49 protein-coding genes (2 of these 49 cut by a window edge) are annotated in these 57,045 nt (G+C 66.0%); 24 read left to right on the forward strand and 25 right to left on the reverse strand.

From position 1 onward, the window contains the following. The 3 genes from N5C91_RS27200 to N5C91_RS27210 all read right to left on the reverse strand — a co-directional run. Positions 1–1,599, reverse strand: the 5' portion of a protein-coding gene (locus tag N5C91_RS27200; protein WP_279833330.1) for a xanthine dehydrogenase family protein molybdopterin-binding subunit. The gene continues 645 nt to the left of window position 1, outside the view; 1,599 of the gene's 2,244 nt are visible here — the first part of the coding sequence; its start codon is at positions 1,597–1,599; its stop codon lies off the left edge, out of view. Between the two features lie 11 nt (positions 1,600–1,610). Next, on the reverse strand, positions 1,611–2,069 hold the full coding sequence (locus N5C91_RS27205; RefSeq protein ID WP_081516800.1) for a (2Fe-2S)-binding protein: 459 nt from the start codon (positions 2,067–2,069) through the stop codon (positions 1,611–1,613). A gap of 532 nt (positions 2,070–2,601) precedes the next feature. Then, positions 2,602–3,621 (reverse strand): zinc-dependent alcohol dehydrogenase family protein, encoded by a 1,020-nt coding sequence (locus tag N5C91_RS27210; protein WP_236175583.1) that lies wholly within the window; start codon positions 3,619–3,621, stop codon positions 2,602–2,604. Positions 3,622–3,935: 314 nt separating this feature from the next. On the opposite strand from N5C91_RS27210, the gene N5C91_RS27215 reads away from it, so the two are divergent. From N5C91_RS27215 to N5C91_RS27235, 5 genes are all read left to right on the forward strand, one after another. Next, on the forward strand, positions 3,936–4,850 hold the full coding sequence (locus N5C91_RS27215) for a LysR family transcriptional regulator (RefSeq protein WP_233298698.1): 915 nt from the start codon (positions 3,936–3,938) through the stop codon (positions 4,848–4,850). Positions 4,851–5,643: 793 nt separating this feature from the next. Further along, the gene (gene mexE / locus N5C91_RS27220) at positions 5,644–6,879 is read left to right on the forward strand and encodes a multidrug efflux RND transporter periplasmic adaptor subunit MexE (RefSeq protein ID WP_279833332.1); all 1,236 of its coding nucleotides are present in this window, start codon (positions 5,644–5,646) and stop codon (positions 6,877–6,879) included. A 124-nt stretch (positions 6,880–7,003) separates the two neighbouring features. After that, positions 7,004–10,207 (forward strand): efflux RND transporter permease subunit, encoded by a 3,204-nt coding sequence (locus N5C91_RS27225; RefSeq protein ID WP_054910137.1) that lies wholly within the window; start codon positions 7,004–7,006, stop codon positions 10,205–10,207. 5 nt (positions 10,208–10,212) lie between these two features. Further along, on the forward strand, positions 10,213–11,640 hold the full coding sequence (locus N5C91_RS27230) for a TolC family protein (RefSeq protein WP_279833335.1): 1,428 nt from the start codon (positions 10,213–10,215) through the stop codon (positions 11,638–11,640). A gap of 549 nt (positions 11,641–12,189) precedes the next feature. Further along, positions 12,190–12,390: a hypothetical protein gene (locus N5C91_RS27235; protein WP_024762279.1), complete on the forward strand. Its 201-nt coding sequence runs from the start codon at positions 12,190–12,192 to the stop codon at positions 12,388–12,390. Between the two features lie 113 nt (positions 12,391–12,503). Here N5C91_RS27235 and N5C91_RS27240 read toward each other — a convergent pair whose 3' ends face one another. From N5C91_RS27240 to N5C91_RS27250, 3 genes are read right to left on the reverse strand one after another with little or no spacing between them, the layout of a single operon-like run. Further along, positions 12,504–13,706: a CynX/NimT family MFS transporter gene (locus N5C91_RS27240; protein ID WP_236200361.1), complete on the reverse strand. Its 1,203-nt coding sequence runs from the start codon at positions 13,704–13,706 to the stop codon at positions 12,504–12,506. 14 nt (positions 13,707–13,720) lie between these two features. Continuing rightward, positions 13,721–14,176, reverse strand: a complete 456-nt coding sequence (locus N5C91_RS27245) for a nucleoside deaminase (protein WP_279833337.1) — start codon at positions 14,174–14,176, stop codon at positions 13,721–13,723. Between the two features lie 25 nt (positions 14,177–14,201). After that, positions 14,202–14,837: an ankyrin repeat domain-containing protein gene (locus N5C91_RS27250; RefSeq protein ID WP_236175902.1), complete on the reverse strand. Its 636-nt coding sequence runs from the start codon at positions 14,835–14,837 to the stop codon at positions 14,202–14,204. A 123-nt stretch (positions 14,838–14,960) separates the two neighbouring features. Between N5C91_RS27250 and N5C91_RS27255 the strand changes: the two genes are divergently transcribed. Further along, on the forward strand, positions 14,961–15,824 hold the full coding sequence (locus tag N5C91_RS27255) for a LysR substrate-binding domain-containing protein (RefSeq protein ID WP_236175903.1): 864 nt from the start codon (positions 14,961–14,963) through the stop codon (positions 15,822–15,824). Here the strand turns inward: N5C91_RS27255 and N5C91_RS27260 are convergent. Then, positions 15,811–17,874, reverse strand: a complete 2,064-nt coding sequence (locus N5C91_RS27260; protein ID WP_279833340.1) for an EAL domain-containing protein — start codon at positions 17,872–17,874, stop codon at positions 15,811–15,813. The genes N5C91_RS27255 and N5C91_RS27260 overlap by 14 nt on opposite strands. A 75-nt stretch (positions 17,875–17,949) precedes the next feature. Further along, positions 17,950–19,023 (reverse strand): metallophosphoesterase, encoded by a 1,074-nt coding sequence (locus tag N5C91_RS27265; protein ID WP_279833341.1) that lies wholly within the window; start codon positions 19,021–19,023, stop codon positions 17,950–17,952. A 116-nt stretch (positions 19,024–19,139) separates the two neighbouring features. On the opposite strand from N5C91_RS27265, the gene N5C91_RS27270 reads away from it, so the two are divergent. After that, a complete protein-coding gene (locus tag N5C91_RS27270) occupies positions 19,140–20,567 on the forward strand; it encodes a phospholipid carrier-dependent glycosyltransferase (protein ID WP_279833344.1) in 1,428 nt (475 codons plus the stop codon). Between the two features lie 86 nt (positions 20,568–20,653). Further along, positions 20,654–21,742, forward strand: coding sequence for an FUSC family protein (locus N5C91_RS27275; protein WP_279833346.1), 1,089 nt, complete (start codon positions 20,654–20,656; stop codon positions 21,740–21,742). Positions 21,743–21,845: 103 nt separating this feature from the next. Here N5C91_RS27275 and N5C91_RS27280 read toward each other — a convergent pair whose 3' ends face one another. Further along, positions 21,846–22,604: a 3-oxoacyl-ACP reductase family protein gene (locus tag N5C91_RS27280; protein WP_236175908.1), complete on the reverse strand. Its 759-nt coding sequence runs from the start codon at positions 22,602–22,604 to the stop codon at positions 21,846–21,848. A 120-nt stretch (positions 22,605–22,724) separates the two neighbouring features. Between N5C91_RS27280 and N5C91_RS27285 the strand changes: the two genes are divergently transcribed. Continuing rightward, the gene (locus tag N5C91_RS27285) at positions 22,725–23,648 is read left to right on the forward strand and encodes a LysR family transcriptional regulator (protein ID WP_279833348.1); all 924 of its coding nucleotides are present in this window, start codon (positions 22,725–22,727) and stop codon (positions 23,646–23,648) included. A gap of 141 nt (positions 23,649–23,789) precedes the next feature. Continuing rightward, positions 23,790–24,047, forward strand: coding sequence for a hypothetical protein (locus N5C91_RS27290; protein ID WP_236175910.1), 258 nt, complete (start codon positions 23,790–23,792; stop codon positions 24,045–24,047). 69 nt (positions 24,048–24,116) lie between these two features. On the opposite strand, the gene N5C91_RS27295 is transcribed toward N5C91_RS27290, so the two are convergent. Next, positions 24,117–24,455: an I78 family peptidase inhibitor gene (locus N5C91_RS27295; RefSeq protein WP_236199994.1), complete on the reverse strand. Its 339-nt coding sequence runs from the start codon at positions 24,453–24,455 to the stop codon at positions 24,117–24,119. A 251-nt stretch (positions 24,456–24,706) separates the two neighbouring features. On the opposite strand from N5C91_RS27295, the gene N5C91_RS27300 reads away from it, so the two are divergent. Next, entirely contained in the window at positions 24,707–25,081 is a 375-nt protein-coding gene (locus N5C91_RS27300) for a hypothetical protein (protein WP_236175313.1), read from the forward strand. Positions 25,082–25,114: 33 nt separating this feature from the next. Here the strand turns inward: N5C91_RS27300 and N5C91_RS27305 are convergent, their stop codons facing one another. Further along, positions 25,115–25,987: a LysR family transcriptional regulator gene (locus N5C91_RS27305; RefSeq protein ID WP_236199993.1), complete on the reverse strand. Its 873-nt coding sequence runs from the start codon at positions 25,985–25,987 to the stop codon at positions 25,115–25,117. 108 nt (positions 25,988–26,095) lie between these two features. Between N5C91_RS27305 and N5C91_RS27310 the strand changes: the two genes are divergently transcribed. The 7 genes from N5C91_RS27310 to N5C91_RS27340 all read left to right on the forward strand — a co-directional run bounded on the left by N5C91_RS27310 (position 26,096) and on the right by N5C91_RS27340 (position 30,029). Beyond that, positions 26,096–26,854 (forward strand): hypothetical protein, encoded by a 759-nt coding sequence (locus N5C91_RS27310; RefSeq protein ID WP_279833351.1) that lies wholly within the window; start codon positions 26,096–26,098, stop codon positions 26,852–26,854. Next, positions 26,851–27,174 carry an antibiotic biosynthesis monooxygenase gene (locus N5C91_RS27315; protein WP_279833353.1) on the forward strand — a complete coding sequence of 108 codons (324 nt, stop codon included), beginning with the start codon at positions 26,851–26,853 and terminating at the stop codon, positions 27,172–27,174. Before N5C91_RS27310 ends, N5C91_RS27315 begins: the two co-directional genes overlap by 4 nt. Positions 27,175–27,267: 93 nt before the next feature. Continuing rightward, positions 27,268–27,729, forward strand: a complete 462-nt coding sequence (locus N5C91_RS27320; protein ID WP_236175317.1) for a hypothetical protein — start codon at positions 27,268–27,270, stop codon at positions 27,727–27,729. A gap of 20 nt (positions 27,730–27,749) precedes the next feature. Next, complete coding sequence (locus tag N5C91_RS27325; RefSeq protein ID WP_236175318.1) at positions 27,750–28,175, forward strand: VOC family protein; 426 nt, start codon at positions 27,750–27,752, stop codon at positions 28,173–28,175. Between the two features lie 123 nt (positions 28,176–28,298). Beyond that, positions 28,299–28,970, forward strand: a complete 672-nt coding sequence (locus N5C91_RS27330; RefSeq protein WP_279833356.1) for a C40 family peptidase — start codon at positions 28,299–28,301, stop codon at positions 28,968–28,970. Between the two features lie 141 nt (positions 28,971–29,111). Then, positions 29,112–29,705 (forward strand): C40 family peptidase, encoded by a 594-nt coding sequence (locus N5C91_RS27335; protein ID WP_279833358.1) that lies wholly within the window; start codon positions 29,112–29,114, stop codon positions 29,703–29,705. A gap of 30 nt (positions 29,706–29,735) precedes the next feature. Further along, positions 29,736–30,029 carry a hypothetical protein gene (locus N5C91_RS27340; protein WP_279833359.1) on the forward strand — a complete coding sequence of 98 codons (294 nt, stop codon included), beginning with the start codon at positions 29,736–29,738 and terminating at the stop codon, positions 30,027–30,029. Between the two features lie 7 nt (positions 30,030–30,036). On the opposite strand, the gene N5C91_RS27345 is transcribed toward N5C91_RS27340, so the two are convergent. The 10 genes from N5C91_RS27345 to N5C91_RS27390 all read right to left on the reverse strand — a co-directional run bounded on the left by N5C91_RS27345 (position 30,037) and on the right by N5C91_RS27390 (position 44,941). Further along, complete coding sequence (locus tag N5C91_RS27345; RefSeq protein ID WP_279833361.1) at positions 30,037–31,524, reverse strand: efflux transporter outer membrane subunit; 1,488 nt, start codon at positions 31,522–31,524, stop codon at positions 30,037–30,039. After that, positions 31,521–34,637: a multidrug efflux RND transporter permease subunit gene (locus N5C91_RS27350; protein ID WP_279833363.1), complete on the reverse strand. Its 3,117-nt coding sequence runs from the start codon at positions 34,635–34,637 to the stop codon at positions 31,521–31,523. Before N5C91_RS27350 ends, N5C91_RS27345 begins: the two co-directional genes overlap by 4 nt. After that, positions 34,637–37,759: an MdtB/MuxB family multidrug efflux RND transporter permease subunit gene (locus N5C91_RS27355; RefSeq protein WP_279833365.1), complete on the reverse strand. Its 3,123-nt coding sequence runs from the start codon at positions 37,757–37,759 to the stop codon at positions 34,637–34,639. Before N5C91_RS27355 ends, N5C91_RS27350 begins: the two co-directional genes overlap by 1 nt. After that, a complete protein-coding gene (locus N5C91_RS27360) occupies positions 37,756–39,054 on the reverse strand; it encodes an MdtA/MuxA family multidrug efflux RND transporter periplasmic adaptor subunit (RefSeq protein ID WP_236175325.1) in 1,299 nt (432 codons plus the stop codon). The genes N5C91_RS27355 and N5C91_RS27360 overlap by 4 nt, the downstream gene beginning before the upstream one ends. Positions 39,055–39,288: 234 nt before the next feature. Next, a complete protein-coding gene (tpx, locus tag N5C91_RS27365; protein WP_279833368.1) occupies positions 39,289–39,789 on the reverse strand; it encodes a thiol peroxidase in 501 nt (166 codons plus the stop codon). A 145-nt stretch (positions 39,790–39,934) separates the two neighbouring features. Further along, positions 39,935–40,255: a hypothetical protein gene (locus tag N5C91_RS27370; RefSeq protein WP_138522916.1), complete on the reverse strand. Its 321-nt coding sequence runs from the start codon at positions 40,253–40,255 to the stop codon at positions 39,935–39,937. Between the two features lie 147 nt (positions 40,256–40,402). After that, a complete protein-coding gene (locus N5C91_RS27375; RefSeq protein WP_236199986.1) occupies positions 40,403–41,035 on the reverse strand; it encodes a LysE family transporter in 633 nt (210 codons plus the stop codon). 56 nt (positions 41,036–41,091) lie between these two features. Continuing rightward, on the reverse strand, positions 41,092–41,481 hold the full coding sequence (locus N5C91_RS27380) for a VOC family protein (protein ID WP_279833371.1): 390 nt from the start codon (positions 41,479–41,481) through the stop codon (positions 41,092–41,094). Positions 41,482–41,498: 17 nt separating this feature from the next. Further along, positions 41,499–41,999, reverse strand: coding sequence for a VOC family protein (locus tag N5C91_RS27385; RefSeq protein ID WP_279833373.1), 501 nt, complete (start codon positions 41,997–41,999; stop codon positions 41,499–41,501). Positions 42,000–42,742: 743 nt separating this feature from the next. Further along, positions 42,743–44,941 (reverse strand): OsmC domain/YcaO domain-containing protein, encoded by a 2,199-nt coding sequence (locus N5C91_RS27390; RefSeq protein ID WP_279833374.1) that lies wholly within the window; start codon positions 44,939–44,941, stop codon positions 42,743–42,745. A 219-nt stretch (positions 44,942–45,160) separates the two neighbouring features. On the opposite strand from N5C91_RS27390, the gene N5C91_RS27395 reads away from it, so the two are divergent. Continuing rightward, complete coding sequence (locus N5C91_RS27395; RefSeq protein WP_279833376.1) at positions 45,161–46,348, forward strand: NAD(P)/FAD-dependent oxidoreductase; 1,188 nt, start codon at positions 45,161–45,163, stop codon at positions 46,346–46,348. 131 nt (positions 46,349–46,479) lie between these two features. Further along, complete coding sequence (locus tag N5C91_RS27400) at positions 46,480–47,235, forward strand: class II aldolase and adducin N-terminal domain-containing protein (protein WP_279833377.1); 756 nt, start codon at positions 46,480–46,482, stop codon at positions 47,233–47,235. A gap of 417 nt (positions 47,236–47,652) precedes the next feature. Here N5C91_RS27400 and N5C91_RS27405 read toward each other — a convergent pair whose 3' ends face one another. From N5C91_RS27405 to N5C91_RS27415, 3 genes are read right to left on the reverse strand one after another with little or no spacing between them, the layout of a single operon-like run. Continuing rightward, the gene (locus N5C91_RS27405; protein WP_279833378.1) at positions 47,653–48,675 is read right to left on the reverse strand and encodes a GlxA family transcriptional regulator; all 1,023 of its coding nucleotides are present in this window, start codon (positions 48,673–48,675) and stop codon (positions 47,653–47,655) included. 9 nt (positions 48,676–48,684) lie between these two features. After that, positions 48,685–50,343 carry a choline dehydrogenase gene (locus N5C91_RS27410; protein ID WP_279833379.1) on the reverse strand — a complete coding sequence of 553 codons (1,659 nt, stop codon included), beginning with the start codon at positions 50,341–50,343 and terminating at the stop codon, positions 48,685–48,687. Between the two features lie 3 nt (positions 50,344–50,346). Next, on the reverse strand, positions 50,347–51,513 hold the full coding sequence (locus tag N5C91_RS27415; protein ID WP_279833381.1) for an aromatic ring-hydroxylating dioxygenase subunit alpha: 1,167 nt from the start codon (positions 51,511–51,513) through the stop codon (positions 50,347–50,349). A gap of 290 nt (positions 51,514–51,803) precedes the next feature. Between N5C91_RS27415 and N5C91_RS27420 the strand changes: the two genes are divergently transcribed. Beyond that, positions 51,804–52,445 carry an HD domain-containing protein gene (locus N5C91_RS27420; RefSeq protein WP_279833383.1) on the forward strand — a complete coding sequence of 214 codons (642 nt, stop codon included), beginning with the start codon at positions 51,804–51,806 and terminating at the stop codon, positions 52,443–52,445. Here the strand turns inward: N5C91_RS27420 and N5C91_RS27425 are convergent. After that, positions 52,442–53,365 carry a LysR family transcriptional regulator gene (locus tag N5C91_RS27425; RefSeq protein ID WP_236199976.1) on the reverse strand — a complete coding sequence of 308 codons (924 nt, stop codon included), beginning with the start codon at positions 53,363–53,365 and terminating at the stop codon, positions 52,442–52,444. The genes N5C91_RS27420 and N5C91_RS27425 overlap by 4 nt on opposite strands. A 164-nt stretch (positions 53,366–53,529) precedes the next feature. On the opposite strand from N5C91_RS27425, the gene N5C91_RS27430 reads away from it, so the two are divergent. From N5C91_RS27430 to N5C91_RS27440, 3 genes are all read left to right on the forward strand, one after another. Continuing rightward, complete coding sequence (locus tag N5C91_RS27430) at positions 53,530–54,288, forward strand: SDR family oxidoreductase (RefSeq protein ID WP_279833385.1); 759 nt, start codon at positions 53,530–53,532, stop codon at positions 54,286–54,288. A gap of 420 nt (positions 54,289–54,708) precedes the next feature. Beyond that, positions 54,709–55,455 carry a gluconate 2-dehydrogenase subunit 3 family protein gene (locus tag N5C91_RS27435; RefSeq protein WP_236199974.1) on the forward strand — a complete coding sequence of 249 codons (747 nt, stop codon included), beginning with the start codon at positions 54,709–54,711 and terminating at the stop codon, positions 55,453–55,455. A gap of 7 nt (positions 55,456–55,462) precedes the next feature. Continuing rightward, positions 55,463–57,045, forward strand: partial view of a GMC family oxidoreductase gene (locus N5C91_RS27440; protein WP_279833386.1) — the 5' portion only. Its footprint extends 181 nt past the window's final position; the window shows 1,583 of its 1,764 coding nt (coding positions 1–1,583); its start codon is at positions 55,463–55,465; its stop codon lies off the right edge, out of view.

A 57,045-nucleotide genomic window follows, 5' to 3' on the forward strand; every position in this document is an offset into this window, starting at 1 on the left:
CGGCACGGTAACGTTCTCCGCCAGTGCCTGCTCGACGCGCAGGTTGGGCACGGCGTAGGGCAGGTCGGCGGCGCCCTCCACGGCGATCTTGTCGACGCCATCCTTGACCATGAACTTCTCGAACGGCGTGCCGATGATGAAGGATTGCCCGACCAGCCGCTGCTCCCAGCCCACCAGGTTGCCCTGGGCATCCACCGCCAGCCGCGCGCGGTGCAGGAAGGCCGGGCGGTAGTAGCCGGCGCGGGTGTCGTCCTCGCGGGTCCAGACCATCTTGATCGGCACCTTCACGCCCTGCTCGCGGGCGGCCTTGGCGATGGCGACCGCTTCCAGCACGTAGTCCGAGTGCGGGTTGGCGCGGCGCCCGAAGCTGCCACCGGCGTAGAGCTGGGTGATGCTCACCTGCTCGGGCTGCAGGCCCAGCAGTTGTGCCACCGACATCTGGTCACCGGTCTGCCACTGCTCACCGTTCCAGATCTGGCAGCCGTCCTCCTTGAGGAACACCACGCAATTCAGCGGCTCCATGGCCGCATGGGCGAGGTACGGGAACTGGTATTCCGCTTCGATCAGGTGCGCCGGTTTCTCCAGCGCCTTGGCCACATCGCCGTCATTGCGCGCCACCAGGCCCGGCTTGCTGGCCATGTCGCGGTACTGGGCGAAGATTTCCTTGCTGCCCATCTTGAAGGCCTTGCTCTCGTCCCACTCGACCTGCAATGCATCGCGGCCCTGGCGCGCGGCCCAGGTGTTCTTCGCCAGCACCGCGACACCGGCGAAACGCCGCTCGCTACCAGGGAACTGCACCACGTCGACCACGCCGGGCACGGCCTTGGCCTTGCTGGCGTCAACCTTCGCCGGCACCCCGCCGAAACGCGGCGGATGGGCGACCACGGCGACCAGCATGTCCGGCAGGTGCACGTCCTGGGTGAACTGCGCACTGCCATCGGTCTTGGATGGGCTGTCCTTGCGCGGCAACTGCACCTGGCCGATCAGTTTGAAGTCCTTCGGCTCCTTGAGCTTCACCTCCGCCGGCACCGGCTGTTTCGCCGCCGCCTCGGCCAGTTCGCCGAAGCTGGCCTTGCGCCCGGAAGGAGCGTGGCTGACGACGCCATCGTGCACTTCGATCTGTGCCGCCGGCACTTTCCACTGCTCCGCCGCCGCGCCCACCAGCATGGCGCGGGCGCTGGCGCCGGCCTTGCGCATCTGCTCGAAGGAGTTGGCCATGGCGTTGCTGCCACCGGTGCCCTGCAGGTTGCCGAACGCCAGGTTGGCGTAGCGCTTGGCGTCAGCCGGTGCGCCTTCGACCTGCACCTGGCTCCAGTCGGCGTCCAGTTCCTCGGCCACCAGGGTGGCGAGGCCGGTGTAGCTGCCCTGGCCCATCTCCACATGCTTGGCGATCACGGTGACGGTGCCATCGGGGGCGATTCGAACGAAGGCGTTCGCTTCGAAATCGCTGGTCGCCCGGGCGTCGCCCAGGTGGCTCAGCAACGGTGCAAAGTAGATGCCCAGGGCCAGGCCGCCGGCCCCGCGCAGGAACCCGCGGCGGCTGACGTTGAGGATGCTGCCGGCCTCGGCCGGCTGCTGGTCGATTCGGGGTTCGAGCATGGTATCGGTCCTCAGGCCAGGGTCTGGGCGGCGTCGTGGATGGCCGCGCGGATCCGCGCATAGGTGGCGCAGCGGCAGATGTTGCCGCTCATGGCAGCGTCGATGTCGGCGTCGCTGGGCTTCTTGTTCGAAGCCAGCAGCGCGGTGGCCGACATGATCTGCCCGGACTGGCAATAGCCGCACTGCACCACGTCGAGCTTGCGCCAGGCTTCCTGCACCGCCTTGCCGGCAGCCTGCTCGGCTACCGCTTCGATGGTGGTGATCTTCTTGCCGGCCACCGCCGCCAGCGGGGTAACGCAGGAGCGCGTCGGCTGGCCATCGATGTGCACGGTGCAAGCGCCGCACAGCGCCATGCCGCAGCCGTACTTGGTGCCGGTCAGCCCGGCGACGTCGCGTATGGCCCAGAGCAGCGGCATCTCGCCGGGAGCGTCGAGTTCATGGTCCTTGCCGTTCAGGTTCACGGTAATCATCAGGGGGTCACCTCTTCTGCGGGTGATGGGATGGGACGAAGCACGCGGGCCTCGATACGCAGTGGATTCAGCCTAGGCGCAAGCGCCGGCCCATGCCGCGACGATACGCGAGGAAGGCGCCGAGCGGTTTGCCTGGTTCTCTGGAGGCTTGCCTGATACTGCAGGGGATGTAGCGGCGTATAGATAGCTCTATTCCGAGCCTTTGCGGCCAACGCGCGCAGCTGAAGCCCAATTCGGAAATGCCACTGATGCTCTGCGTAGAATGGCGTGGAGCGCAGCGATACCCATGCTGTCGGTGCGCGGAATTGATGGGTATCGCTGCGCTCCACCCATCCTACAAACTACGCAGGGTGTGGTCGGTGCCGGCGGCGAGCGATCGCGGACAGAGTCCACTCCTACAGGGTGTCGAGCGCAAGCATAGGAGCGGACTCTGTCCGCGATCGTTTCCAGGCCATTCCGAAGCTCAGGCGCGGATTCGTGCGCACAAAAAAGCCACTCCGAAGAGTGGCTTTCACGCCTCACGGATGCCGGATCACTCCGGCATCTTCATCACCACACGGCCGCCGCCCGGGCAGGTTTCCATGTAGTAGTTGGCGTCGCGGTACTGGGCGAAGTCGAACACCCGGTCGATGCTCGGCTTGAGCAGCTGGTCGGCGGTCATCTGGTTGATCGCGGTCAGCGCCCGTTGCACGGCTTCGTCGTTGCGGGTCAGGCCGATCTCCGGTTGCCCGGTGAAGTCCAGCACGCAGTGACGGTAGAACTGCAGGTGCTTCTTGAACGCCGCGCAGGCCGGGAAGGCGGCGTCGTTGCCGCCGTTGATGCCGTAGAGGATCAGCTTACCGCGCGGCGCGGCGACGTCACCCAGCAGTTTCATCTGCGGGCCGGCGCACTGGTCGAGGACGATCTCCACGCCTTCACCCTTGGTGAAGCGTTCGACTTCCAGCACCAGGTCCTGCTCCTCGGTGTAGATGATCTTGTCCGCTCCCAGGCCCTTGAGGAACTCGCGGGTCTCCTCGTGGCTGGTGGTGGCGATCACCTGGGCGCCGAGCGCCTTGGCCAGTTGCACCGCCTGCGGAGCCAGGCAATGGCCAGCCTCGGTGATCAGCACGCGCTGGCCGGGCTTGATCTGGGCAAGCTCCACCAGGGCGAAATAGGAGTACATCAGGCCGGTGTAGTGCACCGCTGCCTCGACCGGCGAAAGAACGTCCGGATAGCGGGTCAGCGAGGTGCGCGGCAGGATGACGTGGTCGCCCCAGGCCGGGTACAGGTTCGGCGAGTTCGCCGGGAAACTGGCCACCGCCACGCCGGGCTCGAGGTCTTCCACGCCCTCGCCCACGGCTTCGACGATGCCGGAGAGTTCATAACCGATGCCCGCCGGCAACTTGGCCTGATCCGGGGCGAGGTTCTGCCGCCAGAGTACGTCGCGCCAACTGACGCCCAACGCCTGGGTGCGGATCAGTACTTCACCCGGCCCCGGTTGCGGGGTCGGCATTTCCTCGATCTTCAGGACCGAGGCGTCACCGAACTGGTGGAAACGGATCATGCGGGACATCACATACCTCGCCTTTGTAGTGCTTCATAGCCACGGACTCTATCCGGGCTTTAGAGGTGACGCCACCGTTCACCATTGATAATTGACATAAACGGCGATGATTCGGCCCGCATTGCAGGCCTTGTCCGGCGCGACTGCAAGGCTCTGCGGCGGGGCTGCGGGCGGGACCGGGGCGGCGCTGTTCATACAAGCTCAGACCACACCGCCGGGGCGAGATTCTCATTAAAAAAGTAGAAATTGATCAAGGACTTATCTGACAGACTTGACTCAGGACACGGTCGGCCTCACTTTTCCCCCATCGCCAGGGAGTCCCCATGAACCGCAACGACCTTCGCAAGGTTGATCTCAACCTGTTGATCGTTTTCGAGACGCTGATGCATGAACGCAGCGTGACCCGCGCCGCCGAGAAGCTGTTCCTCGGCCAGCCGGCGATCAGTGCGGCCCTGGCGCGCCTGCGCGGCCTGTTCGACGATCCGTTGTTCGTCCGCACCGGGCGCAGCATGGAACCCACCGCGCGGGCGCAGGAAATCTTCGGCCACCTATCGCCGGCGCTGGACTCCATCTCCACCGCCCTGAGCCGCGCCGCCGACTTCGACCCGGCGACCAGCAAGGCAGTGTTCCGCATCGGCCTGTCCGATGACGTGGAGTTCGGCCTGCTGCCGCCGCTGCTGCGCCGCCTGCGCTCGGAAGCGCCGGGCATCACTCTGGTGGTACGCCGCGCCAACTACCTGCTGATGCCGCAGTTGCTGTCGTCCGGGGAAATTTCTGTGGGCGTGAGCTACACCGACGAGCTGCCGGCCAACGCCAAGCGCAAGACCCTGCGTCGCAGCACCTGGAAGATCCTCCGGGCCGACTCGATTCCCGGCGCGCTGACCCTCGATGATTACTGCGCGCGCCCGCACGCGCTGGTGTCCTACGCCGGCGACCTGGACGGCTTCGTCGACCAGACCCTCGCCGAGATGGACCGCAAGCGCCAGGTAGTACTGGCCGTGCCGCAGTTCGTCGGCCTCGCCCAGTTGCTCGCCGGCACCGATATCATCGCCACCGTGCCCGAGTACGTGGCCCTGGCCCTGACCGCCGCCGGCGGCCTGCGCGCCGAGGACCCGCCCTTCCCCACCCGCCTGGCCGAGCTGTCGATGGTCTGGCGCGGCGCCCAGGACCAGGACCCGGCCGAGCGCTGGCTGCGCTCGCGCATCACCATGTTCGTGGGTGATCCGGACAGTCTCTGACGCCACCTTCGCCGTAGGGCGGATAACCCGGAACAGGTTATCCGCCGGCAACGACGCGGCGGATAACGCCTGGGGCGTTATTCGCCCTACGCGATTGCTACGTTCCGTTCACAGAAGAACCTGTAGGAGCGAGCTTGCTCGCGAACCTGCATGGCACAGTGCCTTTGGTGAAAAACTTCGCGAGCAAGCTCGCTCCTACAGATGCGACGCTGGCCGAGCATTGGTGCGAGGCGATTCCCTCACCCGAGCCCTCTCCCAGAGGGAGAGAGAGCCGTCCGTGCCGGCTGACGCTGTAGTTTCCTCCTGCACCGATCAATCCCCTCGCCCCCCGGGGAGAGGGTTAGAGTGAGGGCATAGACGCGGCGGATAACGCCCGAGGCGTTATTCGCCCTACGCGATTGCTACGTTCCGTTAGCAGAAGAACCTGTAGGAGCGAGCTTGCTCGCGAACCTGCATGGCACAGTGCCTTGGGTGAAAAACTTCGCGAGCAAGCTCGCTCCTACAAATACGACGCTGGCCGAGCATCGGTGCGAGGCGATTCCCTCACCCTAACCCTCTCCCTCTGGGAGAGGGTTAGGGTGAGGGCAGCCCGAGCGCACCAAACTATCCAGTAGAGCTTCCGGGCAATCCCCGTACCCACTTCTTCTATCTATTCATACGAATAGTGCAAAGGCTTTTATCACTCCACGTGATAATCAAAATTCTCTCGTTCGATTAGTTCCAGAGCCCCCGCGCACGCAGACTCCGCTCCATTAGAAATCCATAAACCAATTAGAACGCCGGAGTCTTTTCCATGGAGCGAAATCTGAACACCTTGCGTATTCCGTTGGCGTTGGCCGCCGTGCTGGTTCTCAGCGCCTGCGGCAAGGGCCAGGAGGCAGCACAGAACATGGCTGCCCCCAAGGTCAGCGTGGCGGATGTGATCGAACAGCCGATCAATGAATGGGACGAATTCACTGGTCGCCTGGAGGCTCCGGAATCCGTCGAACTGCGTCCGCGCGTGTCCGGCTATATCGACCGCGTCGCCTTCCGTGAAGGCGCCCTGGTGAAGAAAGGCGACCTGCTGTTCCAGATCGACCCGCGGCCGTTCCAGGCCGAGGTGCATCGCCTGGAAGCCCAGCTGCAACAGGCCCGCGCCAACCAGACCCGCACCGTCAACGAAGCGGCCCGTGGTGATCGCCTGCGCGCCACCAACGCCATCTCCGCGGAACTCGCCGATGCCCGCACCGCCGCCGCCACCGAGGCCAAGGCCGTGGTCGCCGCGACCCAGGCGGAACTGGACAACGCCCGCCTGAACCTGTCGTTCACCCAGATCACCGCGCCCATCGACGGCCGCGTCTCGCGCGCCGAAGTGACCGCCGGCAACCTGGTGAACAGCGGCCAGAGCCTGCTGACCACCCTGGTGTCCACCGACAAGGTCTACGCCTACTTCGACGCCGACGAGCGCGTCTACCTGAAGTACGTCGACCTCGCCCGCAAGGGCGGCCCGGATGCCCGCGGCACAAGTCCGGTGTACCTGGGCCTGACCGGCGAAGACGGCTTCCCCCACCAGGGCCGCCTGGACTTCCTCGACAACCAGGTCAACCCGAAGACAGGCACCATCCGCGGTCGCGCGGTGTTCGACAACGACGCCAACCAGTTCACCCCCGGCCTGTATGCCCGCATCAAGCTGGTCGGCAGCGGCACCTACCCCGCCGCGCTGATCAAGGACGAAGCGGTCGGCACCGACCTGGGCAAGAAGTTCGTGCTGGTGGTCGACAAGGACAGCAAGGCGCAGTACCGCGGCATCGAGCTGGGCCCCAAACTGGAAGGCCTGCGCATCGTCCGCACCGGCCTGGTGAAGGGTGATCGCATCGTGGTCAACGGCCTGCAACGGGTTCGCCCCGGTGCCCAGGTCGATGCCCAGGGTGTCGAGATGGCCAGCAAGGAAACCCTCGCCAACCTCGAAAACCAGCGTCGTGCGCTGGAGAGCCTCGAGGCGCCGAAGGTGGCCGAGAAATCCGCCAAGCCGGGCGCGCCGCGCGGCTGAGCACTCTCCGACTGAACCACCCCCTGTCTTAAACGATTGATGTACCAGGCCCTGTCCCACCAGGGCCTTGGGTGACCTTTGTCCCGGGTTTGGCGAACCGCAGCGTTCGCGACAGGAACCAGCCATGAACTTTTCGCAATTCTTCATCCAGCGGCCGATCTTCGCCGCCGTGCTCTCGCTGATCATCCTGATCGGCGGGGCCATCTCGCTGTTCCAGCTACCGATCAGCGAATACCCCGAAGTGGTCCCGCCCACCGTGGTGGTGCGCGCCAACTTCCCCGGCGCCAACCCCAAGGTGATCGGCGAGACCGTCGCCGCGCCGCTGGAACAGGCCATCACCGGCGTCGAGAACATGCTCTACATGTCCTCGCAGTCCACCGCCGACGGCAAGATGACCCTGACCATCACCTTCGCCCTGGGCACTGACCTGGACAACGCGCAGGTGCAGGTGCAGAACCGCGTGACCCGCACGCAGCCCAAGCTGCCCGAGGAAGTCACGCGCATCGGTATTACCGTCGACAAGGCCTCGCCCGACCTGACCATGGTCGTGCACCTGACCTCGCCGGATAACCGCTACGACATGCTCTACCTGTCCAACTACGCCATCCTCAACATCAAGGATGAGCTGGCGCGCCTGGATGGTGTAGGCGATGTGCAGCTGTTCGGCATGGGCGACTACTCGCTGCGCGTGTGGCTCGACCCGAACAAGGTCGCCTCGCGCAACCTGACCGCCACCGACGTGGTCGCCGCGATCCGCGAACAGAACCGCCAGGTAGCCGCCGGTTCCCTCGGCGCCCCGCCGGCGCCGAGCGACACCAGCTTCCAGCTGTCGATCAACACCCAGGGTCGCCTGGTCACCGAGGAAGAGTTCGAGAACATCGTCATCCGCAGCGGCCCCGACGGCGAGATCACCCGCCTGAAGGACATCGCCCGGGTCGAGCTCGGCTCCAGCCAGTACGCCCTGCGTTCGCTGCTGGACAACCAGCCGGCGGTCGCCATCCCGATCTTCCAGCGCCCCGGTTCCAACGCCATCGCCATCTCCAACCTGGTGCGCGAGAAGATGGCCGAGCTGAAGAAGGATTTCCCCCAGGGCGTGGACTATTCCATCGTCTATGACCCGACCATCTTCGTCCGCGGCTCCATCGAAGCGGTGGTGCACACCCTGTTCGAAGCGCTGATCCTGGTGGTGCTGGTGGTCGTGCTGTTCCTGCAGACCTGGCGCGCCTCGATCATCCCGCTGGCCGCCGTACCGGTCTCGCTGATCGGCACCTTCGCGGTGATGCACGCCTTCGGCTTCTCGCTCAACGCGCTATCCCTGTTCGGCCTGGTGCTGGCCATCGGCATCGTAGTGGACGACGCCATCGTGGTGGTGGAGAACGTCGAGCGGAACATCGGGCTGGGGCTCACCCCCGTCGAGGCGACCAAGCGCGCCATGAAGGAAGTGACCGGGCCGATCATCGCCACCGCCCTGGTGCTGTGCGCCGTGTTCATCCCGACCGCGTTCATCTCCGGCCTCACCGGGCAGTTCTACCGGCAGTTCGCGCTGACCATCGCGATCTCCACGGTGATCTCCGCGTTCAACTCGCTGACCCTGTCGCCGGCGCTGTCCGCCGTGCTGCTCAAGGGGCACCACGAGCCGAAGGATCGCTTCTCGGTGATCCTCGACAAGCTGCTGGGCAGCTGGTTGTTCCGTCCATTCAACCGCTTCTTCGATCGCGCCAGCCATGGCTACGTCGGCACCGTCACCCGCGTGCTGCGCGGCAGCTCCATCGCGCTGCTGCTGTATGCGGGCCTGATCGGCCTGACCTACCTGGGCTTCTCCAGCACCCCGACCGGCTTCGTGCCGCAACAGGACAAGCAGTACCTGGTGGCCTTCGCGCAACTGCCTGACGCCGCCACGCTGGACCGCACCGAAGCGGTGATCAAGCGCATGTCGGAAATCGCCGGCAAGCACCCGGGCATCGAGCACACCGTGTCCTTCCCCGGCCTGTCGATCAACGGCTTCACCAACAGCCCCAACAGCGGCATCGTCTTCACCCCGCTGAAGGACTTCAGCGAGCGTAAGGGCCCGGGCATGTCGGCCAACGAGATCGCCGCCGAGCTGAACAAGCAGTTCGCGGATATCCAGGACGCCTACATCGCGATCTTCCCGCCGCCGCCGGTACAGGGGCTGGGCACCATCGGCGGCTTCCGCCTGCAGATCGAGGACCGTGGCAACGCCGGTTACGAGGAGCTCTACGCACAGACCCAGAACATCCTCAACAAGGCCCGCGCTCTGCCGGAGCTGAACCCCATGTCGGTGTTCACCAGCTACCAGGTGAACGTGCCGCAGGTGGACGCTGCCATCGACCGCGAGAAGGCCAAGACCCATGGCGTGGCGATCAGCGACATCTTCGACACCCTGCAGGTCTACCTGGGCTCGCTGTACGCGAACGACTTCAACCGCTTCGGCCGCACCTACCAGGTGAACGTCCAGGGCGAGCAGCAGTTCCGTCTCGAACCCGAGCAGATCGGCCAGCTGAAGGTGCGCAACAACCAGGGTGAAATGGTCCCGCTGGCGACCTTCATCAAGATCAGCGACACCGCCGGTCCCGACCGCGTGATGCACTACAACGGCTTCATCACCGCCGAGATCAACGGCGCCGCCGCACCGGGCTACAGCTCCGGCCAGGCCGAGGCCGCCATCGAGCGCCTGCTCAAGCAGGAGCTGCCCAATGGCATGACCTACGAATGGACCGAGCTGACCTACCAGCAGATCCTCGCTGGCAACTCCGCGATCTACGTGTTCCCGCTCTGCGTGCTGCTCGCCTTCCTGGTGCTGGCCGCGCTGTACGAGAGCTGGGGCCTGCCGCTGGCGGTGATCCTGATCGTGCCGATGACCCTGCTGTCGGCCATTGCGGGCGTGATCCTGTCCGGTGGCGACAACAACATCTTCACCCAGATCGGCCTGATCGTACTGGTGGGCCTGGCGTGCAAGAACGCGATCCTGATCGTCGAGTTCGCCAAGGATAAACAGGATGAAGGCATGGACCGCCTGAGCGCGGTACTGGAAGCCTGCCGCCTGCGTCTGCGGCCGATCCTGATGACCTCCATCGCCTTCATCATGGGCGTGGTGCCCCTGGTGCTGTCGTCCGGCGCCGGCGCCGAAATGCGCCATGCCATGGGTGTCGCGGTGTTCTCCGGGATGCTCGGCGTGACCTTCTTCGGCCTGCTGCTGACCCCGGTCTTCTATGTGCTGATCCGCCGCTTCATGGAAGCCCGTGAAGCGAAGAAGCAGGCGCGTGCTGCCCTGAGCCACACGAACCATAACGAGGCCCATCAGGCATGAGCGTCATGACCATCAATGCTGTGAGCAAGAGTGCCGTGAAACTGTTCGTCCCTTCCCTGCTCGCGCTGGCCCTCAGCGCGTGCATGGTCGGCCCCGACTACCAGAAGCCGGACACCGCGCCGGCCCAGCTGGACAGCAATGCCCAGGCGAATAACTACGACCGCAGCCGTTACGAAGACGCCTGGTGGAAACAGTTCGACGATCCAGTGCTGACCCAACTGGTCGACCAGTCCCTCAAGGAAAACCGCGAGCTGCGTGTGGCCTATGCCCGCGTGCTGGCTTCGCGGGCGATCCGCGACGACGTGGCGAATGACCGTTTCCCCACGGTCACCAGCCGCGCCGAAGGCCAGGTCGGCAAGGGCCAGGTGCCCGGCCAGACCGAGGACCGGGTCAACCAGGAGCGCTACGACCTGGGCCTGGACATGATCTGGGAAGTCGACCTGTTCGGCCGTGTACGCCGCCAGCTGGAATCCAGCGACGCGCTGAGTGCAGCCACCGTGGCCGACCTGCAGCAACTGCAGGTCAGCCTGATCGCCGAGCTGGCCGATGCCTACGGGCAGCTGCGCGGTGCGCAACTGCGCGAAAGCATTGCCAGGAGCAACCTGCAGAACCAGCGCGAATCCCGCGACCTGACCATCCAACTGCGTGACGCCGGTGTCGGCAGCGAGCTGGACGTGCAGCGCGCCGAAGCGCGCCTGGCCTCCACCGAAGCCAGCGTGCCGCAACTGCAGGCCGAGGAAGTGCGCCAGCGCAACCGCATCGCCACCCTCCTCGGCCAGCGCCCGGACGCGCTCTCCGTGGACCTGTCGCCGAAGAAACTCCCGGCCATCGCCAAGGCGTTGCCGATCGGTGATCCGGGTGAGCTGCTACGCCGCCGGCCGGATGTCGCCTCCGCCGAACGCCGCCTGGCGGCCGCCACCGCGGATGTGGGCGTGGCCACCGCCGACCTGTTCCCGAAAGTCAGCCTCGGCGGCTTCCTCGGCTACACCGCTGGTCGCGGTTCGCAGATCGGTTCGTCCGCCGCCAGTGCCTGGGGCGTCGCCCCGAGCATCACCTGGGCGGCCTTCGACCTGGGCAGCGTGCGCGCTCGCCTGCGTGCCTCCAAGGCCGATGCCGACGGCGCCCTGGCGACCTACGAGCAGCAGGTCCTGCTGGCGCTGGAGGAGTCGTCGAACGCCTTCAGCGACTACGGCAAGCGCCAGCAGCGCCTGGTCTCGCTGGTGCGCCAGTCCGAAGCCAGCCGCAACGCCGCGCAACAGGCCGGCCTGCAATACCGCGAGGGCACCGTGGACTTCCTCAACCTGCTGGACGCCGAGCGCGAACAACTGGCCGCCGAGGACGCCCAGGCCCTGGCGGAAGTCGACGTGTATCGCGGCATCGTGGCGATCTACAAGGCCCTCGGCGGCGGCTGGCAGCCGACACCGGCGGCCTGATCGGTCCTCCCCGGTCGAGAACTTCTCGACCGTTCTGGCCCTGCGGTCTGACGCTCCGGACCGCGGGGCTTTTTTATGCTCGCGGCACGGCGCCGACTCCTAGCTATTGGCACGCCTGTTCCAAAATCTGTCAGATACTTAGATGCTGATCAGTATTTTCCGATAGCAAATAAAAATAAGCTGAAGCTGGTCAGAATTCAGAATTCACCGACATCAGGAATCAGGGAAGCCCGGCCGTGCCCAACCAACAGGTCGAGAGTAATCCACCCCCAACCGGCAACGCCGAGCTATGTCAGCTACTCCATGGCGTCAGGCGTGGCGAGGTCATCCACCCCCAACTGAAGCGGCTCCTGGTCCACCTGGGATTCGCCGAATTCCGTGGCCTGCGCCTTGCACTCACGGGCAAGGGCTCGCTCCTTCTGGAGCCCTGAGCTTGGGCTGAGCGCCGCTGGCCGTTATGATCCGGGACCGGCTTGCCAGGGATCAAAGGAGTTCGGTCCTACTCTGGCCTAGACTCTCTATATCGGACTTTTCAGACAAGGACCCGCCGTGGACGCCACTGCCCATTTCATCCCGCTCGACCCCACGTCCCTCTTCATCACCCTCGGCATCCTTGTCTTCGGCATGTTCATGCTGGGGATCGGCTTCACCATCCGCCAGCGCCCAGTGGGCGTATTCCTCATGTGGGTCGGCACGCTGAGCATGCTGTCGATCATCGCCTACCGCATCTATATCGCGACGTCGGTCTGACCGTCTCCCTCGCCTGAAAGCAATCGCGGACGAAGTCCGCTCCTACGAAAGCTCCAAGCCTGCGTAGGAGCGGACTCCGTCCGCGATTGGCATCCGACAACGCCGAATTTCGCCTATTTCTCCATTGCCCGCGCATACCCTCTGGGCGAGAAACGCAACGTCACGCCCAGCATCAGCACCACCGACACCGCCAGCAGGATCCAGGAGGCCTGGAAGCTTCCGGTGCTGTCGCGCAGCCAGCCGGTGACGTAGGGCACGATGCCGGTGACGATGAAGCCGATGCCCTGCACAAAGGCCGCCAGGCGCCCCGCCGCACCGGCGTCGGCCAGGTGGTCGAGGGTCAACGTCAGGCTCAGGGCAAAGCACGCGCCCAGGCCGTAGCCGATCAGCGCCACCCAGAGGCCCGGCAGGTGCAGTGGCGCCGAGATCAGCCCGATGAAGCCGCCGAGCTGGATCAGCAGGCACAGGCACAACCAGCCGCGGCGATCCAGCGAGCGGCGGATCAGCAGCGGGACGGTCAACGCGGCAATCACCTGGAAAATGGTCATCAGGCCGATCAACTGGCCACTGGCCTGGGCGCTCCAGCCCAGTTGCCGGTAATAAACCGGCAGCCACGCCACCATGCTGGTGTAGCCGCCATTGATCAGGCCGAAGTACAAGGCCAGCAGCCACGCCCGGCGGCTACCGAAATAATGCTGCACCTTCTGCTTGGGCGGCGCAGCCACGGGGGTTTCCCGCGGGCGGGCCAGGCTCCACAGCAGCAGGCCGACGATGGCCAGCAGCATCCAGGCGCCGAGGCCGTCCTGCCAGCGGTGGAAGTGCTCCGACACCACTGGCGCCAGCACCGCGGCGCTACCGCCACCGGCCATCAGTGACGCCGAATACAGGCCCATCGCGGATGGCACCTTGTGCGGGAACCAGCGCTTGATCACGCCCGGCACGAACGCCTGGATCACCGCCACCCCGCAACCGGCCAGCACGGCGCTGGCGATCAGCGCCAAGCCGCTGTCCAGCAGCAGCCGCCAGAAGCATGCCGCGCCGATAGCCAGCAGGCCGAACAGCATGCCCCGGTTCTCACCCAGGCGCGGGCCGACCCAGGGCAGGCCCAGCGCAAACAGGCCCATGCACAGCACCGGTAGCACGGTCAGCATCGACAGGCCCTGGAAGCCCAGGCCGGTGGCGTCGTGGATATCGGCGAGCAGCGGGCCGATGGAAGTGAGGATCGGCCGCAGGTTGATGCCCAGCGCAACGATCACCAGCAGGCCGATCCAGCCGGCGCGGACACCCTGTTCGCTGCTGGCCGGCCCACTCGCCATGGCGACACTGCGGCTCACGAGCGAAGCTCCTGCCAGTGCTTGTAGAGCCCTTCTTCACCCACAGGGCGCAACGCACGCAGCGGCACCGCCTGCCACTGTGGCGGCTGGGCCATCTGCTGGTAGACCGCAGCGGTGGACAAGCCGAACGGCTCGCCATCGTCATTGGAATAGGCGAAATACGCGCCCTCCACGCCGCACAGGTGCATGGCCGCCAGGCACATCGGGCACGGGTGGCCGCTGGCGTAGATCACGCAGCCGTCCAGGCGCGACATTCCCAGCACGGCCGAGGCGCGGCGGATCGCCAGCAGCTCGGCGTGGGCGGTGGGGTCGAAATCCAGGTGGATGGAGTTGGCGGCGCGGGCAATCACCCGGCCGTCCTTGACCAGCACGGCGCCGAACGGGCGGCCGCCGGCCTCGATATTGTCGCGGGCCAGTTGCAGGGCCTCGCGCATGAAGACTTCGTGTGACATGGCAGTTTCCAGCAAATCAATCGGTTCAGTGCGCGCCGGCGGCTTCCAGCATTCTGGCGATGGTGGTCTGGTTGCGCTGGCGGGCGTGTTGCAGCGGCGTGACGCCGTCGTTGTCGGCCAGGTTCAGGTTCGCCCCGGCTTCTATGAGTTGCTTGACGATGGCCTGGTGACGCGGGCCGCCGTCGCTGAGCAGGATGGCTTCGAGCAACCCGGTCCAGCCCAGCTTGTTGACGTGGTCGGGATCGACGCCAGCCTCGAGCAGCCGCGCCACGACTTCCACGTGGCCACGCTCGCACGCCGGAATCAGCGCGGTGCCGCCGTAGCGGTTGGTACTGCGCAGGTCGGCGCCGTGGGCCAGGGTCAGCTGGAGAATTTCCAGGCGCCCCGCCGCACCCGCCAGCAGATAGGCGCTGTCGTGGATGCGGTTCTGCCGGTTGACGTCAGCCCCGGCGGCAACCAGCAGCCGCGCCACTGCCACGCGGTTTCCGGCGGTCGCCAGGAGCAGCGGCGTATTGCCCTGGCCGTCGGTCACGTCCACCGCCACACCGCGCTTGAGCAAGGTCGCCACTTCGGCTTCGCGGCCTTCGCTGGCCGCGCCGAGCAGCGCGTCGGCGGCGGCACGGCTGTGTACGTCTTCGGTCTGGATGGTCGGCATGTCCATTGGCGCTCCCCCTGCTGGCTGTCGTGCGTCTACTCACGCTCAAGCAAATGAGCAGCAGCAGTATGACGAAGGGATGTTCTATGCTGAAATTAAATAGAAACATGACTTTCAGTGGGAATCACAATGCTTGACCCCAACCTCCTGCGCAGCTTCGTGATGGTGGTGGATGCCGGCAACTTCACCCGCGCCGCCGAACTGCTGCACCTCACCCAGTCCACCGTCAGCCAGCAGATCCTCCGTCTGGAGCAGAGCCTGGACTGTCGCCTGCTGGATCGCAGCCAGCGCCAGGTGCTCCCCACCGAACAGGGCGAACGCTTGCTGGGCTATGCGCGGCGCATCCTCGAACTGGGCTCGGAGGCGCGCGAGGCGCTGAGCAGCGAGCACAGCGAGGGCGTGCTGCGCCTGGGGATGCCGGAGGACTTCGCCGGCGAACGGATGATGCCGCTGCTGGCGGCCTTCAGCGCCGAACGCCCGCGGCTGCGCCTGGAGGTTTCCAGCGGCCTCAGCCAGGAGTTGCTGCGCCAGTACCGCAGCGGCGAGCTGGACCTGGCGCTGGTCAAGCAATGGGGCGCGGACAGCGACTGCCTCGCCCATTGGCCCGAACCGCTGGCCTGGCAGGACAGCGCCGCGACGCCTGCCGCTGCGCGTGATCCGCTGCCGCTGGTGGTCTTCCCGCTGGGCGCGCTGTATCGCCAGGAGATGATCCACGCTCTGGAGGCCAGCGGCCGGCGCTGGCGCATCAGCTACAGCAGCGCCAGCCTGGCGAGCCTGTCGGCGGCAGTGGCGGCGGGCATGGGGGTCAGCCTGCTGCCTCTGCGTGGCCGACACGAAGGCCATCGCGTACTGACCGCCGACGAAGGCTTTGCGCCCATCGAGGGGCTGGAGCTGGCGCTCTACGCCCGTCCCGAGCTGGGCAGCGCCGGGCGCAGCCTGTGCGAGCAGCTGCGCGAACTCTGCTCGCAGTTGGCCGCGGTTACGCGGGCGTAGAAAGACGCTCGAGGAACTGCTCGGCCGGCACCGGCTTGCCGAGCAGGAAGCCCTGCAGCGAATCACAGCCCAGGCGGGTAAGGAAGTTCTGCTGGCCGGAGGTTTCCACCCCCTCGGCGACGATGCGCAGGTCCAGTGCCTGACCCAGCGCGACGATGGCCGAGACGATGGCGGCATCGTCGCTGTCCTGTTCCAGGTCACGGACGAAGCCGCGGTCGATCTTCAGTTCGTTGGCCGGCAGGCGCTTGAGGTAGAGCAGGCTGGAATAGCCGGTGCCGAAGTCGTCGATGGACAGGTCCACGCCCATGTCCGACAGCCTGCCGAGGATTTCCAGGCTGGAGTCGGCATCGCGCATGGCCGTGGTTTCGGTGATCTCCAGGGTCAGGCAGCGCGCCGGCAACTGGTGGCGTTGCAGCGCCTCGGCCACCGACTGCACCAGCGCGGCATGGCAGAACTGCAGGGCCGAGAGATTCACTGCCACACGCCAGCTTTCGTGGCCCTGCAGGTACCACTCGCGCATCTGCCGGCAGGCTTCGTCCAGCACCCAGTCGCCGATGGGGATGATCAGCCCGGTGCGCTCGGCCAGGGCGATGAAGGTGTCGGGCATCAGCAGACCGCGTTGCGGATGCTGCCAGCGCAGCAGCGCCTCGGCGCCGATGGGTTCGCCGCTGGCAGCGAACTTGGGCTGGTAATGCAGGGTGAACTCGCGACGCTCCAGGGCCGCGCGCAGGTCGTGCAGCAGCTGCAGGTGATTGCGCGCGTTGGTATTCATCGACTGCTCGAAGAAGCTGTAGCCGTTCTTGCCGTTGCCCTTGGCGTGGTACATCGCCGCGTCGGCGTTGCGCAGCAGCTCGTGCTGGCTGGCGCCGTCGCCGGGATAGACCACGATGCCGATGCTGGTAGCGATGCGCAGTTCCTGCCCGGCCACCTGGAACGGCTGGGCCAGCAGGTTGACCTGCTGGCTGGCGACGGTCACCGCGTCTTCCGCCTCGGCCAGTTCGGCGAGCACCACGAACTCGTCGCCGCCGATGCGCGCCACGGTGTCTTCGCTGCGCAGGCTGTCGCGCAGGCGCTGGGCCACGGCCTTGAGCAGCAGGTCGCCGACGTGGTGGCCGAAGGCGTCGTTGACCGGCTTGAAGCCGTCCAGGTCAAGGAACATCAGCGCGAAATGCCCGCCGCTGCGCTGCACCTTGGCGATCATCTGCTCGATGCGATCTTCCAGCAGGATACGGTTGGGCAGGCGCGTGAGGTTGTCGTGCAGGGCAAGCTGGGTCAGCTCCTGGTTGGCCTGCGCCAGCGACGAGGTGAGTTGCGCCGTGCGCGACTCCAGACGGGCATCGAGCACCGAGGTGAGCAACGCAATGCCGATCACCGCCAGGGTGACGACGATGATCAGCAACGCCAGCCAGTCGCTGTCCAGCCCGCTGGGTGAGGCGCCGCAGAAGCTGCCCTCAGGGAAACGCGCGGCGGCCATGCCGGTGTAGTGCATCCCGACGATGGCCACGCCCATCACCAGCGCCGCGCCAACGCGGGCCAGGCGCACATAGGGCGTGTTGTGCCGCAGCTTGAAGGCGATCCACAGCGCGGCGCCGGAGGCCGCCACGGCGATCAGCAGGGACAGGCCGAACAGCGTCGGGTCGTAGTCGATACCCGGCTGCATCAGCATCGCGTACATGCCCAGGTAGTGCATGCAGCTGATCCCGGCGCCCATGGCCAGCGCGCCGCAGATCAGCTGCCAGAGCGGCAGCCGGTCCTGGCTGACCAGCGCCAGGGCGAAGCCCGAGCTGAGCACGGCGATGGCCAGTGACAGCAGGGTCAGCGTGAGGTCATAGCCCAGCGCGATGGGCAGGCTGAAGGCAAGCATGCCGATGAAATGCATCGACCAGACGCCGATGCCCATGGCTACCCCGCCGCCGCCGATCCACAGCAGCACCGGCCAGCCGCGGGTGGTCGCGATGCGCCCGGCCAGGTCCAGGGCGGTGTAGGACGCCAGCATGGCGACGCACAGCGAAATCAGGACCAGGGCGGGATCGTAACTACCGGTAAGCATGGGGGCTCTCAGATGGACTCACGCGATCCCTGCGCGCAAAAGTCCGGAATTCTAGCGAAAACCCCCAGGTTACAACTACTGGCCAGTGGCCCTATTCGTCGCCAACTGCGCCGCGTCGTTCTGCTTCAGACAGCCCTGCGCCATCCAGGGGCAGGCCCGGGCCCAGAGGAAGCCCTGCTCGCGGTTCCCCTGCGGGTCGTAGTAAGCCAGCTGCAACCTGTCCGCGGTGAAGGCCAGGCGCGCGAAACCGTGCTGTTCGGCGGCGAACAGCGTGCCATCGGCCGGCTCGCCGGGCCTGATCCCGTCGAGGGTCTGGCCACCGCCACCGGAGACCAGCCAGGCCGGCTCACCGGGACGGACTATCACCTCCTGGTTGTGCTCGTGCCCGGAAAGATAGAGATCCACGCCGCTGTGCTGCATCGCCGGCAGCAGTTGCTGCAGCAGGCCGACGTCATCGCCGTGCTTGCCGCCGCTGCTGCGCATGGCGTGGTGCGCCACCACCATCTTCCACAGCGGCGCGGGCCCGGAGCGGGCGAAGGCGGTCTGCAGAAAGTCCGCCTGGCGCTGGAGGCCGTTGGCGTCGGCATTGGTATCCAGAAACACCACACGCAGCAGCGGGCGCCCCTGCACTTCGCCAAAGTCGCGCGTATAGAAAGGAGCCGGCATCTGCCAGCGACCGGAACCGGCATGCTGACGGGCGTAGTCCAGCTCGACAGCCGCCGAGGCGGGATAGTCGTGATTGCCCAGCACCGCGTAGAACGGCACATGGCTGAGCCAGCGACCGTGATAGACACGCTCGAACTTGAGCTGCCAGGCCGGGTCGTCGACCCCGCCCAGGGCCTTGCCGTAGAAGTTGTCCCCCAGCAGCAGAACCATGTTCACCCCGCCTTCGCTCTGTGCAACGCGCTCCATGCCCTCGGCTACGCGCCATTGCTGCAGGTCGCCGCTGCCCTGGTCGCCCAGCGCCAGCAGCGTCACCTGCGCCGGGTTCTGGCCCGGCAAGGGGGTGTAGGGCGGAGGTGGCACCAACACCATGAAGCCGGCCAGGCAGCCGACCACCACAATCAGCACGGCCAGCGCCAGCAGCAGGTGGCGGCGGCGAAAGCGACGCGGCGAGGCAACACGGGAACCAGGCAGACGGACGGACATGGCAACCCCCAGGGGTGGGCCGGGCGAGGGTCGCAGTGAAGCACCGGGAAGGTTAATTTCGCGTTAACGAAATGTCGCCTATACATGCAGGCAACCGGAACCGCCCAGGACCCACCATGCCCCAGCGCCGCTACTTCGTCGTTCTGCTCGTGCTGGGTGGCCTGCTGTTCTTCTGCGCACTGGGCAACCACCAGTTGCAGGGCTCCACCGAGCCCAGGGTGGCGGGCATCGCGATGGAAATGCACCTCGACCAGGACTGGGTGACGCCGCGCCTGAACGGCCAGCCGTTCCTGGAGAAGCCGCCGCTGAGCCTATGGCTGGACGTCGCGGCCATTCGTCTGTTCGGGCCGACCACCCTGGCCGTGCGGCTGGCCTCGGCATTCGCCGGGCTGTTCTGCGTGCTGCTGCTCTATCGTGTGCTCCGGCGCATCGGCCGGCCCGCCACGCTGGCGCTGCTCGCCTCGCTCATGCTGATGACCCTGGCGAGCTTCTGGGCCAATGCCCGCCAGGTCGGCGAAGATGCCCTGCTCGCTTTCGGCGTGACGCTGGCACTGCTGTCATTCCTGCAAGCCTGGCTCAAGCCACCGGGGCGCACCGCGCACTGGCTGGCGTTCACCGTGGGGATTGCCATCGCCACCCTGAGCAAGGGCGTGCTGGGCCTGGCCCTGCCCGGCGTGGTGATCTTCGCCTGCCTGCTGTGGGACAGCCTGACGCAACGCCGGCTGGAAATCTCCGCCTGGCTGCGACCACTGCTATGGACACTGCCGGGCCTGCTGCCGCTGCTGGTCTGGTTGCTGTTCCTGTATCAGGCGGGCGGCACAGCGGCCCTGCAGGAAATCCTCTGGACCAACAGCGTCGGGCGCTTCAGCGGCACGTTCAGCGAAGCCGGGCATTTCGAACCCTTTTATTACTACCTGGTGCGCCTGCCACAGGCATTCCTGCCGTGGAATTTCCTCCTCTACCTGGGGCTCTGGCATTTGCGCAAGCGCCTGCTGCGGGACCGCTACCTGCTGTTCTTCTGCCTGTGGCTGGCGGCGCAGTTCGCCCTGCTCAGCCTCGCCTCCAGCAAGCGCATGGTCTACCTGATGGCACTGGCCCCGGCGGCAGCGGTGATCGCTGCCGAATATGCCTACGTCTTCCTGCCGCGCTGGCATGCCCGCGCCTTGCAGCGGATGCGTGGCGCGGCAGTCTGCCTGGCGTTACTGATACCCGCCTGCTATCTGGGCTACGCAATCTGCTTCGAACCCCGCGCCGACCAGCAGGAATCCTTCCTGCCGCTGACCGAAGCGATTCACCAGCAGCAGATGGCCGGGCGCCAGGTAGCGCTGTTCCAGCCCAGCGAACGACTCGCCGGCGCCAGTGTGTTCTATAGCCGCAGCCTGCTGCCGGCACTGCAGACCCGCGAAGAGCTGGCGGCTTTCCTCCGCCAGCCGAACGGCGCTATCGCCCTGCTGGAAAGCACAGCCATGCCAGAGGCGCCGCTGAGCGTGCTGCAGCACTTCCGCGTGGGCGAGCGCGATTATTACTTCGTCGACCAGCAATAACCCCGGGATTGATCCACGGCCGCCCCTTCCGGCCCAGAGCGGCTAACCTTGCTGCAGCACCACTGCCCGCACAGGAGCCGCTTCCCTTGGCGAAGCAACCCTCGATCCTCACCCTGCCTTTCCGTCGCCTGGCCAATCCCTACACCCGCTATCGCTACGCTGCCTGGATTCACTGCGTGCGCGTCGGCCTCGCCCTGCTCGCCTCGATGCTGCTGACCAGCGCGCTGAAGTTGCCCCACGGCCTCTGGGCCTCGGTGACGGTACTGGTGGTGATGGGCGGGCTGGTGCACCAGGGGACGATTCGCGGCAAGTCCTACGAGCGGGTGCTGGGCACCCTGGTGGGCGCGGCGCTGGGGCTGGGGGTGATCGCGATCTACGACCAGACGCGTTCGCTCACCCTTACCTACCTGGTCATGTCGGTGCTGGGGGCGGCCTCGGCGTTCTATGCGATCCGCCGACCCGGCTACGTGGCGCTGCTGGCGGGGATCACTCTGTGCATCGTCGCCGGCCCCGGCGAGACCGGTTTCACCGAAGGCCTGTGGCGTTCAGCCAACGTGCTGATCGGCGTCGCTGTCGCGCTGCTGTTCTCGCAGATCTACCCGCTGCGCGCGGTCTACGTCTGGCGCTACCTGCTCTCGGACAACCTGCGGGCCTGCGCACGGATGTACGGGCAGCTATCGTCCAACCACGACTTCACCGCCGAGCATTTCGCCCGCCAACTGGAAGAGCTGGATCATCGCCTGGTGGCCTCACGCGCGCACCTGGGGCCGGTGTCGCGGGAGACCGGCATGCCGCTGCGCGAGCTGGAAACCCTCCAGCGCATCCACCGCGCAATCATGGGCACCCTGGAATCGCTGATCGCCTCGCGGCAGTTCGCCGCCCAGGCCGGGGAAATAGAACCGGTGCCGGCCAGCCTCGACGCGCACCGGCAGATCATTGGCCGCCTGCTGCTGCAATCGGCCCATGCCCTGAAGTTCAGCCGCACCAGCAAGCTGGTGCAGGCCTGCCAGGGCCTGGACAACCTGCCAGCGCGGCCGCACAACCTGACCGATTCCTTCGAGAAGCAGGGCTTCTACTGGCTCACCCTGCGCCTCTACGAACAGGTGGAGATGCTCTCGGCAAAGCTCGCCAACACCTCCGAACACTGGAACATCCAGAGCAGAGACAGAGCCTGATTGCGCGAGCCAGAGCAGAACAAGGCGAAAAATGCCACGGGCGCGGAGGGCAAATGAGCAGCCCGGGGCATTTTTCCACACAGTTATGCCGACGCGCCGCCAATCAAGCCCCGAAGCCGCCGTCGATGGTCAGGCTGGCTCCGGTGATATAGCCGGCTTCCGGGCCCGCCAGGTAGGCGACGAAGGCGGCGATTTCTTCCGCACGGCCGTAACGCCCGACCGCCATCAGGTCCATCAGCGACGCCGCAAAGTCGCTGTCGGCGGGGTTCATGTCGGTGTCCACCGGGCCGGGCTGCACGTTGTTCACGGTGATGCCGCGCGGGCCGAGGTCACGGGCCAGGCCCTTGGTCAGGCCGACGATGGCCGACTTGCTCATGGCGTAGACCGCACCGCCGCCGAAGGGCATGCGGTCGGCGTTGGTGCTGCCGATGGTGATGATGCGCCCGCCCTGCCCCATGTGCCGCGCGGCGGCCTGGGTGGCGACGAAGACACTGCGCACGTTTACCGCCAGGGTGCGATCGAGGTCTTCCAGGCTGAACTCCTCCACCGGCGCGATGGCCAGCACCCCGGCGTTGTTCACCAGGATGTCGATGCCACCCAGGCGCTGGGCCGCGGTGTCGATGGCGCTCTGCACGGACGCCGCATCGCCGCTGTCGGCTTTCAGTGCCAGGGCGCGGCCACCGGCGGCTTCGATGCTGGCCGCGAGGTCCTCGGCCTTCTGCGCCGAGCTGACGTAGGTGAAGGCAACGGCGGCGCCTTCGCGGGCCAGGCGCTGCACGATGGCGGCGCCGATGCCGCGGGAACCGCCCTGTACGAAAGCGACTTTGCCGGCGAGAGATTGAGTGGTTTGCGTGGTAGTCATTTCATGTCTCCAGGAATGTGGGGGAGTCAGTTCGACGGGGCCAGTTTCGCGCTCTCACTCCTGCCCCGGTAGCCAGTAATCGCTATATTCAGTCGATACCAAACGTCCGGAATATTCCCCATGGAAAGCCTGATCAGTATCGAATGCTTCGTCCGCAGCGCCGAGGCCGGCAGCTTCGCCGCCGCCGCGCGACGCCTGGGGCTCACGCCAGCAGCGGTAAGCAAGAACGTGGCGCGGCTGGAGAACAACCTGGGGGTGCGGCTGTTCCAGCGTAGTACCCGCAGCCTGGCCCTGACTGAATCCGGCGAACGATTTCTCGACGAGGCCAGCGGCGGCCTGGCCAGCCTGCAGAGCGCCATCGCCAACCTGGCCAGTACCGACGGCCAGCCCAGCGGCATGCTGAAGGTGAGCATGGGGCTGGTGTTTGGCCGCGACTACATCCTGCCGCTGCTGGGGGACTTCCTCGGGCGCTACCCGGCGATCCGCCCGGACTGGCACTTCGACAACCGCCAGGTCGACCTCATCGCCGAAGGCTTCGACGCGGCCATCGGCGGCGGCTTCGAACTGCCGCCCGGTGTGGTGGCGCGCAAGCTGAGCCCGGCGCACCTGGTATTGCTGGCCGCGCCAGCCTACCTGGAGGGCCGCCCGGCAATCCGCTATCCGTCGGACCTGCCCAGCCACGACGGCATCCGTATCCGCTCCCCGCAGACCGGCCGCGTGCGGCCCTGGCCACTGACCAATCGCCAGCAGGCCCAGGCACCCATCGCGCTGAAGGAACGCATGACCTTCAGCGACCCGGAAGCTGCCTGCGTCGCCGCCTTGATGGGCCTGGGCGTCACCCTGGTGAGCATGCCGCACGCCGTGCCCTACCTGGACAGCGGCCGTCTGGTGCGCGTGCTGCCGGACTGGTACGTAGACGCCGGCAACACCGCGCTCTATTACGCCGCGCAGAAACTGCTGCCAGCCAAGACGCGAGTGTTCGTCGACTACACCATCGAGCACTTCCGCAACCAGGGCCTGGAACACAAGTTCAGTGCGATCTGACCAGCGACGCGTGGATCGGGGTTTTCCTGACTCGAGTCAGAAATGAAATGAATTCGCGGGGCAAACGCTTGTCGATTGTTAGCAAGCTAACGTAGTTTCGAATTTCTTCGACTCGGCATTCGAAATGCAAGGAGAACCTGCATGAAAAAGTACGCCCTGCTCCTGGCCATGGTGTTTTCCGTCCCGGCATTCGCCGACAGCGCGCTGTGCGACGGCAACCTGCAGCAGCTCAATGACTTCCTCAAGACCGCCAGCAAGGACGCCACCGGCGTGAAGGTGAACGTGGTCCACGAATACATCGCCAAGGCCGAGGCAGCGAAAAAGGCCGGCGACTACGAGGAATGCGTCAACCAGACCACCCAGGCATTGCGGGTGATCCATAAGCCGGCCAATCGCTGATCATGGCCGGAAACAAAAAGCCCCGCCTAGGCGGGGCTTTTTCATGGGTGCTGGTTCGTCGCAATGCACTCAGCCGCAGGAAACCTGCTTGACCACCTGGTTGTCATCGACATCGATGTTCAGGCGCTGCGAGTTGTATTCCATGGTCACCGGCTGGTGCGGGGTGAGCACGCGGGCGACGCTGGCGCCGGCGTCGCGGCGCGCTTCCTCGGTGAGGGTCGGGGTGACGACCTTACCGACGATCGATTGCACGGCCTTGGCGTTGCAGGTGCCGGAGAGCGCCGCCGGGTTGTCCGCGGCCGGTTGCGCGGCGTCGGAGGAGGAATCCTTGGAACTGCAACCGGCAAGGGCGGCGACAGCGAGAAGCGACAGCAAGGTGCACTTCAAGGACATGGGATTGAAGGGCATGAAAGGTCTCCCTGGTTCTTCTGGAAAAAGAGCTCTGGAAAGTGCTCTGGAAAAAACGCGAAAGGCGCCACCTTACCAGCCCGAAGGCCGCGGCAGCGCGATGGATGTATTGCAGGCTGATACACGCAATGCCCGTGGCAGAGCCGTACAGCACCATTTACACAACCTTTACACCGGCGGCGTTACGATTTGTTCGAGGCCGATGTCTCATAGATACCTGGTTCCTCGCCGGGTTCCTCAGGAGGTGCATCATGCTTCACCGTCTCCCCCAGATCGCCCTGCTCTGCGCTGGCCTCGCCCTCGCTGGCCAGGCCGCGGCCAACAGCCACACCGATGCCGCCGCGATCGGCGCGGTGGTCGGTGCCGTTGTCGGGGGTGCAGTGGTCGCCGGGTCGCAACCCGCGCCGGCGCCCTATTACGCTCCGCCGCCCCCGGTGGCCTATTACCCGCCTGCGCCGGTGTATTACCAGCCGGTGCCGGTCTATCAACCGGTTTACCAGCCGGTCTACCGTCCGGTTGTGGTGGTGCCCGGCCCGCGCTATTACGGGCCGCCCCGCTACTATGGCCCGCCGCGCTATTACGGGCCTGGCTACTACGGCCCGCCCGGCCACTATCGCCATTGGTAGAAACGACCCCGCCTTCGAGCGGGGTCTTTTCATTCAGGCGGTCAGGCGGATGCTGCCGGCCAGTTCCTCGAACAGGGTGACCACCGCCCGCAGTGCCCGGCAGTCCGGGCGGGTCAGCAGCCAGAGATGGGTGCTGCAACCGGGCAGCTCCGCTTCGAGTATCTGCAGGCCGTCACCAGGACGCAGCAGGAATGCCGGCAGCGCCGCCAGGCCAAGGCCCGCGCGACAGAGGTCGAGCACCGAAAGCATGCTGTTGCAGCGATAGGCCGGCACTACCGCCGGGAACGCCTGGCGCCGCCAGGCAACGCTGGAATGGTCGGGGAGAAACTCGTCCGGGGCGATCCAGCTCATGTCCTGCCAGGGCCGCGCCCCCTGCTCGGCCAGGTAGTCGCGGTGGGCGCAGAGCACGTAATGCACTTCGCCGAGGTTGCGCCCGACCAGATGTTCCGGCGGCGCGCTGGTCAGGCGCAGGGCGATGTCGGCGTCGCGGCGGCTGAGGTTGGCGAAGGCGTTGGAGGTGGTCAGCTCCAGGTTCAACGCGGAGTAGCGCTTCATGAAACGCGCCAGAGCCGGCAGCAGCAGGCCCTGCAGCACGGTATCGGAGCAGGTCAGGCGCACGGTTCCGCTGAGCACGTCGTGGCCCTGTTCCAGGCCCAGGCGCGCAGCTTCCAGAGCCTGCTCGGCGAGTTCCGCCTGGGTCGCCAGTTGCTGCGCGGTGGCGGTCGCCAGATAGCCGTTGCGGCCTTTTTCGAACAATGCGGTACCCAGGGACTTCTCCAACCGGCGCACGGCGCGGAACACGGTGGAGACGTCAACCTCGAGCAATTCCGCAGCGCGGGCCAGGCTGCCGCCGCGCACCAGCGCCAGTACCAGGGCAAGATCGGCGTATTCCAGTCGGTATTGCATTGACGCACTCCAAGATTGCGCAACCGCCCATTTTCGATTGCGCCTGCGCAACTATAAATTGCCTCCCATGGGCCCGCCAATGGGCCACGACGCCTGGGGGAACCAAGAATGGGAAAACGTCGTAAAACCCTGCGGATCGGCCTGATCGGCGATCGCGACAGTCGCGTCACTGCCCACTGGGCGATTCCCCTGGCATTGCAGCAATCGCTGTTGCCGCATTCCGGCACCCTGCGCGTGGACTGGCTGGACACTCCGCGCCTCGCCGATGGCCTGGACCTCGAAGCGTACTCCGGCTTCTGGTGCATCCCCGGCAGTCCCTACCAGGAGACCGACGGTGCCCTCCGCGCCATCAGGTTCGCCCGCGAGAATGCAGTGCCCTTCCTCGGCACCTGCGGAGGCTTCCAGCATGCCCTGCTGGAGCGCGCCCGCAACGTCCTCGGCTGGAGTGACGCGGCCCACGCCGAGATCGACCCGCAAGCGCCGCGCGCGGTGGTCCACACCCTGCCCTGTGCGCTGCTGGAAGTCAGCGAAAGCATCCGCCTGACTGCCGGCTCGCACCTGGCGGCCATCTACGGCCTGGCGGAAATCCGCGAAGGTTATCGCTGCAGCTACGGCGTGAACCCGGAGTTCCAGGATGCCCTGTTCGGCGGCTCGCTGCGTGCCTGCGCCTATGGCGAGGACGACAGCATCCGCGCCGTGGAAGCCACCGACCATCCGTTCTTCCTCGCCACCCTGTTCCAGCCCGAGCGCAAGGCATTGGCCGGCATCGCCGTGCCGCTGGCCGAAGCGCTCCTGTCCGCCGCATTCCGCCATCAGTCCAGCCGCGAATCCAGCCCAAGATCCTTACCCGCCGGGAGCCCCGCATGATCGCCAGTACACCGCAACCGCCCTACTTTGCCGTGACCTTCACCTCCTACCGCACCACACTGGACGAAGGCTACGGCGCCACCGCCGATCGCATGCTGGAACTGGCCGCCCAGCAGGATGGTTTCCTCGGCGTCGAATCGGCCCGTAGCGCGGATGGCCTGGGCATCACCGTGTCGTACTGGCGCGACGAAGCCGCGATTCGCCAATGGAAGCAGCAGGCGGAACATCGGGTGGCCCAGCAGTCCGGGCGCAGCGACTGGTACAGCGCGTTCCGCGTGCGCATCAGCCGGGTCGAGCGCGAGTACGGTTTCGAACGCTGAGCGACCCGTTCTGGCCCAGACACGACATGCCGGGTTCGATGCCCGGTACACATCGTCTAGGCTGGTCCCCATTCAGCAAAGGGGGACCGACGCATGCACCGACAAGCCAATGAACTGCAGGCCGCCTACCTGGGCGAAGTCCGCGGCGAGAACTTCTTCCTCGGCCTGGCCGAGCAATTGCCGGAGGGAGCATCCTCGATGCTCCTGCTGGCGCGACTGGAGCGCCAGACCGGCCTGCGCATGGCGCGGCTGCTGCAGCGCCATGGCCTGCCACTGGGCGACACCGCGCACGCCGCCGCGCAAGGCCGCCAGCGCGCTGCCGACTGGCTCGGGCTCGACTGGCCGCAGACCCTGGAAAAACTCGAGGTGCTGGTGGAGCCTTACGTCCAGCGCTACGACAACCTGGCCGACCAGGGCGACGACGACGACCGCGATATCCTCGACGACCTCGCGGAGCACGAACATGCCCTGCTGGAGTTCACCCGCCTCGCCCGCGAGGGCCAGATGAGCGCGGCCAAGGCCACCATCAGCCGCCTGCTGGCCGTACCGGCCTGAACCTGACAGGGAGTCCGCCCATGGCACTATCGCCCTTCCACCTGGCCATTCCCGTCCACGACCTGGCCCTGGCCCGGCGCTTCTATGGCGAGGTGTTCGGTCTCGCCGAAGGCCGCAGCAGCGCCCAGTGGGTGGATTTCGATTTCTTCGGCCACCAGTTGGTGATCCACGAACACCCGCGCACGCCCAGCCAGGAAGCGGCGCACACCAACGCCGTCGACGGCCACGACGTGCCGGTGCCGCACTTTGGCGTAGTGCTGAGCTGGGACGACTGGGAGCGCCTGGCGCAAAGGCTGCGCGAGCGCGGCACGCAGTTCGTCATCGAGCCCCACGTGCGCTTCCAGGGCCAGGTGGGTGAACAGGCGACGCTGTTCCTCTTCGACCCTTGCGGCAACGCCTTGGAGTTCAAGGCTTTCAAGGACATCGGCCAGTTGTTCGCACGCTGAGTGGCGACCGGTCATCCTCCGTAGAATTTGCCTTCAGGCCTACTGGAAATTTCCTACATCGACCTTCCCTAGCAGTTTCTAGGATGGCGCTCGTCTCCACCGTTCACCCTGAGGTGATTCGACGTGCGCCCCCTCTGCTGGCTTCCTCTGTATCTGCTTTGCACCCTCGGTGCGCCAGTTGCCCTGGCCGATGACTTCGACGCGCCGGACTGGCGCCGCTACGATACCGCCGCCATCGACCGGAGCTTTCAGCCCGCCGGGCATGTGGCACGCATTGGCGAGCCGCGCGGCGCGGCCAGTCGCGCGCAAGGCAGCTCGCAAAGGATGTCGGCGCCGCCTGGAACCCAGCAGCGCACCAGCAGGCTGCTGTCGACCTATTCGCCTGCACAGGGCGACAGGAACTACAGCCCGATCGATACGACGCGCATTGTCGAACGTGCGCACGAACTGATCGGCACGCCCTATCGCTGGGGCGGTGCAACAGAGGAGTCCGGCTTCGACTGCAGCGGCCTGCTGGTCTACCTGTACGGCACCATCGCCAACCGCAAGCTGCCGCGCACCACGACGTCGATGGTCGCGCAGCAGCGCAACGCCGTGGACCTGGACCAACTGCAACCCGGCGATGCGGTGTTCTTCAACCACGACGGCAACGGCCGCACCAGCCATGTTGGCCTGTACATTGGCGACGGGCAGTTCATCCATGCCCCACGTACCGGCAAGACCATCCGCATCGATTCCCTCGACGACAGCTATTGGCAGCGCCGCTACACCACTGCCCGGCGCTTCAGCGGCTGATGGCAGGAGCCGAGAAGCCGGCGCTCGATTCACCAATCAGAAAATGCCTACAGGCATTCAGACTGCTGCCACGTTCTTGCCGAGGAGGAGATTCCTAAGATAGCGCCCCGTTTCGCCAGTTAGTCACACGATGTACCCAAGATGCGCTCCCTCACCCTGCTGAGCACGACCCTGCTGCTTACCCTCTCGCTGCCCTTCGCCGAAGCACGCGAGTCGAAGAATCCGACGCCGCACAAGGCCACAACTAGCCTGTCGCGTGCGGCGCACGCCAAGTCGGTGAATCACAACACCGTCCGACTCCAGCACGGCACCGCACGCCCGCGCTTGGCCGGCCAGCGGCTTGGGCGCCTCACCGCCAACTCCCGCGTCGTCGCCCGCGCCCGTGAACTGATCGGTGTGCCCTACCGCTACGGCGGCACCTCGGTGAGCAGCGGCTTCGATTGCAGCGGCCTGCTGGTCTACCTGTTCCGCACGGAAGCAGGGATGACGGTGCCGCGCACGACCGGGGAAATGATCGAGAGCGGCGGCACGCAGGTCGATCGCCAGCAGCTGCGCCCGGGTGATGCCGTGTTCTTCAACCAGAATGGCCGCGGCAACGTCAGCCACGTCGGGCTGTACATCGGCAACAACCAGTTCATCCATGCGCCCAGTTCGGGCGAGACCATTCGCATGGACTCGCTGGCCAACAACTACTGGCAACGCAGCTTTACCACCGCCCGCCGCTTCAACGGCTGAGCTCCCTGTCGCCACCGGACAATTCAGAACATGCCCAGACTACGGGTCGAGATACTGCGCTACACCGAAGAGTGCTTCGCCGGCTGGGCAGAATGCCGCCTGATTGACGCCGGAGGCCGCGACTGGCGCTTCCTCAAGCCGCTGGCGCGCCTGCGGACCGACTCGGGTAACGCGCCCCTGCCCGCCATCGGTCACATCGATTGCGAGGTGCTCGAACGTCTGGATGGCACGGCGCTGGTCAGCACCGCACGGCCACGCGGGATCAAATCGCTGGATGGCGAAAACCGCTTCCGCATTCCCCTGAGCTCGCTGAGCGAGGACTGACTGCCCGTCAGTCCCGCGTCGCCTGCCCTTCCTCGGCGATCTTAGCCGCATTCCAGCCGCCACCCAGCGCGGCGATCAGTTGCACACTCGCAGTCAGACGGCTGCCCGTCAGGGTCAGCAGCGTGCGCTCGTTGGACAGCGCGCTGGTCTGCGTGGTGACCACGTTGCTGTAGTCGATGGTGCCGGCCTTGTACTGGTTGGTAGTCAGGCGCAGCGCTTCGCGGGCGGCGTCCAGCGCCTCCTGCTGAACGCCACTCTCCTCTTCCAGCACCTTGAGCTGGACCATGTAGTCCTCGACCTCGCGGAAGCTGTCGAGCACGGTCTGCCGGTAGCTGGCCACGGTCTGGTCGTAACTCGCCTCGGCCTGCTCGACCTGGGAGGCGATCAGCCCACCGTCGAACAGGGTCATGGCGAATTGCGGGCCAATCGACCAGTAGCGGTTCGGCGTCTCGATCCAGTTCTGGAAGCTGCCGCTGCGGTAGCCACCGGCAGCGGTGAGGGTCAGGTCGGGGAACCAGGCGGCCTTGGCCACGCCGATCTTGGCGTTGGCGGAGATCACCTGACGCTCGGCCGAGGCGACGTCCGGGCGCCGCTGCAACAGTTCCGAAGGCAGCAGCGCGGGCACCGACGGCAGGCTCGGCACGCCTTCCACGGCAGCCAGGGAGAACTGCGCCGGCGGCAAGCCGACCAGCACGGCGATGGCGTGTTCCAGTTGCGCACGCTGGTACTTCAGGTCGATGGCCTGGGCCTCGGTGCTCTTCAGCTGGGTGCGCGCCTGAGCCACATCGGCCTTGGTGACGATGCCGGCGTTGTACTGGTTCTCGGTGAGCTTGAGCGAGCGCTGGTAGGCGCTCACCGTGTCGTTGAGCAGCTTGATCTGCTGATCCATCACGCGCAGTTGCAGGTAGTTCTGCGTCAGCTGGGATTGCAGCGAAAGACGCGAGTTGGCCAGGTCCGCCGCGCTGGCATCCATGCTCGCGTTGTCGGCTTCCAGCTGACGGCGCAGCTTGCCCCACAGGTCCAGCTCCCAGCTCACGCCGAGGCTCGCCGAATAGCTGTTGCTGATCGAACTGCTGCCGCCACCGCTGGCGACCGTGGAGCCGTCAGGCAGGCGCACACTGCCGCCACTGCCGGTACCTTGTCCGGAGCGGGTCTTGCCGACGTCGGCGCTGATGGTGGGGAAGAATGAGGAGCGCGCACCCTTGGCCAGTGCCTGGGCCTGGCGGTAGGACGCGAGCGACTGCGCCAGGGTCTGGTTGGCAGCGACCAGGCGGGTCTGCAGGTCATTCAGCGTGGCGTCACCGTACAGCTCCCACCAGGCGCCATGGTTGAAGCCGTCCTGCGGCTTGGCCAGTTGCCAGCCCTCGCCCTCCTTGAAGCTGGCGGGCACCGTCAGCTCGGGGCGCTGGTAGTCCGGGCCGATGGCGCAACCGGCCAGGGCCACGGCCAGCGCCAAGGCCGCCATTGGAGAAAGCAGTGAACGGGAGCGGATCATACGGGTGTCTCCAGGGCGCCATCGGTGCGCACGCCGCGCTTCTTGTTGACCCAATGGCGCAGGCGGTCGAGGTAGAGGTAGACGACGGGGGTGGTATACAGGGTCAGCAACTGGCTGCCGATCAGCCCGCCGACGATGGTCATGCCCAGCGGGCGGCGCAGCGCCGCATCGCCGCCGATGCCGAAGATCAGCGGCAGCGCGCCGAGGATGGCCGCCAGGGTGGTCATCATGATCGGCCGGAAGCGCTTCATTGCCGCTTCCAGGATGGCATCGTGCGGCGACAGGCCGAGGGTGCGTTCGGCGTCCAGGGCGAAGTCGATCATCATGATCGCGTTCTTCTTCACGATGCCGATCAGCAGGATCACCCCGATCAGGGCGATCAGCGACAGCTCGGTGCGGAACAGCATCAGCGTGAGCAACGCACCGACGCCCGCCGACGGCAGCGTCGAGAGGATCGTCAGCGGATGCACGTAGCTCTCGTAGAGGATGCCCAGCACGATGTACACCGATACCAGCGCCAGCAGGATCAGCCAGGGCATGTCGTTCTGCGTGTCCTGCACGGCGCCGGCGTTGCCCTCGAAAGTCGCCTGGATTTCCATCGGCAGGTGGATCGGTTCCACCGCCGCCAGGATCGCGTCACGGGCCGGGCCGATCTGCGCACCCTGGGCCAGGTTGAAGGAGAAGGTGGTCGCGGCGAACTGCCCCTGGTGGTTGACCTCCAGCGGCGCGCGGCTCGGCTCGATGTGGGTGAAGGCCGAAAGCGGGATACGGTTGCCTTCGCTGTTGATCACGTAGACCTGGCGCAGCTCCTCGGGGGTTTCCTGGTACGGCTGGGCGACTTCCATCACCACGTGGTACTGGTTCAGCGGGTTGAAAATGGTCGAGACCTGGCGCTGGCCGTAGGAGTTGTTCAGTACCGCATCCACTTCGGCGACGTTCACCCCCAGGCTGGAGGCGCGGTCACGGTCGATCACCAGGCGGCTCTGCACGCCCTTGTCCTGGGCATCGCTGCTCACGTCGACGATCTGCGGCACCTTGTTCATCGCCGCTTCGACCTTCGGCGCCCATTCACGCAGCAGGTTGAGGTCATCGCTGCGCAGGGTGAAGTCGTACTGCGCGTTGCCCTGGCGGCCGCCGATGCGCACGTCCTGGCCGGCGACCAGGAACAGGTTGGCGCCGGGCACTTCCGCCAGCTTCTTGCGCAGGCGGTTGACGATGGTCTCGGCGGAGTCGCGCTCGGTGATGTCCTTGAGGGTGACGAAGAACGAGCCGGTGTTGCTCGACTGCCACTTGCCGCCACCGACGAAGCCCACCACGTTCTCCACGCCCGGGTCCTCGGAGAGAATCTTGCGGAACTGCGCCATCTTCTTGTCCAGCGCCTGGAACGAGATGCTCTGGTCGGCCACCGCGAAGCCGCGCAAGCGCCCGGAATCCTGCTGCGGCAGGAAGCCCTTGGGCACCACCACGAAAAGATAGAGGTTCAGCGCGATGCAGCCGAGCATGATCATCACCATCAGCCGCGAATGTTCCAGCGCCCAGCTCAGGCTGGCACGGTAGCGCTGCATGAAGGCAACGAAGTAGCGATTGCTCTGGCGCTCCACCGAAGCCTTCTTCGGCCCTCGCTCGACCGGCTTGAGCAGGCGCGCGCAGAGCATCGGCGTGAGCGTCAGGGACACCACCAGCGACACCAGGATGGCCGCCGCCAGGGTCACCGAGAATTCGCGGAACAGCCGCCCGGTGATACCGCCCATCAGCAGCAGCGGGATGAATACCGCCACCAGCGACAGGGTCATCGACAGCACGGTGAAGCTCACTTCCCGCGCGCCACGAATGGCCGCCTGGATCGGTGGATCACCTTCCTCGATGCGCCGCGCGATGTTCTCCACCACGACGATGGCGTCGTCCACCACGAAACCGGTAGCGATGATCAGCGCCATCAGCGACAGGTTGTTCAGCGAGAAGCCGCACAGGTACATGACCGCGAAAGTGCCGACCAGCGACACCGGCACCGCCAGGCTTGGGATCAGCGTGGCGCGGCCGTTGCGCAGGAACAGGTAGACCACCAGGATCACCAGCACCACGGAGATGATCAGGGTCAGCTCGGCCTCTTCCAGCGAGGAACGGATCGACGGGCTGCGGTCGTCCATCACCGACAGCTTCACCTGCGGGCCGAGCACATCCTGGATGATCGGCAACTGCTCGTGAATGGCGTCGGTGGCCTCGATGATGTTGGCGCCGGGCTGGCGGGTGATGATCAGCAGCACCGCCGGCAGGTCGTCGGAGAAGCCGGCGTTGCGCACGTCCTCCACCGAATCGGTGACCATGGCGACGTCTTTCAGGCGCACCGCCGCGCCCGTCTCGGCGTTGTAATGGACGATCAGCGGTGCGTACTCGCTGGCCCTGCGCAACTGGTCGTTGGAGTCCACCTGCCAGTGGCGCTCGCCGAACTCCAGCGAGCCCTTGGGCCCGTCGGCGTTGGTGTTGTTGATCGCGGTGCGCACCGTGTCCAGGGAAATGCCGTACTGGCTGAGCTGGTCCGGGTTGACGTCGACGCGTACCGCCGGCAGCGAGGAACCGCCGATGCTCACCTGCCCCACGCCTTTCACCTGCGCGAGCTTGGGCGAGACGATGGTCGAGGCCAGGTCGTACATCTCCCCGCGGGTGTAGGTGTCCGAGGTCAGCGTGAGGATCATGATCGGCATGTCCGACGGATTCGCCTTGCGGTACGTCGGGTTGTTCGGCATGCCCGAGGGCAGCAGGCTCATCGCCGCGTTGATCGCCGACTGCACTTCGCGCGCCGCGCCGTCGATGTCCTTGGACAGGTCGAACTGCACGATGATGGTGGTGTTGCCCAGGGAGCTGCTGGAGGTCATGTCGGTGACCCCGGCGATGCGCCCCAGTGAACGCTCCAGCGGCGTGGCCACGGTGGAGGCCATGGTTTCCGGGCTGGCGCCGGGCAGCGCGGCCTGCACCAGGATGGTCGGGAAGTCGACGTTCGGCAGCGGCGCCACCGGCAGCAGGCTGAACGACAGCGCGCCGGCCAGCATCAGCGCCAGGGTCAGCAGGCAGGTGGCGACCGGGCGCAGGATGAACAGGCGCGAGAGGCCGCCCATCAGCCGCGCTCCGCCGGGTCGATGCTGTTCACGTCGAGGCCGTGGCGGCCGCGCCAGGCTGCCCAGCGGGCGGCGAGGCGGTCGAAGTACAGGTAGATCACCGGCGTGGTGAACAGCGTCAGCAACTGGCTGACCAGCAGGCCGCCGACCATGGTGATGCCCAGCGGCTGGCGCAGCTCGGCGCCGGCGCCGCCGGCGAGCATCAGCGGCAGTGCACCGAGCAGTGCGGCCATGGTGGTCATCAGGATCGGCCGGAAGCGCAGCAGGCACGCCTGGTAGATCGCATCATGGGGCGGCTTGCCCTCGTTGCGTTCGGCGTCCAGGGCGAAGTCGATCATCATGATCGCGTTCTTCTTGACGATGCCGATCAGCAGGATGATGCCGATGATCGCCACGATGCCGATGTCCTGCCCCGAGAGCATCAGTGCCAGTAGCGCGCCCACGCCCGCCGAAGGCAGCGTGGAGAGGATGGTCACCGGGTGGATGAAGCTCTCGTAGAGGATGCCCAGCACGATGTACATGGTGACGATGGATGCCAGCACCAGCAGCAGGGTGTTGGACAGCGACGCTTCGAAAGCCTGCGCCGCGCCACGGAAGCTGCCTTGCAGGCTGACGGGCATTTCCATCTGCGCCTCGACGTCGCGGATCGCCTGCACTGCCTCGCCGAGGGCGACGCCCTTGGCCAGGTTGAAGGAGATGGTCGCCGCCGGGAACTGGGCGATGTGGTTGACCGCCAGCAGGGTGTGGCGCTCCTCCACCTTGGCCAGGCTCGACAGGCGCACCTGGGTACCATCGCTGGCCGGCACGTAGAGGTTCTCCAGCGACTGCGGGCCGATCTGGAATTCCGGCGCCACCTCCAGCACCACGCGGTACTGCGTGGCCTGGGTGAAGATGGTGGAGATCAGCCGCTGGCCGAAGGCGTTGTACAGCACGCTGTCGATGTTCGACAGGCTCACGCCCAGGCGCGAGGCGGTGTCACGGTCGATGTTGATGTAGGCCTGCAGGCCCTTGTCCTGCCAGTCGGTGGCCACGTCGGCCAGCTCCGGCAATTGCTGCAGGCGGTCCACCAGGCGCGGCACCCAGTCGGCGAGGACTTCCGGGTCGGCATCCTGCAGGGTGAACTGGTACTGCGTCCGGGCGATGCGGTCCTCGATGGTCAGGTCCTGCACCGGCTGCATGTACAGCTTGATGCCGGCGATCTGGTCCACTTCCGGCTGCAGGCGCTGGATCACCTCGCTGGCGGTCACGTCACGCTCGGCGTGGGGCTTGAGGTTGATCAGCAGGCGCCCGGTGTTGAGGGTGGCGTTGGTGCCATCGACGCCGATGAACGAGGACAGGCTTTCCACCGCCGGGTCCTGCAGCACGATCTTCGCCAGGTCCTGCTGGCGGCCAGCCATGGCCTGGAAGGAAATCGACTGCGGCGCCTCGGCGATGCCCTGGATCACCCCGGTGTCCTGCACCGGGAAGAAGCCCTTGGGCATGAAGATGTACAGCAGCACGGTGAGTACCACGGTACCGATGGCCACCAGCAGGGTCAGCGGCTGATGCCGCAGCACCACGCGCAGGGCCGCGGCGTAGCGCTCGATCAGATTGTCGATGAAACGCCCGGCGGCGCGGGCGAAGCGCCCTTCCTTTTCCGGCTCGACGTGGCGCAGCAGCTTGGCGCTGAGCATCGGTGTCAGGGTCAGCGAGACGAAGCCGGAGATCAGGATCGCCACCGCCAGGGTGATGGCGAATTCGCGGAACAGCCGCCCGGCGACGTCGCCCATGAACAGCAGCGGGATCAGCACGGCGATCAGCGAAAAGGTCAGCGAGATGATGGTGAAGCCGATCTGCCTGGAGCCCTTGAGCGCGGCTTCCAACGGCGGGTCGCCCTTCTCCAGGTAACGGGCGATGTTCTCCACCATGACGATGGCGTCGTCCACCACGAAACCGGTGGCGATGGTCAGCGCCATCAGCGTCAGGTTGTTGATCGAGAAGCCGGCGAGGTACATCACACCGAAGGTGCCGATCAGCGACAGCGGCACGGCGAAGCTGGGGATCAGCGTCGCAGAGATATTGCGCAGGAACAGGAAGGTGACCATCACCACCAGGCAGACGGCGAGGAACAGCTCGAACTGCACGTCCGCCACCGAGGCGCGGATGGTCGTGGTGCGGTCGGTGAGCACGGTTACTTCGAGGCTGCCCGGCAGGGTCGCCTGCAGTTGCGGGAGCATCTTCTTGATGCTGTCCACCACCTCGATGACGTTGGCCCCCGGCTGGCGCTGGATGTTCAGCACCACCGCCGGCGAGGTATTGGCCCAGGCGGCCAGGCGCACGTTCTCGGCGTCGTCCTCCACGCTCGCCACGTCGCGCACGCGCAGGGGCGAGCCGTTCTTGTAGGCGATGATCAGGTCACGGTAGGCATCGGCGGACTTGAGCTGGTCGTTGGCATCCAGGGTCGAGGAACGGGTCGGCCCGTCGAAGCTGCCCTTGGGGCCGTTGAGGTTGTTGTTGGTGACGGTGGTCTGCAGGTCCTGCAGGCTCAGCCCGGCAGCCGCCAGTGCGCCGGGGTTGGCGCGGATGCGTACCGCGGGGCGCTGGCCGCCGCTGATGCTGACCAGGCCGACGCCGGAAATCTGCGAGATTTTTTGCGCGAGGCGCGTGTCCACCAGGTCCTGGATCTGCGGCAACGGCATGTCCGGGGACATCACCGCCAACGTCAGGATCGGCGCGTCCGCCGGGTTCACCTTGCTGTACACCGGCTGGTTCGGCAGATCCTTGGGCAGCAGGCTCTGCGCGGTGTTGATCGCCGCCTGGACTTCCTGCTCGGCCACATCCAGGTTGATCTGCAGACTGAACTGCAGGGTGATCACCGAAGCGCCGCCGGAGCTGGTGGAGGACATCTCGTTGAGGCCGGGAATCTGCCCCAGCTGGTTCTCCAGCGGCGCGGTCACCGAGGAGGTCATGATGTCCGGGCTGGCGCCGGGGTACAGGGTCACCACCTGGATGGTCGGATAATCCACTTCCGGCAGCGCCGAGATCGGCAGGAAGCGGTAGGCAATGATCCCCGACAGCAGGATCGCCACCATCAGAAGCGTGGTGGCGACCGGCCGTAGGATGAACAGGCGGGACGGGTTCATTCGCTCTTACCGCTGTCCTGGACCGGCGCATCCGAGCCGAAGGGCTTGGCGGTGGACTTGTCGGCTTCCTCTCCCGCAGCGGCGCGGGCCTTCTCGGCAGAGGCGGCAATGTTCATGCGGGTTCCTTCGCGCAGGCGGTCGGTACCTTCGACGACGACGCGGTCGCCCTCCTTCAGGCCTTCGGTGACCACCACGCGCTCGCTCTCGCTGGTGCCCAGGGTGACCAGTTGGCGCTTGGCCTTGTTCTCCTCGCCAACCAGGTACACATAGGTGCCGTCGTTGCCGCGCTGCACGGCGTTGGCCGGGATGGTCAGCACGTTCGGCAGGGTTTCGGCGAGCAGGCGCACATTGACGAACTGGTTGGGGAACAGCTTGTGGTCGTTGTTCTCGAAGCCGGCCTTGAGCTTGACGGTGCCGGTGGTGGTGTCGATCTGGTTGTCCAGGGTCTTCAGCACGCCGGTGGCCAGGGTCTGGTTCTGGTTGCGGTCCAGCGCCTCGACCGGCACCGGCTTGTTGCTGTACAGCTCGCGGGCGATGGTACCGAGTTGCTGCTGCGGCAGACTGAACACCACGGAGATCGGCTTGACCTGGGTGATGACCACCAGCGGCGTGGTGTCGCCGGAAGTGACCAGGTTGCCCACGTCCACCTGGCGCAGGCCGACGCGGCCGGCGATAGGCGCGCGCACCTGAGTGAATTCGAGGTTGAGCTTGGCGTCGGCGACCTGGCCCTGGTTGGTCTTCAGGGTGCCTTCGTACTGGCGCACCTGGGCTTCCTGGGTATCCAGGGTCTGCTTGGCGATGGAGTCCTCGGCGTACAGGCCCTTGTAGCGGGCCAGGTCGATCTGTGCGTTCTTCAGTTGTGCCTGGTTCTGCAGCAGGGTGCCCTGGGCCTGGTCCAGCGCCGCCTGGAACGGACGCGGGTCGATCACCGCGAGCACGTCGCCGGCCTTCACTTCCTGGCCTTCCTGGAACGGCACCTTGACCAGTTGGCCGCTGACCCGCGCGCGCACATTGACAGTGTTGTAGGCGGTCACCGTGCCCAGCGCGTGGTAATGCACCGGCAGATCGCCCTTGACTACCGGGGCGACGCTGACGGTCACCGCGGTACCGCCCTGCCCCGCGGCCATCTGCCCCGGCCCCGGTCGTCCGCCACGGCCACCCTGGGCCGCCGGCGCCCCGGAAGACGTCGAGTGCAGCCACATGATCAACCCCACCACGGCGGCGAACAGCAGTGCCGTGATAAGCCAGGGGCGCAGTTTGCGGAGTTTGGAAGGCGATCCGTTGCTTGCAGTCATGGGGCTCTGTCTTGTTGAAAAGAGGGGCTTGGTGCAAAGAAGTGAGAATAGCGAGGCTGAACGATAAGCACAGCCGCGCCGCAGGCAAAGTCTCTTTACCCGCTATTTACCTTTGATTTACCGGGAGTTACGAAAGTCCGGGGCATTGCGACCCGGATTGGCCGGAAGGGTTCCCGACCTGACGGACCGACCCTGACGGGTCGGCCCGGCTTTCTTACGAAAGCAGCAGCGTCATCAGGCCAGGGCGGCGATGGCGGCGGCGTAGTTCGGCTCGTCGGCGATCTCGCCCACCAGCTCGCTGTGCAGCACCTTGTTCTGCTCGTCCAGTACCACCACGGCACGGGCGGCCAGGCCGGCCAGCGGGCCGTCAGCGATGGCTACGCCGTAGTTGGCGAGGAACTCGCGGCCACGCAGGGTGGACAGGTTCACCACGTTCTCCAGACCTTCGGCACCACAGAAGCGCGCTTGGGCGAACGGCAGGTCGGCGGAGATGCACAGCACCACGGTGTTGGCCAGCTTGCTCGCCTCGGCGTTGAACTTGCGCACGGAGGTGGCGCAGGTCGGGGTGTCGACGCTGGGGAAGATGTTCAGCACCTTGCGCTTGCCAGCGTAGGTTTCCAGGGTGGCGTCGGACAGGTTGCCAGCGACCAGCGACAGGGCCGGAGCCTGCTCGCCTTTCTGCGGCAGCTTGCCGTCGACGGAAACCGGGTTGCCCTTGAGGGTGACTTGAGCCATTGCTTGGGTCCTTCTGTGAGGGATGGCGGCGCTGGCGGGTTGCCAGCGCCGCTGGAGGATTCGGGGCCGGAGCAGATGCTAGCACGACTTTCCCGAGCGGATTGCTCGGACATGCATCCGCGCCACCTCCCCCCTCAGGCCCGGCTCAAGCGGCAGCCGCTGCAGGAGCGCCGGCTGCAGCACCGACGAATGCCTGATCCTGGAACCCGCGCGGCAGGCGCTGGGTACCGGGCATGGCGGCCAGGCGTTTCTCCCAGAAGCTGCGCCAGTCGTTGTGCACGGCCTCGGCGCGGGCCTTGCGCTGGGCCCGGCGCGCCGCATTGCGGGCCAGACGCCGAGCCTCCTTGTAGACCTCGGTGTTGCGGCAGCTGCGGCATTTCACCCGGTTCAGCTCGCTGGTGGATTCCAGGTGCTTGCCCGCGTGCCCGCAGGCCAGGTGGCCTTTGACCTTGTAGTGAGTGACCATCGCAGATTCTCCCTGTCCGGCGAGCGCACCCTCGCCGCTTGGCGGTGCCGCAGTCGGGCAATGGGTGCGTACCGGCTGACTGCGACGCTCAGGGTATTGGACGGAGCGCGTCGCTGCAGGGTTCGAATTTTCTGTTCGGGGGCGCGCTCAGTGGCTCGCCACCATCCGCGCGCCGAACAGCAGGTAGCAGCAGCCGGCGAAGCGATCCAGTGCCCGGCGGAAGCGCCGGTAGACCCCTGCCATGCGTTCGCTGGCGAACACCAGCACCACGCAGCAATACCAACTGAACGAGAGCGTCACCATCAGCGCGATAGCCATTGCCAGCAGTGGCAGAGATGGCGAGGCCGGCATGGCGGTGGCGAACAGGGTGGCGACGAACAGCGCGGTCTTGGGATTGGTCAGGTTGCCCAACAGGCCGAGGCGGAACGCCGAGAAGGCGCTGCGCTCACGGCTGATTTCGGCGAGGCTTTCTCCACCATCGGCCGGCGTCCTGCGCTTGAGCAGCTTGATGCCGAGGTAGATCAGGTAGGCGCCGCCGGCCAGCTTGAAGCCCAGGTACAGCGTCGGCGCGGCACTGAACAGCGACTTGATCCCCAGCCCGCCGGCCAATCCCCAGACTACCGTGCCGCTGGCCACGCCCAGCGCGGCGATGAATCCGTGGCGGCGCGAATGCACGGCGGCGATACGCGCGGTGGTGAAGAAGTTCGGCCCGGGTGTGACCACTGCCACGGCCCACAGCAGGGCCACGGAGAGCAGCGGTGCAAAAGTGCTGGCGGTCATCGGGCGTACTCGTCGGAGGAAAGGCGAAGGCACATTCTAGCGCCCCCGTGCCGGCCTCACTCGTCCAGATGACAGACGCAGCACAGCTTGTTGCCATCCAGGTCGCGCACATAGGCGCCGTAATAGGTCGGCGAGTAGTTCAGGCGCAGGCCCGGCGGCCCTTCGTCGACGCCGCCCAGTTGCACCGCGCGGGCGTGGAAGCTGTCGACCTGGTGCCGCGTGCGCGCCTCGAAAGCCACCAGGCTGCCGTTGCCGACGCAGGCTGGCTGGCCGTCGATGGGCTGGTAGACACAGAACGCCACGTCGCTGTCCGGATGAGCGAAGATCGCCCGCTCCGGCGCATGGCGATGCGCCTCGAGGACAATCCCCAGCGCGCCGAGCACCTTGCCGTAGAACTCGATGGCACGCGGCAGATCATTGGTGCCAACGGTGATATGGCTGAACATGCCGCGCTCCCCCGATCTCAGTTGCCGGCGTGGGCGCGCTCGATGGCGGCCATGTCCAGTTTCTTCATGCCCATCACCGCCTGCAGGGTGCGGCTGGCCTTGGCCTTGTCCGGGTCGGCGACCATGTCGCCGACGTGCCTTGGGCAGATCTGCCAGGACACCCCATAGCGATCCTTCAGCCAGCCGCAGATCTGCGCCTCCACCGGGCCACCGGCGCCGAGCCTGTCCCAGAAGTGGTCGATCTCCTTCTGGCTGTCGCACATCACCTGCAGCGACAGCGCTTCGGTGAAGTTGAACGCCGGCCCGCCGTTCAGGGCGATGAAGGTCTGGCCATCGAGCACGAACTCCACCGTCAGCACCGAGCCGGGTACGCCGCCGTGGCGGTCTTTCTCGGCTTCGGGGTAATAGGCGGTCTGGACGATCCGCGAATTGGGGAAGATGGCGACATAGAACTCGGCCGCTTCCTGAGCCTTGCCGTCGAACCACAGACAGGGGGTCACGCGTTGCAGGCTGGACATGTTGAATCTCCGATTTATCGCACGGTCGGCATGACCGGCATACAGCTTGGTCGCCTGGGCGACGACGGAATCGACAAGTCTAGGCGGACTTTCGCGCTTCACCGGACGACCGGTCGAGCGGCATGCCGTTCTGGCGGATCAGGAGTTCTGGAAATGGAAAAGGCACCCGAAGGTGCCTCTTGCGTACGGTCGGTAGGATGGCGTGGAGCGCAGCGATACCCATGCTGTCCGTGCATCGGAATCGATGGGTATCGCTACGCTCCACGCCATCCTACGAACACCGCTCGACCATCCCCCGGCAGCGGAAGCCGGAACAAGCGGCATCCACGGCAGGTTCTGCCGGATCAGGAGCTCCGGAAATGGAAAAGGCACCCGAAGGTGCCTCTGCGTACGGTCGGTAGGATGGGTGGAGCGCAGCGATACCCATGCTGTCCGTGCATCGGAATCGATGGGTATCGCTACGCTCCACGCCATCCTGCAAACACCGCTCGACCATACCTCCGGCAGCGGGCGCCGGAACAAGCAGCATCCACGGCAGATTCTGCCGGATCAGGAGCTCCGGAAATGGAAAAGGCACCCGAAGGTGCCTCTTGCGTACGATCGGTAGGATGGCGTGGAGCGCAGCGATACCCATGCTGTCCGTGCATCGGTATCGATGGGTATCGCTACGCTCCACGCCATCCTGCGAACACCGCTCGACCATGCCTCCGGCAGCGGCGGCATCCACGGCAGGTTCTGCCGGATCAGCGCGCCACTGCCCTGGCCCGAGCCTGGTGCAGTTTCTTGTAGCTCTCGATCAGGCGCAGGTGCTTGTCCAGGCCTTCGAGCTTCATGCTGGTCGGCGTCAGGCCATGGAAGCGCACGCTGCCGTCCAGCGAACCGAGCACCGCGTCCATGCGCTCGTTGCCGAACATGCGGCGGAAGTTGGCCTCGAAGTCGGCCATCTCCAGTTCCTCGTCCAGCTGCACTTCCAGCGCCGCGTTGAGCGCCTGGTAGAACAGCCCGCGCTCGACGGTGTTGTCGTTGTACTGGAGGAACATTTCCACCAGTTCCTTGGCAACTTCGAAGCGCTTCACCGCGAGGTTGATCAGCAGCTTGAGTTCGAGAATGGTCAGTTGCCCCCAGACCGTGTTGTCGTCGAACTCGATGCCGATCAGCGTGGTGATGTCGGTGTACTCGTCCACCTCGCAGCTTTCCAGGCGCTTGAGCAGCGACTTGAGGCGCACGATGTTGAGGCTGTGCAGGTTGAGGATGTCGGCGCGGAACGCCAGCGCCTTGTTGGTGTTGTCCCAGATCAGGTCTTCCACCGGGTAGATTTCCGAGTAGCCCGGCACCAGGATGCGGCACGCGGTGGCGCCCAGGTGTCCGTACACGGCCATGTAGACCTCCTTGCCCTGCTCTTCGAGGATGCCGAAGAGGGTCTGTGCTTCCTGCACATTGGAGTCGTCGCCGTGGCCGGAGAAGTCCCACTCGACGAACTCGAAATCGGCCTTGGCGCTGAAGAAGCGCCACGACACCACGCCGCTGGAGTCGATGAAGTGCTCGACGAAGTTGTTCGGCTCGGTCACTGCCTGGCTTTCGAAAGTCGGCCGCGGCAGGTCGTTCAGGCCCTCGAAGCTGCGGCCCTGGAGCAGCTCGGTGAGGCTGCGCTCCAGCGCCACTTCCAGGCTGGGGTGGGCACCGAAGGAGGCGAACACGCCACCGGTACGCGGGTTCATCAGGGTCACGCACATCACCGGGAACGCACCGCCCAGCGACGCATCCTTGACCAGCACCGGGAAGCCCTGCTCCTCCAGGCCCTTGATGCCGGCGACGATGCCCGGGTACTTGGCCAGCACCTCCTGCGGCACGTCCGGCAGCGCCAGTTCGCCTTCGAGGATTTCGCGCTTTACCGCGCGCTCGAAGATTTCCGACAGGCACTGCACCTGCGCCTCGGCCAGGGTGTTACCGGCACTCATGCCATTGGAAAGGTAGAGGTTCTCGATCAGGTTGGACGGGAAGTACACCGTCTCGCCGTCCGACTGGCGCACGAACGGCAGCGAGCAGATGCCGCGCTCGGTGTTGCCCGAGTTGGTGTCGTAGAGGTGCGAGCCGCGCAGCTCGCCGTCCGGGTTGTAGACCTCCAGGCAATACGCGTCGAGGATTTCCTCCGGCAGCGCGTCCTTGGGCCCGGGCTTGAACCAGCGCTCGTCGGGGTAATGCACGAACGGCGCGTTGGCGATTTCCTCGCCCCAGAACTGGTCGTTGTAGAAGAAGTTACAGTTCAGCCGCTCGATGAACTCGCCCAGCGCGGAAGCCAGCGCGCTTTCCTTGGTGGCGCCCTTGCCGTTGGTGAAGCACATCGGCGACTGCGCGTCGCGGATGTGCAGCGACCAGACGTTGGGCACGATGTTGCGCCAAGAGGCGATCTCGATCTTCATCCCCAGGCCGGCGAGGATTTCCGACATGTTGGCGATGGTCTGCTCCAGCGGCAGATCCTTGCCCTGGATATAGGTGCTGGCGCCGGCGTCGGTGCTCGGCATCAGCAGCGCCTGGGCGTCGGCGTCGAGGTTTTCCACTTCCTCGATGACGAAGTCCGGGCCGGTCTGCACCACCTTCTTCACCGTGCAGCGGTCGATGGAGCGCAGGATGCCCTGGCGGTCCTTCTCGGAAATATCCGCCGGCAGCTCCACCTGGATCTTGAAGATCTGCTTGTAGCGGTTTTCCGGGTCGACGATGTTGTTCTGCGACAGGCGGATATTGTCCGTGGGGATGTCGCGGGTCTGGCAGTAGAGCTTGACGAAGTAAGCCGCGCACAGCGCCGAGGAAGCCAGGAAGTAGTCGAACGGACCGGGCGCCGAACCATCGCCCTTGTAGCGGATGGGCTGGTCGGCAATCACCGTGAAGTCGTCGAACTTGGCTTCGAGTCGGAGGTTGTCGAGAAAATTGACCTTGATTTCCATGCGGGCATTACCACGAAAAAGTAGAAAGCGAACTGGCCGGCATTATCCGGACAAAAGCGCCGCGGGGATATCCCGACATGGTCGGCGCCGGTCGGGAAACCCGCCGCTGCAGGTGATGCGCAGTCGACGCCCGGTCGGCTGCGGGCACCCGGCGCGCCCGTGCTTCGGGTAAGATGCGCCGCCTCAAGCGCCCGCTACCCCGTACAGAAGGAAACCACCGTGCTCACCTCCCAGGTCATCATCATCGGCGCCGGCGCCGCGGGACTGATGTGCGCCATGAGCGCCGCTGCGCGCGGTCGCCAGGTCCTCCTGATCGACCACGCCAACAAGGCCGGCAAGAAGATCCTCATGTCCGGTGGCGGGCGCTGCAACTTCACCAACATGTACTGCGAGCCGGCCAACTTCCTCTCGCACAATCCGCACTTCTGCAAGTCCGCACTGGCACGTTTCACCCAGTGGGACTTCATCGCCCTGGTGGCCAAGCACGGCGTGCCCTACCACGAGAAGAAGCTCGGCCAGCTGTTCTGCGATAACAAGTCCAGCGACATCCTCGGCCTGCTGCTCGACGAGTGCGAGCAGGCCGGCGTCGACCTGCGCCTGGACACCTCGGTCACCGAGATCGCCCGCCTCGACGAAGGCGGCTACCAGTTGCAGACCAGCCTCGGCCCCGCTCGCTGCGAATCCCTGGTGATCGCCACCGGCGGCCTGTCCATCCCGACCCTCGGCGCCACCGGCTTCGGCTACCAGATCGCCCGCCAGTTCGGCCACAGCGTGCTGCCGACCCGCGCCGGCCTGGTGCCCTTCACCATTACCGATCCGCAGCTCAAGGCGCTGTGCACCGAGCTGTCCGGCACCTCGGTGGAGGACTGCCGCGTCAGCTGCAACGGCCAGAGCTTCGTCGAGAACATCCTGTTCACCCACCGCGGCCTCAGCGGCCCGGCGATCCTGCAGATTTCCTCCTACTGGCAGCCGGGCGACAGCATCAGCATCGACCTGCTGCCGCGCGTCGACCTGCCCGTCTGGCTCGTCGAGCAGCAGCGCGAGCGCCCCAACAGCGAGCTGAAGACGCTGCTGGGCGAGCTGTTCACCAAGAAGATGGCCGGCCTGCTGGCCGAGCAGTGGTTCGTCTCCAAGCCGATGAAGCAGTACACGCCCGGCGAGCTCAAGGCGATTGCCGAGCGCCTGGGCGACTGGCAGCTGGTGCCCGCCGGCACCGAGGGCTACCGCACGGCGGAAGTCACCCTGGGCGGCGTGGACACCCGCGAGGTGTCGTCCAAGACCCTGGAATCGTTGAAGTCCCCCGGCCTGTACTTCGTCGGCGAAGTGCTGGACGTCACCGGCCACCTGGGCGGCTTCAACTTCCAGTGGGCCTGGGCCTCGGGCTACGCGGCGGCGCAGTTCGTCTAGGACGGCGGTGCAATCGACGATCCGGCGAGCGGCACGCCGGGTCGTTCCGCATCAAGTCCGGCAGCGCCACGCCCCTAGACTCGGAAGCCAGGCCCGGCCAGCCCGGCACGGGCATCGCTCCCGGAGCCGCCATGCCAACGCTTGCCAGCCGCACCCTCGACACCGGCCTGGAACGCCAGGGCCGCATCGACCTCGCCTGCGCCTTCCGCTGGACCGCGCGCCTGAACCTGCACGAGGCCATCGCCAATCACTTCAGCCTGGCCTTGTCCGCCGATGGCCGCGACTTTCTGATCAACCCCTACGGCCGACACTTCTCGCGGATGCGCGCCAGCGACCTGTTGCGCCTGCACGCGGACGACCCCGAGGCGCTGAACCGCCCGGACGCGCCGGACATCACCGCTTGGGCGCTGCATGGCGCACTGCACCGCAACAACCCGCAGGCACGCTGCATCCTGCATGTGCATTCGAAATACGCCACCGCCCTCGCCTGCCTGGCCGACTCACGGCTGCCGCCCATCGAGCAGAACAGCATGCGCTTCTTCGAGCGCGTGGCCATCGACGAGGGCTTCGACGGCATGGGCCTGGGCGACGAGGCCGAGCGCGTCAGCCGCCTGCTGGGCGACAAGCCGATCCTGCTGATGGGCAACCACGGCGTGCTGGTCGCGGCGCCCAGCGTGGCCCAGGCCTTCGATGACCTGTACTACTTCGAGCGCGCCTGCGAGGTCTACCTCACCGCCCTGGCCAGCGGCCGGCCGCTGCGCATCGCCAGTGACGAAGTAGCGCGCAAGACCATGCGCCAGTGGCTGGAGTATCCGGGCTTCGCCGAGCGGCATTTCGCGGCGCTGCGGGAGATATTGCTGGAGAGCGAACCGGCCTTCGCCGATTGAAGCCCGTAGTTGCAGACCAGCGTAGGGCGCATAACGCCACGGGCGTTATGCGCCGTGAGTGGCGGATAACCCGTTCCGGGTTATTCGCCCTACGAGGTGCTGGCGCCCCAAGTTGCAAACCTGCGTAGGAGCGGACTCCGTCCGCGATTGGCTCCGCTTCGCGCCGGATAGCATCGCGGACGAAGTCCTCTCCTACAAAAGCCTTTACGCCGTCAGCTATCGCACCCCTGCGGCTGACGCATCACCGGCGCCACATAGAACGCAGGGCGGATAACCCGTTCCGGGTTATTCGCCCTACGAGGTGCTGGCGCCCCAAGTTGCAAACCTGCGTAGGAGCGGACTCCGTCCGCGATTGGCTCCGCTTCGCGCCGGATAGCATCGTGGACGAAGTCCTCTCCTACGAAAGCCTTTACGCCGTCAGTTATCGCGCCCCAGCGGCTGGCGCATCACCGGCGCGGTATAGGTCTGGGTGCGGTCCGCACTCGGCGGGCAACCGAAATGCGCACGGTAGGCGCGGGAGAAGTGCTCCAGCGAACCGAAACCGGAGCTGGCCGCGACCTGCGCCACGCTCAGCCGCGTCTGCTGAAGCAGGCTATGGGCACGCCCCAGGCGCAGGACGATGTAGTACTTGAGCGGCGACAACCCGGTGTGCTGCTTGAACTGCCGCTCCAGCTGGCGGCGCGACAGGCCGACGCGCTCGGCGATGGCGTCGCATTCCAGCGGCTCTTCCAGCGCCTGCTCCATCAGCGCGATGGCGCGGCGCACCTTGCCGCCGTGGGCGTGGGCGTCGCTTTGCCGGCCCTGCAACTGGTGCGCGCCGGGCTCGCGGGTTTCGCCCAGCAACAGGTGCATGGCAATCTCCCGCGACAGGTCGGCGTCCACCCGCTGGGCGATCCAGCCCAGCATCAGGTCGAGGATGGCGCTGGCACCCGCGCAGGTCAGGCGCTGGCGGTCAAGGGTGTAGAGCTGCGCGCGGGCCTGGACCTTGGGGTAACTCTCCTGGAAGCCCTGCAGGTTGTCCCAGTGTACTGCTGCGGGAAAGCCATCCAGCACCCCCGCCGCGGCCAGCAGCTCGGTGCCGGTCTCGATGCCCGCCAGCGTCGCGCCGAATGCCGCCTGGCGGCGCAGCCAGCTTTTCAGCAGGCGATTGCGCACGTGCTTGTGCACGTCGAAGCTGGCGACGACGAAACAGGCATCCCAGCCCCGCTCCGGGTCGATGGCCTCATGCACTGTGCTGGTCAGGCCGTTGCTGGCGGTGACCGGCTCGCCATCCAGCGATAGCAGTTGCCATTCGAACAACGCCTCGCCGCCCAGCCAGTTGGCAATCGCCAGCGGCTCGACCACCGCCGCCAGCCCCAGGCCGGGGAACGACGGCAGCAACAGCAGGCCCACGCGCAAAGGCTCGCGGCGAAACCGGGAAGGCGGTGCAACACTGGCCATCGACTCTCCTTAGCGCTGCTGACTCTGCCAGTGCGGGTGTAGCCACACCGGAACCTTGGCCGCCGGCAGCGGCGGCAGTCCTCGGATCATATCGCTGGCCTTCTCCGCAATCATCACCGTTGGCGCATTGGTGTTGCCGCTGACGATGCTCGGCATGATCGACGCGTCCACCACCCGCAGCCCCTGCAGCCCATGCACACGCAACTGCGGATCGACCACCGCTTCGGGGTCGTTGGCCGGCCCCATCTTGCAGGTACCGCTGGCATGGTAGCCGGTCTCGGTCACGCGCCGCGCCCAAGCATCCAGCTCGGCGTCGCTGTGGGCCAGCGGGCCGGGCGTCAGCTCTTCGCCGGCCAGCCCGCGCATCGACGGCTGGCGCATCAGCTCGCGTACCAGACGGGCGCCGGCGCGCATGTCGGCGCGGTCCTGCTCGGTCTGCAGGTAGTTGAAGAGGATGCGCGGCGCCTGCCGAGGCTCAGCGCTGCGCAGGGTGACGCTGCCCAGGCTGGTCGGCCGCATCAGGTCGATGTGCACCTGGAAGGCGTGGTCCGGCACCGGTGCCACGCTGCCCGGCTGCACCGCCAGGGGCATGAAGGTGAGTTGCAGGTCGGGATGCTCGACACCCGCGCGGGAACGGATGAAGGCGCCCGCCTCGAAGTGGTTGCTCGCCGCCAGCCCGTCGTGGGCGGCAAACCAGCGCGCACCGATCCACCACTTGCCCGGCGCGCGGGTCCAGGGATAGATCGACACCGGTGCCTTGCAGATGAACTGCACGACGCTGTCGGGGTGATCGTTCAGGCGCCGGCCCACACCCGGCAGGTCATGTTTCACCGCGATGCCCAGCTGGCGCAGCTCATCCGCCGGGCCGATGCCGGAGAGCAACAGCAGATGCGGCGAGTTGATCGCCCCGGCGGTCAGCAATACTTCGCGGCTTGCACGGGCGGTCAGTGCCTGGCCGTTCTGCTCGTACTCCACGCCCACAGCACGCTCGCCGTCGAGCAGAATTTGCAGCGCCAGCGCCCCCGTGGCGACGGTGACGTTGCCACGCCCCAATGCCTCGCTCAGATACCCGCGCGACGTGCTCCAGCGCTTGCCCTGCCGCGTGGTGCGATCAACCCGTCCAAAGCCCTCCTGGCGATGGCCATTGAGATCGCTGCTGCGCCCGTAGCCGGCCTCCTCACCCGCCGCGACGAAGGCCGCGCACAATGGCGTGTCGATGTCGCCCGGCGTGACATGCAGATGCCCCGCCGCGCCGTGGTAATCGTCGGCGCCACTGGCATGGTTTTCCGAGCGAATGAAGTACGGCAGCACGCGCTGGTAGTCCCAGCCTTCGCAGCCCTGCACCGCCCAGCCGTCATAGTCGCGGGCGTGGCCACGGATGTAGACCATGCCATTGATCGAAGACGACCCGCCCAGCGTGCGCCCGCGCGGCGTGGCGATCCGCCGGCCATCCAGGTACGGCTCCGGCTCGCTGCTGTAGCTCCAGTTGTAACGCGTGCCGCCGACCACGATGCCCACCGCCGAGGGCATGTCGATGGTCCAGCTGCTGTCCGCCGGCCCCGCCTCCAGCAACAGGATGCGCACGGCGGGATCGGCGCCCAGGCGGTTGGCCAGCACGCAGCCGGCCGAGCCCGCGCCGACGATGACGTAGTCGTAGTCCATGGCCATTCCTCAGAGCTGCGCGCCGTGGATGCCCTGGAACACCAGGCGGTGGAAGTGGTGCACCAGGTGCTCGCTTTCGTTGCTGCGTTCGGCGTCGATCATGTAGCGGCCCTGGTCGTAGCCCATGGAGTGCAGGCCCTTCTGCACGCTGATGTTCAGGGCGATGTCCTCGGGCCCCAGCTCCTCGTTCATCCAGCGCATGCAGGCCTTGCTCACCTCGGCGGTCTGCTCGTTCGCCGAGTAGTAGCCAAAGCGCAGCAGCGAGCGCTCGGCGTCCAGCGGAATCATGATGAAGGTGCCGAGGAACTCGGAGAACGGGAAGGTGTAGAAGGTGTTGTTCGGCCACATGCCGATGTTGAAGAAGCACTCGTCAGGGTTGAGGTCGCTGCGCAGTTTCACCCCATAGGCCTCGCCGGCCTCAAGATTTGCTGGGGCGATGTAGGTCCACCAGTTGTCGCGCTTGCTCAGGCGGTAGCCCTTGAAGTCGATCAGCTTGGCCAGGTCGATGTGGCACGGCCCGGAGAGCTTGAAGTGATAGCCCTCGATGGAGTTGTCCATGATCACTTTCCAGTTGGCCGGGACGATCACGTCCGCTTCCTCGATCAGACGCATGTCGGCCAGGTTGGGGAACACCCGGTGCATCTCCTCGTCGGCGCCGGGGAACAGCTCGGCCAGCGACGGCGCGTTGGGGTCGAGATTGAAATAGAGGAAGCCGCCCAGCTCCTCCAGGCGCACCTGCGGGATGGCGAATTCTTCCTTGTCGAAGTTCTTGATGCGCTCGCAGCGCGGCGCACTGCGCAGCGAGCCGTCCATCTCGTAGCACCATGAGTGATAGGCGCAGCGCACGATGCCACCGGTGTTGCCGCGGCGCTCCTCCAGCAGGCGGTTGCCGCGGTGCTGGCAGACGTTGTGGAAGGCACGGATGTTCCCCGCGCGGCTGCGGGCGATGACGATGCTCTGGTCGAACAGGTCGCAGACCACGTACTGGCCGATTTCCGCGAATTCGCTGAGGTGCCCGGCGACGTGCCAGGAGCGCAGGAAGATGTTGTCGCGCTCGGCCTTGAATAGCGCCTCGTCGAAGAAATAGCGCGACGGCAGGGTGAAGGCCTGTTCCGGGTCCTGGCGGTCCCAGCCGTCGATGGAAGTACGCAGTTTCAGGCTCTCGATGGACGACATGTTCGATTCTCCTCGGCTTCTTCTGGCGTGGCCGGCTCATGGTCCGGCGGCTCGGTTCGAGGACAAATCTAGGGGTACGCCTGCGGCGGCTCTTGATGAAAAACGACAAGTTTTCCGTCAGATGCATCAAGGCCGGCAGGCACGAAAAGTCGCCGTTGGCAGCAAATGAACGCTGGCTGTCCGGATTCGCTCCCTCGCTCTCGTTGTCCGCGCAAGGCAGTGGATTTCCAATGGAACCGAGCGCGACGCAGCCTGCGCCGCACCTTGCAAATCCAGCCCCGGAGCCCGCCATGAGCCTCGATCTGAACGGTGTCAAAGTTCCCGACAGCAGTCTCGCCAAGGCCATCACCGAGATGGTCCGCGACAACGCCACCCCGCTGCTCTTCCACCACTCTTCCCGCGTCTATTACTGGGGCGCACTGACCGGCACGCGCAAGGGGCTGAAGTTCGATGCCGAGTTGCTCTACGCCGGCGCGATGTTCCACGACATGGGCCTGATGCCACGCTATTGCAGCCAGTGCGAGCGTTTCGAAGTGGACGGTGCCGACTGCGCCGCCGAGTTCCTGCGCAGCCATGGCATTGCCGAAAGCGACATCGACACCGTGTGGACGGCCATTGCCCTGCACACCACACCGGGCATCCCGCAGCACATGAAGGCGGAGATCGCCCTGGTCACCGCCGGCGTGGAGATGGACGTGCTGGGTATCGCCTACCAGCAGTTCCCCGACGCCCAGCGCGACGCCGTGGTCGCTGCGCATCCGCGTGGAGGGCAGTTCAAGCAGGACATCCTACAGGCCTTCTACGACGGCATCAAAGCCAAGCCGGAAACCACCTTCGGCAACGTCAAGGCCGACGTGCTGGCGATGAAGGATGCGGACTTCGTGCGCGGCAACTTCTGCGAGGTGATCCTGAATTCCGATTGGGCCAGCTAGGGCCCAGCGATCACGGGTGAACCCAGCACGCCGGGCTCGCCCAGCAGTTGCGTCAGCCACTGCATGAAGGCGCGGACCCGCTGCGGCAGGCGGCGGTGCGCGTAGAGCAGGGAGATTTCCATGGGTGGCAGCGGAATGTGACCCAGCACCTGCACCAGTCGCCCCGCCTCCAGGTCATCCAGCACGCCATGGACCGGCACCTGGATGATCCCCAGCCCACCCATGGCCGCGCTCTCGTAGGCCTCGGCGTTGTTCACCGACAGCGCTCCGGCCATCGGCACGTAGCGCACCTCGCCCTGTTGCAGGTACTCGAAGCCTGGCGGCCGTGCACCCAGCACCGTCACGTAGTGGATCAACTGGTGTGCGGGCAGATCGTCCAGCGTCTGCGGCACACCGTGCCTGGCGAGATAAGCGGGGCTGGCGCAGGTCACTTGCGGAAACTGCCCGAGCGAACGCGCCACCACCGAGGGATCGTTCACCGAACCGACCCGCACCACGCAATCGAAGCCCTCGCGCACCAGGTCGACGCGGCGGTCGGTGCAGCTCACCTCCAGCTCCAGCGCCGGATGCCGCGCAAGGAATTCACCCAGGCGCGGCATTACCAGCTTGCGTGCCATCACCGTCGGCATGTCCACCCGCAGGCGGCCGCCCAGGGCTTCGTCGTCCTGGCGGAACAGGCCCTGCAACTCGTCCAGCTGGGCCAGCATGTCCTTGCTGCGCTCGTAGAGCACCATGCCGTCCTGGGTTGCGGTGACGCGCCGGGTGGTGCGTTGCAGCAGGCGCGTGCCGAGCAGTTCTTCCAGCGCCTGGACGTGCTCGGACACGGTAGAACGCGGCAGGCCGAGTTGCTCGCTGGCCTGGGTGAAGCTGGCCAGTTCGGTAACGCGGACGAAGGTGCGCAGCAGATCGGGACGGATCATGGTCTGGGGCTTCACTGTAGAAAGCGCCGAGCGCTTATTGTTCGCTTATGCCGACCAGTATTTCCGATTTACGCCGGTTTATCACCATCCATTCGAACAATAAGCTCTTCCTCGATCTCACTCGCTCTCCAGCCTGTTGCCCAACCCCCGTAAGGAGCTTCGCCATGACCCGCAAGATCGCTCTCATCACCGGCGCCAGCCGTGGCCTTGGCCGCAATGCCGCCCTGCACCTCGCTGCCGCGGGTGTCGACATCATCGGCACCTACCGTAGCCAGGCCGACGAGGCTCACGCCGTCGCCGCCGAAATCGAGCGACACGGCGGCCGCGCGGTGATGCTGCGCCTGGATGTGGCGGATGGCACCAGCTTCGCCGCCTTCGCGCAGCAGGTTCGCACTACCCTGGGCGAGACCTTCGGTCGCCAGAACTTCGACTTCCTGGTGAACAATGCCGGCATCGGCCTCTACGCCAGCTTCGCCGAAACCAGCGAGGAGATGTTCGACCAACTGATGAACATCCAGCTCAAGGGCCCGTTCTTCCTGACCCAGAAGCTGCTGCCACTGATCGCCGACGGCGGTCGCATCCTCAACGTCTCCAGTGGCCTGACGCGCTTCTCGCTGCCCGGCTACGCCGCCTACGCGACCATGAAGGGCGCGATGGAGACGCTGACCAAGTACCAGGCGAAGGAACTCGGCGCGCGTGGCATTGCCGTGAACATCCTCGCCCCCGGCGCCATCGAGACCGATTTCGGTGGCGGTCGGGTGCGTGACGATGCCGAGTTGAACAAGCAGATCGCCAGCAACACCGCCCTGGGTCGGGTCGGCTTGCCGGACGACATTGGCGCAGTGATCGCCAGCCTGCTCTCCGAGGGCGGCCGCTGGATCAACGGCCAGCGCGTGGAAGCCTCGGGCGGCATGTTCCTCTAACGTCCCTCGCGCCGATTTGCTCTTCGTAGGAGCGAGCTTGCTCGCGAATAGGCCCCACAGTGGGGTGGTTCGCGAGCAAGCTCGCTCCTACAAGCCGCTGCAACCCGTCGTCTCCAGATAACCGCTCTATTCCGCGGATTTTCTCGAATTTCGCAATAAACATTTACTGCGAAAATTCCTGCAACATTCTGTTACGGCCTCTAGTCTAAAAACGCGTGTGGAAAAGACGAACCGCAGATTCCGCCTGGGCGAAGGAAAGCGTCCGGCGGATTCGCCCAGCGCCCCGACGCGGGCAAGTTCGCATCCACGCTCCGCTCATCCGGCACGCGCCGGGAGTGCAGACCACCGTGAACTGACCTGGCAGCACGCGTTCCCTGCCCCCTCGACAACGAGCGGACGGGTGCTGCCTCAGGAGCCGAAATGACCGAACACCCCAAGGGCTTCACCCGGCGCCAGCTATTGAAGTCGTCCGCCGCCTCGCTGGCCGTCGGCGCTGCCGCCAGCAGCCAGGCCGCCACCGTGATCGGCACGCCACAATGGCTGCCCTTCGACCACAACGGCCCCCTGCACTACGACAGCCCCGGCTGGCAGTTCTTCAGCGCCGAGGAAGCCACCGAAGTGGAAGCCATCGTCGAGCAACTGATTCCCGCCGATGAGCTGAGCGTCAGCGGCAAGGACGCCGGTTGTGCGGTGTTCATCGACCGCCAGTTGGTGAGCGATTACGGCGACTTCGGCCGTCTGTACATGCAAGGCCCGTTCACGCCCGGCACGCCGGCACAGGCCGACCAGTCGCCGCTGACTCCGCGCGAGCGCTATCGCATCGGCCTCGCGGCGCTGGGCAAGTACTGCCAGGGCAAGTTCCAGAAGAACTTCAGCGCCCTGCCCGGCGAACAGCGCGACCAGGTACTCGGCGACCTGGAAAAGGGCGCCATCAGCCTGGACGGCATCGACGCCAAGGCGTTCTTCCAGCAGGTGCTGGACAACACCATGGAAGGCTTCTTCGCCGATCCCATCTACGGCGGCAACCGCGACATGGTGTCGTGGAAGATGCTCGGCTTCCCTGGCGCGCGCTACGACTACCGCGACTACATCGGGCTGCACAACCAGAAGCTGAACCTCACCCCGCTGTCCATCATTGGCAGTTCCGCCTGGACCAGGAAGGGATAAGCGCACCATGGCCAAGAAACTACCTTCCACCGACGTCGTGGTTGTCGGGCTCGGCTGGGCCGGCTCGATCATTGCCCATGAACTGGCCGACGCCGGCCTCAATGTCATTGGTTTCGAGCGCGGCCCCTGGCGCGACACCGCCAGTGACTTCAACCTCGCCTCGGCAGCCGACGAGCTGCGCTACAACCGCCGCCAGGAACTGATGCTGCGGACCCGCCAGAACACCTGCACGATGCGCAACAAGGAATCGGAAACCGCCTTGCCCATGCGCGTCTGGGGTTCGTTCCACCCCGGCAACGGCACCGGTGGCGCCGGCAACCACTGGGCCGGCATCACCTTCCGCTTCCAGCCGGAGGAGTTCCGCCTGGCCAGCCACCTGAAGGAGCGCTACGGCAAGGAAGTGCCAGAAGAGCTGACCCTGCAGGACTGGGGCACCACCTGGGAAGAAATGGAGCCGCACTATGACGCCTTCGAGCGCCTGGCCGGGGTTTCCGGCAAGGCCGGCAACCTCGGCGGCACCCTCGTCGAAGGTGGCAACCCCTTTGAAGGCGCGCGCTCGCGCGACTACCCCAACCCGCCCACCGCGCAGACCTATGCCCCGACGCTGTTCGCCGAAGCCGCGCGCAACCTGGGCTACAAACCCTTCCCGGTGCCCTCCGCGCTGGCCTCCCAGGGCTACACCAACCAGTTGGGCGTGACCATGGGGCCCTGCACCTTCTGCGGCTTCTGTACCAACTACGGCTGCGCCAACTACTCCAAGGCCAGCGCCATCGTCAGCGTGATGCCGGCGCTGATCCGCAAGCCCAACTTCACCGCCAGGACCAACTCCGAAGTGCTCAAGGTGACCATGGACAGCACCGGCACCCGCGCCACCGGCATTACCTACGTGGACTCCAGCGGCGAAGAATGGGAACAGCCGGCGGATATCGTGGTGGTCGCTGCATTCATCTTCGAGAACGTGCGGCTGATGCTGCTTTCCGGCATCGGCGAGCCCTACAACCCGATCACCAACACCGGCACCACCGGGCGCAACTACGCCTACCAGACGGCCAACAGCGTGAAGCTGTTCTTCAAGGACAAGAACTTCAATCCCTTCATCGGTGGCGGCGCCATCGGCATGGGCATCGATGAGTTCAACAACGACAACTTCGACCACTCCGGCCTCGGTTTCGTCGGCGGTGGCAGCACCCGTGTGACCCCGATCGGCGCCGCACCCATCGACTCGCGGCCGGTTCCGCCCGGCACTCCGGCCTGGGGTTCGAAGTGGAAGAAGGCCACGGTGGAGAACTACCTGAGCAACATGTCCATCGGCTGCGAAGCCAGCAGCTACTCCACGCGCAGCAACTACCTGTCGCTGGACCCCAACTATTCCGACCCTCACGGTCGACCGCTGCTGCGCATCACCTTCGACTTCCCCGAGAACGACCTGAAGATGGCGCAGTACTGCACGAACAAGGTCGTGGAAATCGCCCGCAGCATGAACCCGCAGCAGATGGTGCCTGCACCGCGCAAGGGGCCGTGGGCCAACACCTCGTACCAGTCCTCGCACATCGTCGGCGGTTTCATCATGGGCGCCGACCCGAAGAACAG

The sequence above is a fragment of the Pseudomonas sp. GD03903 genome, from assembly GCF_029840045.1.
Classification (GTDB): domain Bacteria; phylum Pseudomonadota; class Gammaproteobacteria; order Pseudomonadales; family Pseudomonadaceae; genus Pseudomonas; species Pseudomonas pseudonitroreducens.

Coding starts and splice junctions, on each gene's coding strand:
- tpx (WP_279833368.1), bottom strand. CDS start 39,789: ATGGCTCAAGTCACCCTCAAGGGCAACCCGGTTTCCGTCGACGGCAAG.
- N5C91_RS27420 (WP_279833383.1), top strand. CDS start 51,804: ATGAGCCTCGATCTGAACGGTGTCAAAGTTCCCGACAGCAGTCTCGCC.
- N5C91_RS27215 (WP_233298698.1), top strand. CDS start 3,936: ATGAACCGCAACGACCTTCGCAAGGTTGATCTCAACCTGTTGATCGTT.
- N5C91_RS27390 (WP_279833374.1), bottom strand. CDS start 44,941: ATGGAAATCAAGGTCAATTTTCTCGACAACCTCCGACTCGAAGCCAAG.
- N5C91_RS27430 (WP_279833385.1), top strand. CDS start 53,530: ATGACCCGCAAGATCGCTCTCATCACCGGCGCCAGCCGTGGCCTTGGC.
- N5C91_RS27300 (WP_236175313.1), top strand. CDS start 24,707: ATGCTTCACCGTCTCCCCCAGATCGCCCTGCTCTGCGCTGGCCTCGCC.
- N5C91_RS27425 (WP_236199976.1), bottom strand. CDS start 53,365: ATGATCCGTCCCGATCTGCTGCGCACCTTCGTCCGCGTTACCGAACTG.
- N5C91_RS27225 (WP_054910137.1), top strand. CDS start 7,004: ATGAACTTTTCGCAATTCTTCATCCAGCGGCCGATCTTCGCCGCCGTG.
- N5C91_RS27340 (WP_279833359.1), top strand. CDS start 29,736: ATGCCCAGACTACGGGTCGAGATACTGCGCTACACCGAAGAGTGCTTC.
- N5C91_RS27240 (WP_236200361.1), bottom strand. CDS start 13,706: ATGGCGAGTGGGCCGGCCAGCAGCGAACAGGGTGTCCGCGCCGGCTGG.
- N5C91_RS27335 (WP_279833358.1), top strand. CDS start 29,112: ATGCGCTCCCTCACCCTGCTGAGCACGACCCTGCTGCTTACCCTCTCG.
- N5C91_RS27415 (WP_279833381.1), bottom strand. CDS start 51,513: ATGTCGTCCATCGAGAGCCTGAAACTGCGTACTTCCATCGACGGCTGG.
- N5C91_RS27385 (WP_279833373.1), bottom strand. CDS start 41,999: ATGTCCAGCCTGCAACGCGTGACCCCCTGTCTGTGGTTCGACGGCAAG.
- N5C91_RS27230 (WP_279833335.1), top strand. CDS start 10,213: ATGACCATCAATGCTGTGAGCAAGAGTGCCGTGAAACTGTTCGTCCCT.
- N5C91_RS27285 (WP_279833348.1), top strand. CDS start 22,725: ATGGAAAGCCTGATCAGTATCGAATGCTTCGTCCGCAGCGCCGAGGCC.
- N5C91_RS27210 (WP_236175583.1), bottom strand. CDS start 3,621: ATGTCCCGCATGATCCGTTTCCACCAGTTCGGTGACGCCTCGGTCCTG.
- N5C91_RS27410 (WP_279833379.1), bottom strand. CDS start 50,343: ATGGCCATGGACTACGACTACGTCATCGTCGGCGCGGGCTCGGCCGGC.
- N5C91_RS27265 (WP_279833341.1), bottom strand. CDS start 19,023: ATGTCCGTCCGTCTGCCTGGTTCCCGTGTTGCCTCGCCGCGTCGCTTT.
- N5C91_RS27400 (WP_279833377.1), top strand. CDS start 46,480: ATGCCAACGCTTGCCAGCCGCACCCTCGACACCGGCCTGGAACGCCAG.
- N5C91_RS27280 (WP_236175908.1), bottom strand. CDS start 22,604: ATGACTACCACGCAAACCACTCAATCTCTCGCCGGCAAAGTCGCTTTC.
- N5C91_RS27205 (WP_081516800.1), bottom strand. CDS start 2,069: ATGATTACCGTGAACCTGAACGGCAAGGACCATGAACTCGACGCTCCC.
- mexE (WP_279833332.1), top strand. CDS start 5,644: ATGGAGCGAAATCTGAACACCTTGCGTATTCCGTTGGCGTTGGCCGCC.
- N5C91_RS27405 (WP_279833378.1), bottom strand. CDS start 48,675: ATGGCCAGTGTTGCACCGCCTTCCCGGTTTCGCCGCGAGCCTTTGCGC.
- N5C91_RS27290 (WP_236175910.1), top strand. CDS start 23,790: ATGAAAAAGTACGCCCTGCTCCTGGCCATGGTGTTTTCCGTCCCGGCA.
- N5C91_RS27375 (WP_236199986.1), bottom strand. CDS start 41,035: ATGACCGCCAGCACTTTTGCACCGCTGCTCTCCGTGGCCCTGCTGTGG.
- N5C91_RS27260 (WP_279833340.1), bottom strand. CDS start 17,874: ATGCTTACCGGTAGTTACGATCCCGCCCTGGTCCTGATTTCGCTGTGC.
- N5C91_RS27270 (WP_279833344.1), top strand. CDS start 19,140: ATGCCCCAGCGCCGCTACTTCGTCGTTCTGCTCGTGCTGGGTGGCCTG.
- N5C91_RS27310 (WP_279833351.1), top strand. CDS start 26,096: ATGGGAAAACGTCGTAAAACCCTGCGGATCGGCCTGATCGGCGATCGC.
- N5C91_RS27305 (WP_236199993.1), bottom strand. CDS start 25,987: ATGCAATACCGACTGGAATACGCCGATCTTGCCCTGGTACTGGCGCTG.
- N5C91_RS27370 (WP_138522916.1), bottom strand. CDS start 40,255: ATGGTCACTCACTACAAGGTCAAAGGCCACCTGGCCTGCGGGCACGCG.
- N5C91_RS27355 (WP_279833365.1), bottom strand. CDS start 37,759: ATGAACCCGTCCCGCCTGTTCATCCTACGGCCGGTCGCCACCACGCTT.
- N5C91_RS27255 (WP_236175903.1), top strand. CDS start 14,961: ATGCTTGACCCCAACCTCCTGCGCAGCTTCGTGATGGTGGTGGATGCC.
- N5C91_RS27315 (WP_279833353.1), top strand. CDS start 26,851: ATGATCGCCAGTACACCGCAACCGCCCTACTTTGCCGTGACCTTCACC.
- N5C91_RS27360 (WP_236175325.1), bottom strand. CDS start 39,054: ATGACTGCAAGCAACGGATCGCCTTCCAAACTCCGCAAACTGCGCCCC.
- N5C91_RS27245 (WP_279833337.1), bottom strand. CDS start 14,176: ATGTCACACGAAGTCTTCATGCGCGAGGCCCTGCAACTGGCCCGCGAC.
- N5C91_RS27250 (WP_236175902.1), bottom strand. CDS start 14,837: ATGGACATGCCGACCATCCAGACCGAAGACGTACACAGCCGTGCCGCC.
- N5C91_RS27350 (WP_279833363.1), bottom strand. CDS start 34,637: ATGGGCGGCCTCTCGCGCCTGTTCATCCTGCGCCCGGTCGCCACCTGC.
- N5C91_RS27345 (WP_279833361.1), bottom strand. CDS start 31,524: ATGATCCGCTCCCGTTCACTGCTTTCTCCAATGGCGGCCTTGGCGCTG.
- N5C91_RS27320 (WP_236175317.1), top strand. CDS start 27,268: ATGCACCGACAAGCCAATGAACTGCAGGCCGCCTACCTGGGCGAAGTC.
- N5C91_RS27380 (WP_279833371.1), bottom strand. CDS start 41,481: ATGTTCAGCCATATCACCGTTGGCACCAATGATCTGCCGCGTGCCATC.
- N5C91_RS27435 (WP_236199974.1), top strand. CDS start 54,709: ATGACCGAACACCCCAAGGGCTTCACCCGGCGCCAGCTATTGAAGTCG.
- N5C91_RS27325 (WP_236175318.1), top strand. CDS start 27,750: ATGGCACTATCGCCCTTCCACCTGGCCATTCCCGTCCACGACCTGGCC.
- N5C91_RS27295 (WP_236199994.1), bottom strand. CDS start 24,455: ATGCCCTTCAATCCCATGTCCTTGAAGTGCACCTTGCTGTCGCTTCTC.